A 57,671-nucleotide genomic window follows, 5' to 3' on the forward strand; every position below is an offset into this window, starting at 1 on the left:
CCGGTGTACGCGTGAGCGAGAGCGCGATGACGAACTCGTTCCATGCGGCCAGGAATCCGAAGAGGGCGGCGACGGCGATCGCCGGGCGCGACAACGGTATGACGATCCGGATGAGCGTGCGAAGGGTCCCGAGCCCGTCCATCCGTGCGGCCTCGAGCAGCTCCTCCGGGAACTCGCGGAAGAACCCCTCGAGCATCCAGATGACGAGAGGCAGGACGATGGGGATGTACGCGATCGTGAGGCCCACGGTCGTGTTGATCAGCCCGAGCTCCCTGAACTGCAGGAAGAAGGGGAGCGCGAGCGCGACGGGCGGGAACATCCGTGTCACGAGGGCTGCGGCGAGAAGCGCTCCGCTCAACCGGTAGCGGTACCGCGCGAATCCGAACGCCGCCGGCACGCCGAGAAGGAGGCTCAGGATCGTCGCCCCCGCCCCGACCACCAGGCTGTTGCCGAACATCTGAAGGAGGGCGCCGTCGCTCAGGACCGCGCCGAAATGCTCCAGGGTCGGCGCTTCCGGCAGCAGCCGCGCCGGGATGGCGAAGATCTCGGACGTGGGCTTCAACGACGTGGCGAAGATCCATGCGATGGGCATGAGGAAGAGCGCGACCGCCGCGACCGAGATCGTCGTGAACGCGACGGCGGGGGCAACGCGGCGAGCGCGGACCCGGCGGTGTCGAGGTGGCGCTGCCGTCGGCGCAGTCGACGACTTGGCGATGGTGGAGGTCATCGGCGATCCTCGCGATCTCTCAGAAGGAAGAAGATGCTCCCCGCGCACACGGCGATCACGACCACGAAGAGGATCGTCGCGGCGGCGGCACCGGGGAAGTCCGCCCGGGTGAACATGAGTCGGTACAGGTAGGAGCTCATCACTTCCGTCGAGTTCGCCGGCCCGCCTCCCGTGAGCACGTACACGGCGTCGAAGACGCGGAACGCGTCGGCCAGACGGATGACGAGGATGATGAGGATCGCGGGGCGCAGCAGGGGAAGGATGATGTGGACGAAGGTGCGCCACCTGCTGGCGCCGTCGGTGCGCGCAGCCTCGACGAGCTCGTCGGGGATGTTCGCCAGGCCCGCGAGAAGCACGAGCACGACGAAGGGAAGCGCGAGCCACAGATTGGACACGAGGATGGTCGTTCGGGCGAGCCAGACATCCGCGAACCACGTCGGCTCGGGCAGCCCCAGGATCTCGAGCCCGCGGTTGATCAGGCCGTAGTCACTGGAGAACAGGAACTTGAAGGCGAGCGCGGCGACCACCGGCGCCACCATGAGCGGCAGCGCGACGATCACACGAAGAATGCGGCGACCCGTGGTCGCCCGGTGCAGAGCGAGCGCGATCGGGAGACCGACGATGAGTTCGAGGAGCAACGTCGTCGCGACGTAGCCGAGGGTCTGCATCAGCGCCTGCACGAACTCGGGCGACGTCAGCACCCCCACGTAGTTCTCCGCCCCGACGAACAATGAGTCCCCGCCGGCCCCCACACGGAAGTCCTGCACGCTCAACGAGATCGTCCAGAGAAGGGGGAACAGCGCTGTCACGCCCAGCGCGATGATCGCGGGCGCCGTCAACGCCACTCCGGTCCAGCGGCGCTGCGTTCTGATCGATGAAGCGGCTATCGGCCGTCGTCCCGTGGCTGCCATTGTGTGTCCTCTTCTGATCCGGGGCCCGGAAGGATGAACTCCCGGGCCCCGGAGGTGGAACCGACTATCCGAATGCCGCTTCGGCGGTCGCCTGCGCGTCGCGCAAGGCGGCGGCGGCATCCTGGTTCTGCGACATGACGCTCGAGACCGCCACGGCGATCGCGTCCTGGTACTGCGGATAGAAGGGCGTCATCGGGATCGTGGTGCTCTCGGCGACGGAGTCCGAGAAGGTGGCGATCGCCGCGTGCTGCTCGGCGGTGAGGGCCGGATCCTCGGCGGCGGCCTCGGTGGCCGATTCGCGGGGAACCGGCGTCACCTGCGTGACGCTCAGCTCGGTCAGCACATCCGTGCTCGTGGCCCACAGCACCCACTGGGTCGCCGCGTCGATGTTGGCGCTCGCGGAGTTCACTCCGAAGCCCCACGAGAACGTCGTGGACACCCGGTCGGGGTTGCCGGGGCTGAGCGCGAGCCCGACCTGGTCGACGACCTTGGACTGCGCGGGGTCCGCTGTCATCCCGTACATGTAGGGCCACTGGAAGACCATGGCCACCTTGCCCTCGAGGAACTGGCCCTGGATCTCCGTGATGTCGTGCAGACCCGGGGGGCTCGACTGGTCCTCGAACTGGATCGCCGTCATCATGTCGAAGGCCTCGAGCGCCTCCGGCGTGTCGATCGTGGGAGCACCGTCCTCCGCCGCGATGTCCGACCCCGTCTGCTTGACGAACGTCTGGAACCGCGTCGCGACCTCACCGTCCTGCTTGCCCGGGATGATCGTGCCCCAGATGCCGGCGTCGCGGTCGGTGAGGATGCGGGCGTACTCGCGGTACTCGTCCCACGTCGTGGGCGGCCCGTCCAGGCCGGCGGCCTCGAACAGGTCGGTCCGGTAGTACAACACCGTGTTGTGCACCATGTAGGGCAGTCCGTACAGGCCGCCGTCGTAGCTCACGGTGTCGAGCGTGTGCGGCAGGAAGTCCGCGCGGTCGTCTTCGGCCACGACGTCGTCGAAGGGCACGAGGTATCCCTGGGAGGCGAACTCCGGCAGCCACGGCTGGTCGATGGTGAACACGTCGATGGATCCCGCGCCGGCGATCGCGTCGGTGAGGAACTGCTGACGCATGTTCGCGTGGGGAATCGCCTGGAACTCCACCTCGATGCCGGTCTCGGCGGTGAACTCGACGGCCTTCTCCTTGAAGAACGTCTCCCACGGCGAGCCGGCTTCGACTCCCACCGTGATGGGCCCGTCGCCACCGGACTCACCACCACCACCACCCGGCGCGCACCCGCCGATCACTACGACGGAGGACACGGCGATCATTGCGGTCGCCCACCTGCCGACGGAGCCGCGCGAACGAGCTCTGCGTACCATCATCTGCTCCCTTGCTCGATGCTGACCCGCCGCTCGCATCGGTAGACGGCGACAGGGCAAGAAATGCTTTTCCTGGGTTACCGTATTCTCTAGAATTTTCGCTGTCAAGCTCTTCCTCGAAGCCGCTTGATACGTGAATTGACGGGCATGAGTTCGGTGGATACTCTTCACGAAAACCTTTCCCTAACTTTGCAACAGGAGGCGTCGTGGCCATCCCCACCTCAGGCATTCGCCACTCGGTCGCGCCCGTCATGCCGGCCGCGCCCACGAGGCAGCGGCCGCTGTCGGCGACCGACGTCACGATCACGGGCGGCTTCTGGGCCGCGAGGCAGCGGGCCAACGCCGAGTCGACGATCCCGCTCAGCTTGGACTGGATGGAACGAGTCGGATGGCTGCACAACTTCGACGCAGCCGCCGGCGGGACGCTGCCGCAGGAGAGGCGAGGGCGGGAGTTCTCGGACTCCGAGATCTACAAGCTGCTGGAAGCCATGTCATGGCACCTGGCGGCGACCGTTGATCCGGCTCTCGAGGAGACCGTCCGCGCCGTGAGCGAGCGCGTCTCGGCCGCGCAGGAGGACGACGGCTACCTGAACACGATGTTCGGGCGCCCCGGCCAGCAACCCCGGTACTCCGACCTGGAGTGGGGACACGAGTTGTACAACGTCGGGCACCTTCTGCAAGCGGCGGTCGCTCGCCTCCGCACGGGCGTCGAGGACGAACTCGTCCAGATCGCACGACGCGCGGCGGACCACGTGTGCGACGTCTTCGGCGACGACGGGATGCGAGCCGTCTGCGGGCACCCCGAGATCGAGCTGGGTCTCATCGAGTTCGCACGCGCAACCGGCGACCAGAAGTACCACGATCAGGCGCGCCTCTTCCTCGATCGACGAGGGCAGGGGTCGCTGGGCGAGATCGAATGGGGGCGCTCCTACTTCCAGGACGATGTCCCGATACGCGAAGCCACCGTCCTGCGGGGACATGCCGTGCGGGCCCTGTACCTGACCGCCGCCGCGACGGACGTCGCCGTGGACACCGGCGACGCCGAGCTCCTCGCGACGATCGAGCGCCAGTGGGAGGCCACCGTGGCGCGGCGCACCTACGTGACGGGCGGAATGGGCTCCCACCACCAGGACGAGGCGTTCGGCGAGGACTTCGAACTGCCCTCGGATCGGGCGTACTGCGAGACCTGTGCCGGCGTCGGGTCGATCATGCTCTCGTGGCGTCTGCTGCTCGCCACGGGAAATCCCCGGTACGCGGACCTGATCGAGCGCACGCTGTTCAACGTCGTCGCCGTGTCGCAGGCGCCCGACGGTCGGTCGTTCTTCTACTCCAACACGTTGCACCAGCGCACCCCCACGGTCCCCGCGGCACCCGACGAGGTGAGCCTGCGCGCGAACTCCGGGCTGCGCGCGCCCTGGTTCGAAGTCTCGTGCTGTCCGACCAACCTCGCGCGCACCTTCGCGACGTTGTCCGCCTATCTCGCCTCCACCTCGAGCACCGGGATCGACATCCACCAGTACAGCGAGTCGGTCATCCGCGCGACGCTCCCCGACCTCGGTCAGGTCCGACTCAGCATCCACACGGAGTATCCCACCGACGAGGTCATCGACATCGTCGTCGAGGACTCCCCCGACGTGCCGTGGGAGCTCGCGCTCCGCGTCCCCGCGTGGGCGAAGGACGCGACCCTGGAAGTCGACGGGGTGAGCCGACCCGTCCTGCCCGGCCGCGTGACCGTGACCCGCACCTTCGCCCGGGGCGAACGCGTCCGGCTCATCCTGCCGCTGCGGCCGAGGTGGACCTTCCCCGACCCGCGCATCGACGGGATCCGCGGCACCGCCGCCGTCGAAGTCGGCCCGCTCGTGTACGCGCTCGAGTCCGTCGACCTTCCCGGCCACGCCCACGTCGACCGCTTCGTCGCGGACACGTCCCGAGCTCCCTCCACAAGCGCGGACGGCGTCTTCGTGACCGGGCTGTTGGAGGACTCCGACATCCACTCGTGGCCGTACACGGAGGACGCCCGACCGCGGGAATCGAATGCCGTGCAGACGGTTGCGCTCACTCCGTACCACGCGTGGGCGAACCGCGGACCCAGCACCATGCGCGTCTGGATGCGCACCGCGCCCGGCTCCGCCGAGAACTCGGGCTCCGGATCGGGCGCATGATCGCCGATCTGCGTCACGTCCCGTTCTCGGCTGCCGGTTCCTACATCGCGTTCTCCCGTCTCTCCGGCAGCGGCGAGACGTCGGAGACCGTGAGGATGCGCACGGTTCGAAGCGGCGCATGCACACCCGATCTTCTCGAGGTCCTCCCCCTCACCGACGGGGGTCCTGCCGCCGGGGAGGCGAGCTTCACCCCGGACGAACTCGCGATCGAGGCGGGATCCGGCGCCGTGCGGATAGCGTTCGAGGATCCCTCGCGCGTCCGCGTGCACGGCGACGGCGTCGGCATCCTGCTCCGCGCGGATGCAGCCGGGCCCTACGACACACTCGTCCCCCTCGGGGACGGCGAGTGGCGGTACCTGCGCTACGAGGCGCGCACGACGCTGCGCATCCGCGTCCGCGCCGGCTCGGCCCGGTCCCTGTCGACGTGGGACGGCGTCCGGAGCGGCCTGGTGCTACTGGCGGGGGACCCGGGAACGGTGTTCGACATCGAGGAGGAGGCCGAGTCGTCCGGCCCGCTCCAGGCCGTGCCTGCGGACGGCGTCGTGCCCGACTTCGCCGAGTTCCTCGATCTGATGCCCGACTGCGGCCCGGAGTTCCAAGACGCACGGGAGCTCGCCGCCTACGTCCTCTGGTCCACGCTCGTCGAGCCGTCCGGGTTCCTCAACCGACCTTCGATCCTGATGTCGAAGAACTGGATGACGAACCTCTGGAGCTGGGACAACTGCTTCAACGCGATGTCGCTCGAGCGGATGCCGTGGCTCGCTGCGCACCAGTACTTCAGCGTGTTCGACCACCAGACTGCCGATGGACGCCTGCCCGACTACATCAACGACGCGTTCCGGAGCTATTCGTTCGTCAAGCCACCCATCCACGGATGGGCGCTGCAGCGGATGCGTGAGCGTGGCCTGGTCGATGAGTCGTGGCTCGCGGCGTCCTACGAGCCGCTGAGCCGGTGGACGCGTTGGTGGCTCACCGAGCGCACCGCGACGGAGGCGGCCCTGCCGCACTACTACCACGGCAACGACTCCGGGTGGGACAACAGCACGGTCTTCGAAAACGGAGTGCCGGTCGAATCCCCCGACCTGGCGGCGTTGCTCGTGGTGCAGATGGACGCACTCGCCGATGCCGCGGCGACTCTCGGTCGCCCGCAAGCGGCCGACGAGTGGCGCGAGCGCGCTGAAAGCATGCTGGAGATGCTGCTGGAGCGGCTCTGGAGGGGCGACCGGTTCGTCGTGCGTCGAGCCGGCAGCGCACGGGAGGTCGCGTCATCCAGCCTGCTCACGAGAGTGCCAGTCATTCTGGGGAACAGACTGCCCGGCGATGTCTTCCGCGCCCTCGCGGAGGACATCGGCAGCCACGACTTCCTCACCGCAAGCGGCCTCGCCACCGAATCGGTGCGCAGCAGCGCGTACGACAGCGACGGCTACTGGCGCGGCCCCGTCTGGGCGCCGTCGACCATGCTCATCGTAGATGGGCTCACCGCGGGGGGCGACTCCGCGCTCGCAGGGCGCATCGCCGACGCCTTCTGCCGCAATGTCGCCCGATCGGGGATGGCGGAGAATTTCGACGCCCTCTCCGGCCACGGCCTTCGCGACCGTGCCTACTCGTGGACGGCGAGCGTCTTCCTCACGCTCGCGTCCCGCTACCGCGGCGGGCGCGCTTAGCGGCCGGTCGGGCACGCCTGCTCGACCGGCCGGGCCGTCAACGGTCGCGTACCGCGAGGAATCGGATCGGCAGTTCGCGCAATTCCACGGGGCCGTGCGGGCCCTCACCGTCGAGCAGAAGGGAGTCGCCGGGCTCCATTTCGTACTCGTAGCCACCATGCCCGTAGACCATGCGCCCCTCGAGCATGTAGAGAAACTCGGTCCCCGGGTGCTGGAAGAGCGGAAAGACGTTCGAAGCGTCGGTGAGGGTCACGAGCGTGGGCTCGATCGCGTCCGGCAGGTCCTTCAAGACGCCGAGCATTCGATATTGATGGCCGTACTGCGTGCCGCTGCGCACGCTGACGCTGCCGGCACCGGCCTTCGTGAAGGATGCCTCCCGATCGCTGTCGGTGCCGCGGAAGAGGGCTGTCACCGGCACCGACAGCCCTTCTGCGAGGCGCTGGAGCGTCGTCAGAGAACACGAGGTCGTCGCCGACTCGATGCGAGAGATCATGCCCTTCGACAGCCCCGTGCGGGCCGCGAGGTCGGCCGCGGAGATGCCCAGTTCCGCGCGATAGTGGCGCACCTGTTGGGCGATGATCGGCTCGAGGATGCCGCCCTGCACGCTCGCGGGATCCGTCATCCGTCCATCATACGGAGGGGCCCGCCCGGCATGATCACCTTGCCCGTCAACCGTCATTCGCCAGCGCGAGCACAGGCGACCCGCCCCGCTCGCCGGCTCTAGATGTCGGCCAAGCCCGACCGACAAGGCCCGCCCCGCTGCAGCCATACGAACCCTGCCCCGCAGTCATGCACAGCGGTTCTGACTGTTCAGAATGGATCATGGCACCTCCCTGTGCTGACGAGTCCCCCGGGAGCGCTTCATTGCTGAACCGCGGGTTGGGCGGATCAATGCGGCAACGACGAATCAACAATTTCCATATCATCCAGCTTCTCGCCCGGCTTGTATGTTCCGCCGAAAAGCTCTGAGCCGTCATCCGTCAACCGGAGATTGATGACGCGCCATGAATCGGACGGTTCATTGATCGGTGGCGCCTCGCCGCGTGCGATCTCGACACGAGGCATGGCACTGGGAGCGAGCCACGGATACTCGATCGTCACCGCCAGTACGGTGCCGACGAACTCGATGGCCGGGTGCCTTATCGACACCAACAGCATGCCGTGATGCCCACCGAATCGCACCTCCCCCATGAACTTCCGCTGGGGTCGGTCGGCGCCTGTGGCCGGTACGGGAACCGTCTCGGGAGTGAACCGAAATATCTCGCCGCAGTCGACCGCGCCGTAGGCTGCCGCCGCCGCGCCATCGGGAAGACGCTCCACATACGCGCGGAAGCTCTTCTTCACGCTCCAGTACAGCCCGGGTTCGCGTTCCATGTCCTCTTTCGCGCCCTTATAGATCCAGGACGAGACGTCGTGAGCAGCTTCGGGATACGCAGATCATCATGAAGGCGTTCTCCGCCTTCTCCGCGTCGGAGAGCACGGAATCCCGGTGGTCTGGAACGCCCTCGATCACCTCGGCCTCGCAGGTCCCGCAGGTCCCCTCCTCACAGGACGCGAGAACCTGCACACCCGCTTCACGCACGACGTCCAGGATGGAGCGCCCGACGGGAACCGTGACGCTCACCCCGCTCGACGTCAGCTCCACTTCGAACTCCGTATCCACTGTGGCTCCTTCCAGCTGCTTCGGTGAGAAGTACTCCACTCGCGGCGGCATGCGCCCCGCGGCTTTGCATGCATCGTCGATCGACTCCAGCAGCCGGGCGGGGCCACAGCAGTACAGGGCGGTCTCCGAACCAAGTCCGTTCGCGAGCTCGACCGCGTCGATCCGTTCCCCCTCGCTGCCCGCGAAGAGGCGGACACGGTCCGCCCAGGGGCTCAGATGTTCCAGAAACGCCATGGCGGAGCGTTGGCGGCCGCAATAGTCCAGGCTCCACGAGACACCCGAGCGTGCGACCGCATAGATCATCGGGAGGAGCGGGGTTATGCCGATTCCCCCCGCGACGAAGCGGTACTCGGAGGCCTCGACCAGGGGGAAGTGGTTCCGCGGTCCTCGCACCGAGAGTCTGTCGCCGGCCGACACGTTGTCGTGAATGTAGCGCGAGCCACCCCGACCATTCTCCTCTCGCAGAACGGCGACCGTCCATGTCCCGGCGCGAGTCGGGTCACCGGTTAACGAGTACTGGCGAAGCATCCCGTCGGGCAAGGTCACTTCTATGTGTGCGCCCGGAGCCCACTCGGGCAGCGCCGCGTCATCGATCCCACGCAACGTCAACTGGGCAATGCCCTCCGCGACGGTCGATCTGTCGACCACGACCACATCGCCGACCCACTCCGCCGGTTCCACCCCGTCGCTGCGCACGGGTTGTCCCTCCCCGGCGGGCAGGTCGCCGAGAACTGTTCCGGCAAAGGATGTAGACGTTGTGACCATGGCTGCTCCATCGCAATAGGCGTCCCCCTCAGTCTTTTCGGCGATGGATGATTCGGCACGCGTGTTTCTACGTGATTGGCGCGCCGACGGTGGGACGGGTGCGTTCACGGGTCACCCACGCAACGACCTGCGAACGCGATTCGAGTGCGAGCTTCGAAAGCACACTGGCGACGTACCCCTCGACCGTGCGGGGCGAGAGGACGAGACGCTCTGCGATCCGGCGGTTGCTGAGACCATCCGCAAGCAGGTCCGCCACCTGGCGCTCACGAGCGGTGAGGATATCGCCGTTGGAACGCGTCACAGCTGCGGAGTTCTTCGTGTCGACCGCATATGCGAGGAGCGACTCGTAGTCCAGCCGTGCCCCCTCAGCAAGGAGTGAATCGAGCTGCGCAGGGCTGATGGCGGCTTGCAGCTCGGCGTAGCACTCGTCGGACCGCTCCGCGAACTTCGTCCCGAAAGCCGCTATCGACGTGCCGAGGTCGGACCAGATGGCTCGCGCGGCTCCGAGCAGCCGGGCCGCGCGCGGAAGCTGACGACGCGACGCCGACATCCAGGCCAGCGAGTCGATCTTCAGTGCCGTGCCGACCCGGTCGAACGCCAGATTCATCCGCAACGCATGCTGGAGGTGCGTGCTCGCCGTCTCGTAATCGCCCGCCATCCATATGCCGTAGGCGTAAGCCCAGAGAAGCTGGGACGTGCCCCAGCGCTCCGTCTCGTGCTCGGGCCGGCTCGGGGTTTCGTCGTCGAGCTCGCGGATCTTGTCGTAGTGGCCCGTCTCCGCGAGCGCGAGCGCGTAGAGCATCGATACGAAGTGCGGGCCCGGACACTCATCCCGCGTAGCCGCCGCGAAATAGGCGTAAGCCGCTCCGAGCCGTTCGAGAGCGATGTCGAGATCGCCTCGCCACAGATCCGCCGTACCGCGAAAGAGGTGGACATACGCGCGCAGGCGGTCGTCTGCGAGACTCTCTGCGATCTCCCACGCTTCCGCGAGGTGAGCCTCGGCTGCCGTCGCGTCGCCCTGGAGGATCGATATCCACGCGCTGACCCAGAGGGCATCGCCACGGACCTCCGAAGCTTCGTCGCTCCCGGCGAGAGCGCGACTCATCCACCTCCTGCCGTCCCGCAGGAACCCGTCAACCGCCCAGTGGATGCGCAGGCTCGCCGCGAGGCGCATTCCGCGCGGCTGAGCTCCGGCGACGGTGAAACTCCACTCCAGCGCCCTCGCGAAGTTCGACCTCTCCGTCCGCATCGCCGCCACGACATCCGCTTGTGACGAAGATCCCCAATCGTCGCACGCGGTCTGCGCCACAGAAGCGAAGTAGTCGAAATGACGCTCCGAAATCGTATCGAGCTCCCCCGCGGCGCCCAGTTGCTCCCGCCCATACTCGGCGATGGTCTCGAGGAGCCGAAAGCGGATGGAAGAGCCGGTGGATGTGGCGACGATCAGCGACTTCGCAACGAGGTGGTCGATCACGGCCCAAACCGCGTCTTCGGCGAACCCCACGCTGCCGCAGACACGCTCCGCGGCTGCGAGGTCGAACCCTCCGGCGAAGATGGAGCATCGCCGCCACAGCACGCGCTCCGACTCCGTGCAGAGGTCCCAACTCCAGTCGATCATGGACCGGAGAGACTTGTGCCGGACGGGCACGGAGAGGTCATTGGTCGCGATCGAGAGCCGGTCGGCAAGGCTGGTCGCGACCTCTCCGATCGTGAGCGAACGAAGCCGCGACGCGACGAGCTCGATGGCGAGCGGATTGCCCTCCAGCCGAGTGCATACGGAAGCCACCATGCGCCAGTTGTCCTCGTCCACGCGAAAGCCGGGACGAACCGCCCCAGCACGATCCAGCAGCAGCTTCACAGAGTCGAACTGCGCCACCTGATGCGGGTCGACCATCGCGTCGGCGTCCGGTACCCCGAGCGGCTGGACGGGGATGACCCGTTCGCGAACGCTGTCGAACGCCTCCCTGCTGGTGGCGAGAACGTGAATGTCGCGCCCGCTGGAGAGAATCCGTGTGATCAGCTTGATCGCGGGCCCGAGTTGGGACTCGCAGTTGTCGAAGATCAGGAGCGCCCGCATCGATCGGAGGTAGCTGACCAGCCGGCCGTCCGCTCTGCGCTGGGAATGATCCGGTCCTGCGATCGCGTCGAGCACATAATCCTCGATCTTCACGTCTACGGGAAGCTCCGAGAGATCGATAAACCACACGCCGTCGGGATACTTCGGCAGGACGTCCTCCGCGACCGCGATGGCCAGCCGCGACTTGCCGATGCCCCCCGGCCCGGTGAGCGTGACGAACGATGTCTGATCGAGCGCGCGGCGAACAGCCGTTCTGGCTGCTCGCCGCCCAACGAGCGATGTCGCGGGGACAGGCGCATTTCCCCCGTCAGCACGCGTCATGGTGCTTGTACCCTACCGGTGGGTGCACGCGTGCTAGCGGATGCGGATGGGCATGCTGGCGTAACCACGGGTGGAGTTGTTGAGTTCGCGCGTCGGCTCGCCGACGAGCTCGATCGTCTCCACGCGCTCTGCCAGCGCGGTGAAAAGGGCCTGGGCCTCCATGGTGGCCAGGGTGCGCCCAGGGCACGAGTGCGTACCGTGATCGAATGCGAGGTGATCGGTCGGATTGCGGCGTACGTCGAAGCGGTCGGGGTCTGCGTAGTGACGTTCGTCTCGGTTCGCTGCCCCATAGGAATGCACGACCCGGGAATCCGCAGGGATCACCACTCCTTCGCCGAGGTCGACGTCGCGCGTCGTCGCGCGCGAGAAGAACTGAATAGGCGACTCCAGACGCAGTCCCTCGAGGAACGCGCTGGGGACGAGCGACGTGTCCTGCCTGACGATGTCCCACTGGTCCGCGTTCTGAGCGAACAGCATGAGCAGGCTGCTCATCGCGTTGATGGTGGTGTCCAGCGACGCATGCAGAATTCCCGTCAGCGCGATCGGAACCACTTCGCGTGGGATGTCGCCGCGGGCCGCTGCGGCGTGCATGACCCCGCCGAAGCTCTGGGCAGGCATCTTGTCCTCGGTCGCGTGTGTCCTGACGTACTCGATGCCCGCCTGCAGCTTGGGGAAGGAGTCCATCATTCTCTGGTTGCCTTCGGGACCGAGCGCGTTGAAGGCGCCCTCCGCCCATTCGAGCATCTGCTCCCGTCCGTTGGCGGGCCATCCCACGAGGTCCATGATGATGTTCAGCGGGAGATCCTTGGCGAAGTCCTGCACCCCGTCGAAGGTCCCGCGTGCAAGCAAAGCGTCGACCACGTCCTCGGAGCGCTGCTTCAGATCGCCGAGGGCATGGCGCACGAAACGCGGGCGGAGCGTGTCATCGAAGATTTTTCGTCGGCTGGTGTGCTCGGGCGGGTCGGATTCGAGGACGGAACCGCTCCAGGCGGCGCGTCCGTCCTCGCTCAGCGCCACTCCCCCCATGTGGGCGGAGCTGAAGGTCGCCCAGTCCGCGAGAGCGGATTTCACCACGTCGAACCGGGTGATGATCCACATGTCGTACTTCGTCATGTAGGCGGCTGGACCGAGATCGCGCAGCACCCTGTAGTGCGGGTATGGGTTCGCGAGCACCTCATCACTCCAGATGTCCAGATCCGTGTGAACGTGCTCCTGATTCGCGAGTGTGACCGCCACGTGTCTACCTTCCTGAGAATGAGGGCCCGTGGTCCACGTACGCTGCCGACATTGGCAGCGCGTGATGCGCCGGAAGCATCGGCCCGGCCTGTCACGCGGGGCTTCTTCGACCGTGGGTCCTCGATGACCTGTACTCATCGTCCCCGGCTGGGGCGGGTCTCCCCATCCGTGGAACTACGTGATTGTCACCCTGCTGACAAACGTGCGAGAGCCGAATCAGGGGCGCCGAGGAAGACGATCGGTCCACGGAGAGTATGCCGACGGCGGTCACATCCCGCGATTCGCGGCCGACCTCTTCGCAGCCCACAGCGCCAACTGGGTCCGGGAGCGGAAACCGAGTTTGGCGAGCGCGTGAGTCAGATGGCCTTCGACCGTACGGACCGACAGAGTGAGCCGCTCCGCGATCTCTACGGTACTGAACCCTTCGCCCACGAGCCGGGAGACTTCGTTCTCCCGCGGCGTGAGGTTTCTTTCATCCGGGGCGCCGTTCGCGAGCGCCTTGCCCAACGCATAGTCGATCAGTTCTTCGACATGCAACGCCCGGCCCGCGGCAACGCGCGAGTCGAACTTCGCCGCCGACATCGTCAGCCGCAGTGCCTCTTCGCATTCGTGCGCGTGTCGCGCGAAGTGTATGCCGAACGCGGAGATGGATGTGCCTAACCGCTTCCACAGCTGTTGAACGCCCCCCAACAGTGTCGCCGCACGCTCGTACTCGCGGCGGGACGCCGCGACCCACACCAGCGTCTCGAGCTTCAACGCCGTTCCCGTCTGATCGAAGTCGAGCCGCAGGTTCAAGGAACTCTCGACCAGCGTATGTGCGGCGTCGAGATCCCCAGCGAGCCAACGGCAGTACCCCAGCGCCCACAGCGATTGGGCCCGCCCCCACAACTCGCCGCTGCGGCCGCTCACGCTGAGGGCCTCCGTCGCCACGGAGTCGGCCTCTTCGGCCGATCCCGCTTCCGCGAGGGCGAGAATGAGCATCATCGATGTGAACAGGAGCGCGCCCGCGTCCCCCGCGCCACGGAAGAATTCGAGGGCGCTCCTGAGGCTGGTCACAGCATCCTGGGCATCACCCACCCATAGTGATGCGGTGGCTCTAAGCACCTGCGCTCGGGTGGATGCGATCCGGTCGTCTCTTGCGAGCGCGAGCTCCCGGGCCTCGTCGAGTGCAGCCGAGCAGGCCCCGGCATCGCCCTGCAGGATCGTGACCCAGGCCAGTACCCACAGGGCGGTGGGCCTCATCCCAGCGTCGCTCGTCGTGGCGTCGAGAGCCCGTTCGAGCCACCTCCTTCCGTCCCGGATCGACCCGTCGATCGCCCAGTGATACCGCAGATGTGCGGCGATCTCGAGCCCTGCCTCCTCTTCTCCCGGGGTCGCAAGGCTCCAACCGAGAGCTCGTGTGATGTTGGCCTTCTCCGCTCGGATCTTGCGTATCGATGCGGTTTGTTCAGCGGTGTCCCACGCTCGCGCAGCGTCAGCCGTCATCGAACGGAAGTAGTCACGGTGCCGGCGGTCGTAGTGCAGACGCTCCGCAGACAGATCGAGTTGTTCACGCCCGAACTGCCGAACGGTCTCCAAGAAGCGGAAGCGCAGCGAGGAGGGTCCACGCGTTGCAACGAGGATCGAGTTGGACACGAGCGAGTCCAGTACCCGCCATATCTCCTCGCTCGGCAGCCGTTCATCAGAACACACGTGCCGTGCCGCATCGAGGTCGAAGCCATCTGCAAAGGGGGAGGCGCGCTGCCAGAGCGTGCGTGCCGCGGGCTCGCAGAGCTCCCACGACCACCCGATCACGGCCCGCAGAGATGTATGACGGGCGATCGTCGCCGGGTCCTTGGAACGAAGCGCCAGACGATCGTCCAACGTCTCGAGAAGCTGCGCCGGCGTTAGCGAGCGCAACTGGGATGCGGCCAGCTCGATGGCGAGGGGCCATCCTTCGAGCCGGGAGCAGACAGCGGCCACCTCTCGGAAATTGGACTGGTCCAGGTCGAAGGACGGCGAGGCGGCCATAGCGCGGGCCACGAGGAGCCGGACCCCGTCGAAGGCCCGCACCTCGGCCGCATCCGCCACCAGATCAGGATCGGGGACGGCGAGGGGCGGCACCTGGACCACCCGCTCGCCGACGCTGTCGAGCGCGATACGGCTCGTCGCCAGGACGCTGAGTCCACGCGCGGTGGCCAGCATGTCCGAGGTGACGACGGATGCTTGACGGCTCACATGCTCGCAGTTGTCCAGTATCAGGAGCATCCTCTTGCCGGCCACGACGTCGTTCAGCCGTCGGCCGGACGGCGTCATCGAGTGGTCCCCACGGGTGAGGGATTCCAAGATCGCCTCATCGATAGGACCGCCGGCAGGCACGTTCGACAAGTCCACGTGCCACACACCGTCGCCGTATTGAGCACGCTCGCTTTCCGCGACGGCGATCGCGAGACGGGACTTGCCGATGCCGCCGGGACCGGTCAAGGTGACGAGCGGCGCCTTGCGTAGAGCTCTGACGACCTCCCTGAGGGAGTCGGCCCGTCCGACCATGGACGTGGCGGGCACGGGGAGGGAACCGAGTGGAAGCCGCATCTGGGACGCCCGCCCGACCATGTCGGTTCAGTCGAAAGTCAGAACCGGCTTGACGACCGCGCCAGACTCACTGTCGGCGAAGGCCTGCGCGATGTCGGCGAACGCATACCTCCGGATGAGTCTGTCGAACGGGAACTCCCCTGCCAGGTACAGTTCGATGAGTCCCGGGATGAAGAGCTGCGGGATCGCCCCGCCTTCCACGACGGACGTCACCCGGATGGCCTGCGCCACGGCAAGCGCGAGGTTCACACGTGTCTCGGCTTCGGGGTTCGCGGCGGCGAGAAGGATGGCGTGGCCCCTGTGCCCGAGCGACTGGATCATGCCATCCACTACTGCGGCGTTCCCGGTCGTGTCGATGGCGTAGTCCACGCCGGACCCGGTGATCGTGGTGAGCGCTTCGGCGACGTCCCCCTGATGGGGATTCACGGTGTGGGTGGCGCCCAGCTCGCGTGCGAGGTCGAGGCGGGCGTCGACCATATCCACCGCGACGATCGTCTGCACCCGCGCTACCCGCGCCGCCAGGATCGCCGACATGCCCACCGCGCCGGCGCCGAACACCACCAGCGAACCGTCCATTCTCGGCTTCAAGACGTTCAGGACCGCACCCGCACCCGTCTGGACGCCGCAGCCCAGCGGAGCGAGCGTCTCGAGCGGGACGTCCTTGCGGACCTTCACCACGCTGCGCACCGGCACGTTCGCGAACGACGCGAAGGCAGACTGGCCGAAGAAGTGCGAGTTGACCTGTCGGCCTGCCTCATCGGTGAGCGACGTCGTTCCGTCGCCCCTGCCCCCCGCGAAGTTCTGAACATAGGAGTTCGCGCAGAAGGAGGGGTCGCCGGTGAGGCAGTCCACGCACACTCCACAGCTCGCGACGGTCAGCACCACGTGATCGCCCGGTTCCAGGTGAGTCACTCCCTCGCCGACACGCTCGATCACGCCGGCACCCTCGTGCCCGAGGACGATGGGGAACGTCGTCGGGATCCAGCCATCCCGGACCGCCATATCGGTATGGCACACCCCGGTTGCCACCATCCGCACCTGTACCTCGCCAGCGCGGGGTTCATCGAGCGTCAGCTGCTCGATGTCGAAGTCGCTGTGAAGGTCGCGGGTGACCGCAGCGGTGATGGTGGAGGTCATGGGGAGGCTGCCTTTCGTCGTTTGGCCGTTCGACAGTCGCCAAGCGACGGTCTTCGGTGACAGTCCTGCCGCGCATCCGACGCAGAGAGCGGATCCTCGGGTCCGATCTCGACGCTGCTTCTGCGCTGAGGAAGCGTCGCCAACAGTCTCGTCGGCGACGGCCCCTTCCGGCCGCGTAGAACTACGCGTTTCGCCGCATGTGGACTTGCCAGGCGAACCGCGACCGGCTCTTGTGCGCCATCGCGTAGTTCTACGGGGTCGTGATCGAGGTGTGCCGTCGACCATCGACTCAACGGCACGAAGCGACGGGCCGTTGCAGACAAAAAGGAGCGCATCATGTCAACGCTGACAACTGCACAGTCCGCATTCGAGACAGATGTCGATCTGTGGTCCGACGAGGTTCTCGGCGACCCCTACCCCATCTTCCAGCGCCTGCGGAACATCGGCCCAGCCGCGTATCTGACGAAGTACGACATGTGGCTGACCACCCGCTACGACATCGTGAAAGGCGCACTGACCGACTGGGAGTCCTTCAGCTCGGCGCATCTCGGAGGCATCGCACTCAACCCGGGGACGAACATCGCCTGGCACGGCTCCGCACTGAACACTGATCCCCCGGAGCACTCCGTTCCCCGAACCGTGTTCGACAACGCACTGCGCCCTCGTCACCTTCGTAGCGCGTTGCCCGACATCGATGCACGGGCTCACCGACTCGTGGACATCCTCTTGGAGAAGGGCGAGTTCGATGGGGTTCAGGACTTCGCCCGCGACCTGCCCCTCCACATCGTGATGGATCTGGTGGGGTGGCCCCAGGAAGGCCGGCGGGAGATGCTCGAATGGGCGGAAGGCGCCTTCAACGCGGCGGGTCCCGAAGGCAATCTCCGGACGGTCGAGGGCGTGGACCGCGTCGTCGCCGCGATGAAGTTCCTGTCGGAAACGGTGAACGCGGACAACATCGCCCCTGGCAGCTTCGGAAGCATCATCTTCCAAGCAGCCGAATCCGGCGCACTTCCCCGCGAGTTCGTCCCCATCACCCTCGCCGGCTACCTCAACGCCTCGCTGGACACCACCATCAACGCGGTGGCGAGCACCCTGTGGCTTCTCGCGACCCACCCCGAACAGTGGCAACTGGTGCACTCCGACCCGACCCTGGTGCCTTCCGCCTTTTCTGAGGGTGTACGGATGGAATCGCCGATTCAGTTCTTCTCACGGGCCACGACGCGCGCCGTCGATCTCGGCGACGGTTGCGTGATCCCCGCCGATTCCCGCGTCGTCCACTCGTACGGAGCCGCGAACCGGGACGAACGTCACTACGCCGATCCCGACGTCTTCGATGTACGACGCAACCCGACGGATCATCTCGCATTCGACTTCGGCGTGCATGCCTGTCCGGGCCGAACCCTCACGACGATGGAGGGACACGCACTCTTCACCGCACTCGCACAAAAAGTGTCCACGATCGAACTTACGGGGGAGCCGACCTGGACCCCCAACAACATGACGCGCGGTCCTTCATCTGTGCCGGTGCGGATTCGCGCCGCCTAGTCTCCTGCGGAGCGTCATTGACCGTGTCACCGGCACCGGCAGCCCTTCTGCGAGGCGCTGGAGCGTCGTCAGGGAACACGAGGTCGTCGCCGACTCGATGCGAGAGATCATGCCCTTCGACAGCCCCGTGCGGGCCGCGAGGTCGGCCGCGGAGATGCCCAGTTCCGCCCGATAGGCGCACCTGTTGGGCGATGATCGGCTCGAGGATGCCGCCCTGCACGCTCGCGGGATCCGTCATCCGTCCATCACGCGGAGGGGCCCGCGCCGGTGAGCGACGCGAGCACGTCCGCGAGTGCGCCGGCGCCGAGCTCGGCGTCGGCGTCCTCGACGCGCTCCTCGGGCGCGTGGGAGACGCCCGTCGGATTGCGGACGAAGAGCATGCCCGTGGGGATCGCACCGGCCATGACGCCGGCGTCGTGGCCGGCCCCGCTGCCGAGCTCCGGTGCGCCCGGCAGGGCGGCACGCAACTCCGCGCGCAGGCTGCGGTCGAAGTCGACGGTGGGGCTCAGCGACTCCTCACGTACGTCGGCCCGGCATCCCTCCTCCGCCGCGATCAGTTCGACCGAGTCGCGGATGCGGGTGACGAGTGCCGCCGTCACGGCATCGTCGGGATGACGTGCGTCCAGCCAGAAGGACACCCTCGAGGCGATCACGTTCGTCCCCCCCGGCACCGGCTCGATCCGTCCGACGGTCGCGCGCGCGTCGGGCACGTCGCGCCCGGCCTCGCGGATCGCCACGACCATGCGCGCTGCCGCGACCATCGGGTCACGGCGGTCGGCCATGAGGGTCGTGCCGGCGTGGTTGCCCTGCCCGTCGACCGTGATGCGCCAGCGCCCGTGCCCGAGTATCGAGGACCCGATCGCGATCGGGTGGCCCAGGTCGATGAGTCCGCGCCCCTGCTCGACGTGCAGCTCGACGAAGCACCCGATGCCGTCGAGCGACTCGCGATCCATGCCGACATGACGGGGATCGAGACCGTCACGGATCAGCGCCTCCGCGAGCGTGGTGCCGTCCCGGTCTTTCAGCGCGAGCGCGCGTTCGGGTGCGACGGCTCCCGCCATCAGGCGCGAGCCGAGGCACGCGAGACCGAACCGGGACCCCTCCTCCTCGGGGAACACCGCCAGCGCCACCGGACGCGACGGCGTCACGCCGCGCTCCCGCAGCAGGTCGACCGCGGCGAGCGCGGATGCGACGCCCAGCGGTCCGTCGTAGCCGCCGCCACCGGGCACCGAGTCGAGGTGGCTGCCGGTGACGACAGCCGGACCAGCGCTGCCCCGGGGGCGCCACCACGCCCAGACGATGCCGTTGACGTCTCGATGCACCTCCAGCCCGCGGGCCTCGGCGTGGACGCCGAACCACTCGCGCAGCTCCCTGTCCTCATGACCGTAACCGGGCCGCGAGTAGCCGCCGCGCGGATCCGCGCCGATGTGTGCGATCTCGGCGAGCATGCCCGCGACGCTCACGCGCGCACTCCCGCGGTCAGTGGGCGGAAGCGGTCCGGGACGTCGCCGTCACCTTCGACCAGGCGTGCGACGTACTCGCCCAGCAGGGGTGCGAACTTCGCGCCGTGGCCCGAACAGGGCGAGAGGATCGTGATCCCGTCGATGCGATCGATCACGAAGTCCTCGCCCGCGGTGTTCGTGAACAGGCACGTGGTCTCGGCGTACGGTTCGGGGACGAGGCCCGGCAGGTTCTCGCGCACGTACGCGACGACCCGCTCCCTTCGGACGGGATCTATCGCACGGTCGTGCCACGCTGCTGAGCGGATCGCGTGCCCGCCGTTGTACTCCGCCACCTTCTGTCCTCGAAACTCCGCATCGCGGCCGCCCGGCAGTGCATACACCTGTATGGGCGCGGACTTGTGGATGATGGTCGGCCAGACATCTGCGGAGTCGCGGTACGGGAAGTGGAAGGCCTGCTCCTGCCGAACCTCGAGGGAGGGGAACGCGGCGAGGCGTTCCGCACCGATGCCCAGACCCCCCAGCAGGTCGGGCAGCCACCCGCCCGCCGCCACGACGACCTGCTCGGCCTCCACGACATCGCCCGTGCTCGAAACGGCCATGTACCCGGCTCCACGGGGGGAGACCGCCGCGACCGGCCACCCGGTGCGCACGGTCGCGCCTGCCGCCACCGCCAGGCGCAGCATCGTGTTCACCGCCCCCTCCGCGTCGATGACGCCGGCCTCGTCGTGCCACAGCACGGCCCCGTCGAACGCGATACCGCCCCAGCGGTCGGTCGCCTCGGCCGCACTGAGCAACTCGTGCGCGACTCCCTGGTCGGCGAGAACGCGCGCGAGCCGCACCGGATCGCGCCTGTCGCCGTGATCCACCGCGCCGACGGCCGATATCAGTGGCATCGCGCCCTCCCGCTCCAGCTCGTCCCATCCGCGCCTCGCCTCGACGACGAGGCGGGTGTACAGCGCGTCGGGGTACGCGTATCGGAAGATCCGCGCGGAGCCGTGGGAGCTGCCCCAATGGTTCGCGGGTTCGGTGCGCTCGAGCACGACGACGTCGTGCCCGCGTCGCGCCAACTGCCAGGCGGCGGCGGCGCCGGCGAGTCCGGCTCCGATCACGATGACGGACGATGCGGACATGATCTCTCCGGGGCTCAGATGGTCGTCGAGTGGGTGAGGGGATGAATGCTGAGGCGCGCGATGACAGCGTCGCCTTCGAGATCGCGATCGGTGACGGAGGGCAGCAGCGCGGCTCCGACGGGCAGGCGAGCACCCGCCAGAGCCGGGTACCCCGAGAGAACGACCACCGGGCGCGGGTCGTCGGCGGCGACGCGAAAGGATCCAGAGAAGCGGACGGTCTCAGCGTCGCCGCGGGAGAACGCGCGCGGCGTCATGAGGTTCACGACGAGCGCCCCGGCGCTCATGGGGGCGGGTATGACCCGCGCCTCTCCCGGGAATCGAACGACATCGCCCGGCACCAGGCGGTGCCGGACGCTGTCGATCATCAGTGTCAGTGGCTGATCGCCGGCGAGCACGAGCAACCGATCCACCCCCGGAAAGTTCGAGAACACGCTGCGCCCACGAATCTCCGCGAGGCTCAAGCGCCACGCGAGTCGTCGCGCGAGGACGCGGGTGACGCCCATCCCGTTCGCCCACGGCTCGGCGACGACGGAGGCGGGCGTGACGACATCCCATGACGGCGGTATCTTCGGCCGCGCCGCCGCGCTCACGCTCTTCCCGGGATCCAGGACGTGCCGGCCAATGGCACCCCGGCCATCGCGGCGGCCTCGACCGTGAGCGCGACGAGATCCTCGGGCTCGAGGTTCCGCAGATGCGACTTCCCGCACGCCCGCGCGATCGTCTGCGCCTCCAGCGTCAGGACACGCAAATAGTTCGCGAGGCGGCGACCCGCGAGAACCGGGTCGAGCCGGGACGACAGCTCGGGGTCCTGGGTGGAGATGCCAGCAGGGTCGCGGCCATCTTGGAAGTCGTCGTAGAAGCCGGCCGCCGACCCGAGCGCGGCGTACTCCTCCCCGTAGCGCGGATCATTATCGCCCAGGGCGATCAGTGCCGCGGTGCCGATCGCGACGGCGTCGGCGCCGAGCGCCATGGCCTTCGCGACGTCGGCGCCGGTGCGGATGCCGCCCGACACGATCAGCTGCACCCCGCTTCGGTGCACGCCGAGCTCCTGCAGCGCCGCGACCGCGGGCCCGATCGCGGCGAGGGTCGGGATTCCGACATGCTCGATGAAGACCTGCTGCGTCGCCGCGGTGCCGCCCTGCATGCCGTCGACGACCACGACATCCGCCCCGGCCTTCACAGCGAGGGCGGTGTCGTAGAACGGGCGCGAGGCGCCGATCTTGACGTAGATCGGCACGCGCCAGTCGGTGATCTCACGCAACTCGGCGATCTTCACCGTCAGGTCGTCCGGGCCCGTCCAGTCGGGGTGCCGGCTCGCGGAGCGCTGGTCGATACCCACCGGCAGCGTGCGCATGCCGGCAACGCGGGCGGTGATCTTCTGGCCCAGGAGCATTCCGCCCCCGCCGGGCTTCGCACCCTGGCCGAGCACGACCTCGATGGCGTCCGCCTTGCGCAGGTCGTCGGGGTTCATCCCGTAGCGAGAGGGCAGGTATTGGTAGACGAGGCTCCTCGACTGGTCGCGCTCCTCGGGCGTCATGCCGCCGTCGCCGGTCGTGGTCGATGTGCCGACCGCGCTGGCGCCACGGCCGAGCGCCTCCTTCGCGTTGGCCGACAGGGCACCGAAGCTCATTCCGGCGATGGTCACGGGGATGTCGAGGTGAAGCGGATTCTTCGCGTGGCGCGTGCCGAGCGTGACGTCCGTGCCGCACTTCTCGCGGTATCCCTCGAGCGGATAGCGGGACATGCTCGCACCGAGGAAGAGCAGGTCGTCGAAGTGCGGGAGTGGGCGCTTGGCCCCCCATCCGCGGATGTCGTAGACGCCGGTGGCAGCGGCGCGCTGGATGTCGTGGATCGTGGCGCGATCGAACGTGGCCGATTCGCGCAAACCCAGAGCGGCAAGGTCGATAGTCATGGTGTTCCCTTCCGGCTCAGTACGCGCCGGCGTTGTCGACGGTGAAGTGATAGAGCTTGCGCGCCGACCCGTACCGTCGGAATTCCGCGGCGGACTCGGCGCGGCCGGCGCGGCGCAGCAACTCGGCGAGCTCGGCGAGGTGCTCGGGGCGCATCTCCTTCTCGACGCAGTCCGCACCCAGGGAGGCGACCTCGCCACGCACATAGATGCGCGCCTCGTAGATCGAATCGCCCAGCGCGTCGCCTGCGTCGCCGCAGACCACCAGGCGTCCTGCCTGCGCCATGAATGCGGAGGCATGACCGATGCTGCCGCCCACGACGATGTCGACGCCCTTCATCGAGATGCCGCAGCGGGCACCCGTATTGCCGTCGACGACGATGAGCCCTCCGTGCCCCGTGGCACCGGTCGCCTGCGACGCATCGCCCGTCACCCGGACGACGCCCGACATGATGTTCTCGGCGAGGCCGACGCCTGCGCTCCCCTGCACGGTGACGGCGCCCCGCTGATGCATGCCCGCGAAGTAGTATCCGACGTTGCCCTCGACGGTGATCTCGATCTCGCGGTCCACTCCTGCAGCGATGTTGTGCTGGCCGGCCGGGTGCTCCACGAGCCAGGACGTGCCGCGCTCCGCATCGTGCAGTCGCTGGTTCAGGTCACGGACTGAGGTGGTTCGGAGATCGACGACGGTCGTCTCGACGTGGGTCCCGGCGGTGGGGGTCACAGCGGTCATCGGGTCGCTCCTTCCGCGACGGAACCGTCGACGTGCCAGGTGTAGACGACGCCGGGGGTGGGCTCGAAGATGCGCGCGTCCTCGATGCCGGGCAGCTCGGCGAGCGCCCGGTATTCGGATGCCATCGCGACCCAATCGTCGGTGACGGCGATGATGGCCGGCTTGCACGCGATGGGGTCGCGCACGACGGCCATTCCGTCTGCCGTGGTCACCACGAGCGTGTAGAAGCCATCGAACACCTCGCCGAGGTTCTCGAGGGCGCTCTTCAGATCGTCGCCCTGCGACATCCGCCACGCGATGTACCGGGCAGCGACCTCGGAGTCGTTCTCGCTGTCGAACTCGACGCCCTCGCGCCGCAGCATGCGGCGGATCGTGGCGTGGTTGCTGAAGGACCCGTTGTGCACGAGACAGAGGTCCTCCGAGACGGTGAACGGGTGGGCCCCGCTCGCGGTGACGGCAGACTCCGTGGCCATCCGCGTGTGCGAGAGGCCCTGCACTCCGCCGGCGGAGGTCAGCCGGTATGCCTCAGCCAGTTCGACGGGGTGGCCCACGCCCTTCAGGACGGCGACGTGCTCCCCGCGCCCGATGACGTGCCCCTCGGGCAGCACCCGCGCGACCGCGGCCTCGAGGACGGCAGGCTCGACCTTCGCATTCACGAGAGACGACTCGGCGTAGTCGGTCACCACGACGTCGCTCCCCTCGGGCAGCTCCCGCGCAAGGCGCTCCGCGAACGCGTCGGCCTCGAGTCCCGTGTCGAGCACTGTCACGGTCGCGGTCCCGGACGGCGTCAACCGTTCCGAGCCGTACAACGCCAGTCCCGCGGAGTCCGGCCCCCGGTCGACGATCTCGCACAGCATGCCGTACATCAGCCGCCCCAGGCTGTCTCGCAGCTCCGGGTTGCGGATCTGCAACGCAGCGATACCGCACATGGTGGTCCTCCTGTCGTCTTCTCCGCGTCTCAGTACGCGGTGAGGTAGTGGTCGATCTCCCAGTCGCTGACGGTGTTGTGCCACCGCAGAAACTCGTCTTCCTTCGCGTCGGCGAAGTAGGTGCCGACGCCGCGGCCTCCGTGGATCGCATCGCGCAGGACATCGTCGCCGCGGAACGCCTCCACGGCGTGCAGCAGCGTGCGCGGAAGCTCCGCCGAGTCCTCCCGGAATTCGCCGGGAGCGCACGGGTCACCCGGGTCTGCCCCGCGATCGAGACCGTCGATGCCGGCGAAGAGCGTCGTCGCGACGGCGAGGTATGGATTCGCCGCTCCGTCGCCCGCTCGCAGCTCCACACGGTTGCCGTCGGGGACGCGGATGAGGTGGGTACGATCGTTGCCGCCGTAGGAGGCGCGCCGAGGCGACCAGGTGGCGCCCGAGGCGCTGGTGGTCGCTCCACGCCGCTTGTAGGAGTTGACGCTCGGGGCGAGGAAGAGCTGCAGGCCGGCGGCGTGGTCGAGCACTCCGGCGACGAACGAGTAGGCGGTATCCGACAGACCGAGGCCGCGCGCGTCCCCCTCATCCGGGAACACGGGACGCTCGTCCTGCCACAGCGACAGATGAAGGTGCAGCCCGCTGCCGGTGCGGTCTGTGAACGGCTTCGGCATGAACGTGGCGGTCATCCCCCGCTGCTCGGCGAGGACGTTGATGAAGTAGCGCAGCATGATCACGCGATCAGCCGTGACGAGCGCATCGGCGTAGGCGAAGTTCTGCTCGAACTGGCCCGAGGCATCCTCGTGATCGTTGGCGTAGTTGGACCAGCCGAGCGCATTCATGGCGTCGCTGATCGCGGTGAGATGCTCGTACATACGGGTGAGGCCCCGAGCGTCGTAGCACGCCCGCTCGCCGTCGCGGCGATCGGCCGTGACGAGCCGCCCGTCCTCATCCTTGTCGAGCAGGAAGTACTCGACCTCCGCGCCGACCTTGCTCGTGAGTCCGCGCTCGGCGAGCGCCGCAAGTGCCGTCTTGAGGATGACGCGTGGCGCGAAGGGCCAGGGCTCGCCGTTCACGTGCGGATCGCAGTGGACGATCGCGAGCCCCTCGCGAATGAACGGGACCGGGGTGTACGAGCTGAGATCCGGGATCGCGATCAGGTCGGGATCCTGCGGGTGCTGGCCGACGAGGCCTGCGGCGAACCCGGCGAAGCCGAGCTCGCCCGCCTCGAGCTCGTCGGCCGCCGAGACCGGCACGAGTTTGGCGCAGGGCTTTCCGTTCATGTCCACGAACAGGGCCAGGATGAACCGCACTCCGTCTGCCAGGGCGCGCTCCTTCAAACTGACTGCCGAGGCCGTTCTGTCCGCCACCGGCTGGCTGAGCAGTGTCATCGGTTTCTCCTCCAAGAGTTTACCCGTAGTGAATGCCGTTCCCTAACGGTATCCGCAGTTCTCCGCGGAGCGTCAATTCCTGGCGTTACGTTTGTGTAAAACCCTCGCAAAATGACGAAACGCGTATGTCACGCCGTTGAAATCCGGTCCCGATTTTCTACTGGTAAACCTTGTTGCACTGGACGTCTGTTCCGCCGCCCGCGCCACCTCGTCGGTGTGGCGGCTCCGCTCGATCGCGTCGGGCCCACCCCTTGCATCTCGTCAGTTCGAGCAAGTGATGCGCGCGTAAGGACTCGGGTACGACGCAGAGGCGGAAAGGGATTGACGCCGAGAGCAAGTCGGCCCTACTGTGACGTCCAGTGAAATCCGCACTAAATATTTACTGAATCTTTGAGGAGTTGTGAACGCATGAGCCATGTCGAGATCGCTGGCGCAGGTCTATCAGGACTGACCGCCGCTGCCGCTTTCGCGAAGGCCGGATGGTCCGTGCGAGTGCACGAGAAGTCTTCCGAACTCCGGGAGATCGGTGCGGGAATCTACCTGTGGGAGAACGGGCTTCGCGCGCTCGAGGAGATCGGAGCCTACGACGTCGTCGTCGAGCAGGGCGAGTGGGTCGAGGAACCCCTTCTCCGCGACCATCGGGGACAGACTCTGCAGGAAGAGTGGCTGCAGAACCACCGCCTCGTGACCGTCGGGCGACGACACCTTCACCGGTCGCTCGTCGAGAACGCGCGGCGACTCGGCGTGGAGATCAAGACCGAGTCCCCGATCACCGGGGCGCTGCCCAACGGCACGCTCATCGGCGCGGACGGCACCGAGCACCGGGGGGATCTCGCGATCGGCGCAGACGGCGTCTACTCGAAGGTCCGGGATGCCCTCGGCCTGCGCAACTCTCTCGTGGACCTCCGCGACGGCGGCGGGCGACACATCGTCCCGCGCACGGCGGACGACCCGGTCGGGCGCACGATCGAGCAGTGGAACGGTGGTCGGCGCATCGGTATCGTCCCGTGCTCACCCGACGAGACGTACATCTTCCTCTGTTGCCCCGCAGACGACCACAGCGGGCGAAACCAGCGCCCGTTCGCTCCTGACGTATGGATCGAGTCCTTCCCCGAATTCCGCTCACAACTCGAGCGGATCCCCGCCGACACGGAGGGTCGCTGGGCGCCCTTCCACGATGTGACCGTCAGTTCGTGGCGCGCCGGCCGAACCGTGCTGGTCGGCGACGCTGCTCACGCGATGTCTCCCAACCTCGGACAGGCGGCCTGCGTCGCGATGACGAACGCGGTATCGCTCGCGGTGCACGCTTCGAATTCACGGCACCTCGACATGGCCCTGCGCTCGTGGGAGCAGCAGATGCGCCCCATCGCCGACGGCGTGCAGAAGTATTCGCGCATCTACGGCAAGGTCGGCACGCACTGGCCGCGCCCGCTGCTCGACATCCGCTCCGCACTCGTCAAGCGCCTCACGTCGTCGCGGCGTGTGCAAGGCGCGATCAATTTCGCAGCCGAGCACTATCCCGCCGGCCACGTGCGCACCCCATGACCTCTGTTCCTCTCTTCTTCGCGCGCAATCCACTGATCCGTCCGATGCACCACGACTGAAGGAGTTCCACAATGAACCGCATCCCCCCCGCCCTCCTGCTGGCGGCTGTCGCCACGGTGTCCCTCACCGCATGCTCACAGAGCGGCACAGCGAGCGAGGAGCCCGTCGACGGCGACTCCTGGACCGTTCCCGCCCTGATGACGGACTGCTCGTCCGACGGGGTGGACCCCGCCGGCTGCGTCGGCGGGAGCGAGACGACCGAGTACACCTCGCTCGGCCGAGACGAGGTCTCCGAGCCCTGGCGGCTGTGCGCCGTCATCCCGCACCTCAAGGACTCCACGTGGGTCGGTGTCAACTACGGATTCGCGCTTCAGGCCGAGCGACTCGACGTGAACCTCTCGGTGGTCGACGCGGGGGGCTACGAGAACCTGGCCACGCAGGTTTCGCAGATCGAGGACTGCGCGAGCTCCGGCGCCGACGCCATCCTGGTGAGCGCGGTCAGCTACGACTCCGTCAACCAGGCCGTGCAGCGGGCGCTCGACGCAGGGATCACCGTCATCGACGTCGGCAACGGCCTGTCGCTGCCGGATGTACCGGGTCGCGTCCTGCAGGACTATATCGACATGGGAGGCGTCGTCGGCGAGCATCTCGCCGACAGTGGAGAGCCGCTCAAGGTCGCCCTGCTGCCGGGACCCGCCGGCGCCGGCTGGGCGGAGCGCTCTCGGCTCGGATTCGAGCAGGCAGTCGAAGGCACAGGGGTCGAGGTCGTCGACGTCAAGTACGGCGACACGGGCAAGGAGGTGCAGCTCAGTCTCATCGAGGACGTCCTCTCCGCCAATCCCGACATCGATGCCCTCGTCGGCAACGCCGTCATGGTGGAATCCGCGGTGTCGGTGCTCGCCGAGCAGGGGCTCACCGACCAGGTCGGCCTGTACGGCACCTACGTGACCCCCGAGAGCGTGAACCTGATGTCCGCAGGGCGCGCCAACTGCGGTCCGTCCGAGCAGTCGAGCCTCATCGGCCAGATGTCGGTCGACCTCGCCGTACGACTGCTCGAGCAGGATCTGCTCGCTGACGCGACCACGCGCTTCTCCCCGGAACCCCTGCTGATCTGTGGTCCCGCCGAAGACGGCTTCGACAACGTGGAATCGTTCGACGCGACAGGCAGCTTCGCCCCCAGCGGCTGGCAGCCCGTCTCGGTCGTCGAGTCCACGCGCTGATCAGAGTGGACCTCATGCAACAGCCCGAATACGTCCTGCGGGGCACGATTCGCACCATGGGCACCCACGGCGTCGCCGAGGCGCTCCACATACGCGGCTCCCAGATCGCGGCCGTCGGCGGCGTCGGTCTCGCCGACGACCTCGCCTCTCGTGGAGTGACGGTCATCGATGCGCCTCACGACGGCGCCGTATTGCCGGCGTTCGTGGATCCGCACGTGCACCTGACCCAGTACGCGGTCGCGACGGCTCGCGGGGTCGACTGCCGGGTACCGCACTGCACGGGCATCGCGGATGTCATAGATGCGCTGCGCGACAGGGCGCGAGAGACGCCCGCCGGGGAGTGGGTGATCGGCTACGGCAACCTGTTCTTCGATCAGAAGCTCGCCGAGCGCCGCTTCCCGACACGCGCTGAACTGGACGCAGTCTCGACGCGGCATCCCATCGTCATCCACTGCGGCGGCCACGTCTCGATCCTCAACAGCGCGGCCCTCGAGGCCGCGCGGGTGGAGCGCTTCCTTCACGCCGGCATGGGGCTCTGGGGAAGTCCCGTCGTCGGGCTGGGAGACGACGGGAATCCGAACGGGTACGTCGCGGAGGTCGACGGGCACCTTCCGATTCCCGCTCCCTCCGCTGAGGAGACGACAGCCTGGGTACGGGAACGATTCGCCGCGGATTATCTCGCCAACGGTGTCGTGACCGTGGGCGAGATGCTCGAGTCGGAAGCCCAGCTCAGTGCGCTGGAAACGCTCGCGGCGGACGAAGCGGTAGCGTGTCGCATCGCTCTCTACGCGATCGCGCCGGGCTTCCGACCGGTCGACGAGGTCTTCGACTGGGTGGACGGCTTCGGCGGCACCCCCGGTCGCCTGTGGGCCCAGGGCGTGAAGATGTTCGTCGACGGCGGGTACTCGGCGCGAAACGCCGCCAGCATGAGGCCCTACAGCCCGGATCACGCGCCCCGTCCTGGGTACCGGGGCCGCCTGAACAAGAGCCGGGCGGAGCTGCTTCACGCCTTCGGCCTGGCCGCGCAGCATGGTGTCCAGCTCGCCCTGCATACCAACGGCACCCGCGCGCAGGCTGAGGTGCTTGAGGCGTTGACCGGGTTCGGGCGGCGAATCGACGTGCGCGTCGAACACCTGGGCAACGTGTTGGAGGATGTCGCAGACATCGATGCGTGGAAAGCGGCGGGCGTCATCCCCGTACTTCAGCCCGGTTTCCTGTCGAATTTCATCGGAGACTACCTTCCTATGCTCTTCCCCGGTCACGGGGTCAGCGGCCGCGTGCCCCTGCGCACCATCCTCGATGCCGCGGTGTCGCCGGCGTTCAGCTCTGATGTGGCGGTCGGCGGCGATATCGGTGCGACGAATCCGTGGCACACGATCTGGAGCGCGGTCGCCCGGCGCAGCTTCTGGGGCATCGTGGTCGAGCCGACGGAGTCGATCAGCGTCGAGGAGGCCCTGCGCGCGCACACGATAGACGCAGCCCACGCCCTCGGCGCATCGAGTCGGCTCGGCAGCCTGGAAGCGGGCAAAGAGGCCGATATCGTCATCGTCGATCGCGACCCCGTGCACTCCTCTCTCGACGAACTCGCCGGGACGCAGACGCTGGCCGTCTACCGTGCCGGCGAACAGGTCTTCGCGTCGCCGAGGGTGATGGCATGAGCGCACTGCTCGAGCTGCGGGGCCTGTCGAAGTCGTTCGGCCCGTTCACCGCATTGAGCGGAGTTTCACTCGAGGTGCAGCCGGGGCAGGTGCACGCGATCATGGGCGAGAACGGCGCGGGCAAGTCGACGCTGATCAAGGCCCTGAGCGGACTGCACACTCCGAGTTCGGGCGAGATCCGCTTCGACGGCCGGCCGGTGAGAATCGAGTCGCCCACGCAGGCCACGGCCCTCGGCATTCGGACGGTCTTCCAGGAACTGCACATCGCGCCGAACCTGAGTGTGGCCGAGAACATCATGCTCGGCTCGGCTCCGACCGTGGCCGGGCTCGTCGATCGCCGCCGCATGCGCAGCGATTCACGAGAGGTGCTCGCGCGGCTCGGCGTCGACCTCGATGTCGATGCGCGAGCAGGGAGGCTCTCACGCTCCGAGCAGCAGCTCATCGAGATCGCGCGATCGCTGATGGGGCAGGCACGCTGTCTCATCCTCGACGAGCCGACGGCTTCCCTGGGCGAGGCGGAGAGCCGCCGCCTTCTCGACATCGTGCGTCGGCTGACGAGCGAGGGCGTCGGCGTGATCTACGTGAGCCATCGCATGCACGAGGTGCTGGAGATCGCAGACATCGTGACGGTGCTGCGTGACGGCATCCACGTCGCCACGTATTCGACGCCCATCGCCGCCGACGCCCTCGTGGAGGCGATGATCGGGCGCCCCGCGGGTCAGCTCTACGCGCACACGGCGGGCATCGCGGGTCCTCCGGTACTGGAGGCCGCCGGCCTCAACGGCGACGGCGTCCACGACGTGGATCTCGTCGTGCACGCCGGCGAGGTGGTGGGAATCGCAGGCCTGATCGGATCCGGCAAGTCGGAGCTCGCCCGAACCCTCGCGGGCCTGCTACCGAAGAGATCCGGCACGATCGTCGTGGACGGCAAGCCCTGCGATGCCCGCACTCCCGCCGGCATGCTGAAGGCGGGGTTGATGTATTACCCGTCCGACCGCCGCCGGGAGGGACTCCTGCTTCGTCGCCCGCTCTCGGAGTCGGTCACTCTCGGCGCCCTCGGCGCCGCCGGGCTGACCCGGCTCGGATTGATCGATACCCGGAAGGAGCGGCGTCGCGCGCAAGAGCTCACCGCTCGGCTCGCGCTCCGGCCGGCCACCGTCGCCCGCAACGCGCTGCTCTACTCAGGCGGCAATCAGCAGAAGGCCCTCATCGCCCGGGGCCTCCTCCGCCACGCGCGGGTGCACGTCTTCGACGAACCCACCGTGGGCATCGACGTCGGCGCGAAGGCGGATGTCTACGCGCAGATCGACCGCACGGCCCGTGATGGCGCGGGCGTCGTCGTCGTCTCGTCCGATCTCACCGAGTTGATCGGCGTGAGCGATCGTGTCTACGTCGTCGCCGAAGGACGTGTCCGAGGCGAGCTGCGCGGTGACGAGATCACTGAACAAGCGATCGCCGAACGATTCTTCTGAAACTCCTTCCCGAAGAGGAAATGACATGACTTCTCTCTCCACCGGCCCCGACCGTCAGACGGTCACGCAGCGCATCGCGGTGTCCGCGGCGCGTGCGCGCCTCGCAAACCGGCTCATGCTGCTGATGCTGCCGCTGCTCGTCCTCGCACTCAGCGTCGTCTTCGCCGTCATGGAGCCGCGCTTCCTGGACTCGGGGAACCTCATCAACGTCGCGCGTCAATCGGTCTTCCTGCTGCTCATCGCCCTGGGACAGATGGTCGTGCTCATCAACGCCCAGCTCGACCTCTCGGTGGGAGCCACCGTCGCGTTCACGTCGGTCGTCGTGGCCTCCGTGACCGCCGCGATCGGCGAAGGCCCCCTCGCGCTGCTCGCAGGTGTCGCCGTCTCGATCGTCGTCGGTGTGATCGTGGGCCTCTTCAATGGGCTCATCGTCGCGGTCTGGCGGGTGCCCTCCTTCATGACCACGCTCGGGACGGCATCCATCCTCACCGGCATCGCACTCCTGATAACCAGGGGCGCCCCGATCACGGGCGTCCCCTTCTCGCTCATGGATGTGCTCGGGACGGGTGTCGTTGCGGGGATTCCCGTGCCCGTCGTGCTTGCCGCCCTCCTCCTCCTGCTCGTGACGCTCTTCATGACCCGGGTCCCCGCGGGTCGCAACATGTACGCGGTGGGCGGCAACGCCGAAGCCGCCCGGGTCGCCGGCATCAACGTGAAGGGCACGCTCATCCTCGCGTTCGTCGTGTGCGCCACGCTGTCCGCGATCGCCGGACTGCTGCTCACCTCGCGCCTGGGATCCGGAGAGGCGTCGATCGGCGGCAGCTATGTCATGCTCTCCATCGCGGCGGCTGTCCTCGGAGGCACCTCCCTCTTCGGCGGTGAAGGGATCGTCTGGCGCGTGCTGCTCGGCGTGCTCTTCCTCGGCGTCTTGAGTAACGGCATGAATCTCCTTCACGTGGCGAGCTATATCCAGGAGATCGTGATCGGGGCCGTCCTGATTCTGGCGGTCGGTGTCGAACGCGTGCGCGAGAAGGTATGACGACGAAGGATGCCGCCACGCCCCTTCCCGGCGAGCCGACGGACCGGCCGTATGATCGGGGGACCATGGAGGACGGATCGATGCACGTCGACGGGGGCCGGATCCGCGAGCTCCGCAAGGCGTCGCACCGCACCCTCGCGGCGCTCGCCGCCGACACGAGCCTGTCCGTCAGTTTCCTGTCGCTCGTCGAGCGGAATCTCTCCCAGCCTTCCTTCGACTCGTTGATGCGCATCGCCGGGGCGCTCAATGTGCCGATGAAGGCGATCGTTCGTGACGAGGCGGGGGCGGACTCGGCATCGATCACCCAGTCGGCGCAGGGCTCCGGTGTCTATCGGGATCGTTATGTGACCCCGGAGACTGCCCGCACCGTCCAGGTGCTGGAGGCGGTGCTGGACCCGGGCAGGCACTCTCGCGTGCACTCGTACAGCCACCCAGAGGATGAGGAGTGCATCTTCGTCCTCGAGGGGGAGCTGGAATTCACCCTCGAGGACACGCTGTACCGACTGGGGGCCGGCGAATCGCTCCTGATCGACCCTCGCCTGCCCCACTCATACGCGAACACGGGCACGCGCCCCGCTCGCTGGCTGTGGATATCGGCCAAGTCCGACTGAACGCGAACGCCCCCGGGCGGGAGGGATCCCGCGCGGGGGCGTCACGACGGCCGGGCCACGGCTAGGAGGGCACGACCTCGGTCTCGCCCTCCCAGGCCGGCTCGCGTCCCTCGTCGAGAGCCACGTCGAACGGCTTCTGATCGCTCAGCGTCCACTCCGGCAGGTAGGTCTTCTGGCCACCGTTGACGGCCGACTCGTGCGACAGGATGCCCGCACACGTGATGTTCGCCGCCTGCACCGCGTTGGGGAACGTCTCCCCCTCGCCGGCGACCGCCATGAGCAGCGCGTGGGCGAGATGCGGGTGCGATCCTCCGTGGCCGCCGCCCTGCACGAACGACCGGTGCTCCGACTCGCCCTCATCGGTGTAGACGCCCGCGGTCGTGAACGACTGGATCTCGGCGGGCAGCCGGCTCGCGAAGTCGGGCACCTCGATCCGCTCGGCACGCTCGCCGAGGTAGACGACGTGCGAACCGTCCTCCGTCTGCGACCACTCGAAGGAACGGATCGCACCGTACGCGTCGAAGCTCTCCCGGTACTCCCGGGCGACGGCCCAGAGATGCCGGGTGACCTCCGCGCCCAGATCGGCGTCGAGGAACTTGATGTGGGTCGACTCGATCGCGAACGGCGAGCCGTAGGCGGACTTCATCCGCTCGAAGACCGAGCCCGATCCGAGCGCCTGGACGTACTCGGCCTGGTGGCGGCCGAGCGCGAGCGTGGGGCTGATCGCGTGCGTCGCGTTGTACATCGGCGGCATGCCGTCCCAGTACGACGGCCACCCGGTCATGTCCTGGTGGTGCGAGGCGCGCAGGAACTGGAGCTTGCCGAGCGCGCCCGAGCGATAGAGGTCCTGGACGAAGAGGAACTCACGGCTGTACACCGTCGTCTCCATCATCATGTACGTCAGGCCCGTGCGACGCTGGGCGTCGACGATGCGCTTGCAGTCCTCGACGGAGATCGCCATGGGGATGGTGCAGCCGACGTGCTTGCCCGCCTCCAGAGCGGCGACGACATGGTCGGCGTGGAACTGCAGCGGGGTGTTGATGTGGATGATGTCGATGGATGCGTCGGCCAGCATCCGGTCGTAGTCGGTGTAGCGGACTTCCACGCCGTACCGGTCACCGACCTCGTCGAGCTTCGATTGCGTGCGCTGGCAGATGGCATACATCTCGGCATTCGGGTGCCGCTGGTAGATGGGGATGAACTCCGCACCGAATTCCAGTCCCACGATGCCCACTCGGTACACGTCCTTGATGGCCATGTTCTCGTCCTTTCCTGCTCCGACGGAGCTGCTCACTTCTTCGTTTCTCCCGCGTCGACGGTCATCGCGAGCCCGGTGACGCGGCGCGCCTCGTCCGACAGCAACCAGGTGACCGCTGCCGTGACGTCGTCAATCTCGACGTTCCGCGCGATCAGCTGTCGCTCGCGGAACCCGCTCAGCAGTTCCTCGCGCGGAATCCCGTTCAGCTCGACCATCGCGGTCGTCATGTCCGTGTCGACCCCGGCGGGGTGAACGGAGTTGCACCGGATGCCGTAGGGTCCGAGCTCCGCGGCGAGCGCTTCCGCCAGCCCCACGAGACCGGCTTTGGCCGCCACATAGTGGCTGAGTCCGGGCACTGCTTTGATCGCGACCCCTGAGCCGATGAGGACGACGGATGCGTTCTCCGCCCTCTGCAGCAGATGGGGCACGACCGCACGACAGGTGTAGAAGGCCCCCGACAGCGTGACGTCGATCATCGTGCGCCAGTTCTCGACGGGGAGCTCCCACGTGTTGTGGAAACGGTCCGTGATGCCCGCGTTCACCACGAGGTGGTCGATCCCGCCGAGCCTCTCGGCGGCGGCATCGGCGGCCGCTTGGAGCCCGGCGGGATCGCGCACGTCGACCTCGAAGACCTCGGCGGAGCGACCGATCGCGCGCACCTCCGCGGCCACGGCGGCGAGGTCGGCGCTCGTCGCGGTCGGATAGGGCGGGTGATCGATCGCTCCGGCGCCTCCGAGGTCGACGAGCGCGACATCCGCTCCTTCGCGGGCGAGCCGAAGCGCGTGGCTGCGACCCTGCCCACGACCCGCGCCCGTCACGAACGCGACCCGGCCGCTGAAGCGGTCGCCCACTATGCGACCATCGGCGTCGAGCTGGCGAGCCGGAGGCCGTTCGAGGCGAGCAGACCCTCGGCGCTCAGATACGCGAGTGCCTGCACGGTCTGGTTCGGGTTGTATCCGCCGTAGCTGACGAACTGGCCCCCGCCGACGGCGAACAGGCCGCGGCACTCGTGGACCTCGCCGTACACGTTCGTCACCGATGTCGCCGGGTCGAGGCCCATGCGGTGCACACCCACGTCGTGGGTCGACAGGTGGTACGGCGGCCGCGGCGAGTCCATCCAGTACTCCGTCGCGCCCATCTCCTTCGCGATGCGCTCCTTGTACCGACCCATCAGAGTCACGGAGTTCGCGTCGTGGTCCTCCCAATCGTGCGTGATGCGCAGGGCCGGCTGACCCCAGCGGTCCTTGACCACCGGGTCCAGGTCCGCGTAGTGACGCGCGTAGGGGAAGTTGGTGGTCTGCGAATACATGCGGTGCATGTGACGGTACTTGTCGCGCATCCAGTGCTTGAACTCGAGGCCGAACTTCGCGACGCCCGGGTTCATGTTGTGGTACGCCTCGATCGGCTGAAGGTCACCGGTGACGCTGATGATCGGCGATCCCCACAGCACACCGAGGTCGTTGTCGGGAACGAGCTCGGAGGTGTAGTCGTCGATCGCGCTGGACGCGTTGAACGTCCCCATGAACGGGTTGGTGACCTCCGGCAGCACCGAGGTGAACCAGCCGAAATTGTGCGTCATGAAGTGCTGACCCACCTGACCGTTCGCATTGATGCCGGAGATGAGCATCAGCCGAACGTTCTCGAGCGCGTACGCCGTCAGCACGACGGTGTTCGAGAACACGTCGTGCGTCTCGCCGAGCGCGTCGACGTAGGTCACCCCGCGCACTTCGCGCCCGTCGGGAGAGCGGTTGATGCGCAGCACCCGGCTGCGCGCGCGGAGCTCGAGGTTGCCCGTGGCCTTGGCCGCGGGCACCGACGTCACCTGTGTCGTGGACTTCGCCTTCACATGGCACGGGAAGCCATGGCAGAACCCGCAGTTCACGCAGGCAGGACGACCCCGGTACTCCTCGGAGTTGATGGCGAGGGGCTGACGGAACGGATGCAGGCCGAGGCGCTCCGTCGCCGCCACCCACGGCACGTCTCCCGGCCCCTGTGCGACAGGCGGCATCGGGTAATCGCGCTCACGGGGCGGGTCGAAGGGGTTTCCGCCCTCCTGGAGCACGCCCCCGACGTTCCCTGCCCGCCCGGAGAGGCCCTGCTCCTGCTCGACCCGCTCGTAGTAGGGCTCGAGGTCGGCATAGCTGATCGGCCAGTCCGCGAGCGACGACCCCTCCGGCAGCGCGGCCTCCCCGAACCTCTCCGCGATGGCCGACCGCATCCGGAAATCCGCCTCGCGGAACCGGTACGCGGCGCATCCCCAGTGCAGGGTCCCGCCCCCCGTGCCGATCGAGGGCAGGCCGTAGAGCGGCTCGTCGGTGCCGAGCGCGCCCGCCGACCAGGGCAGCACACGCGCGGTCGACGATTCGTTCGGACGCCACGTGACAGGATCGACGTTCACGCCGGCCACGATCGCCCCGCGCTGGTAGTAGCGCAGTTCGTCCTGCTTGACCATGAAGTCCTCCTGCGTGTAGTCAGGACCCTTCTCGAGTGCCAGCACGTGTGCACCGGCCTTGGTCAGCTGCTCGGCGATGATTCCTCCGGCCGAACCCATTCCGACGATGATCGCGTCGTATTCCGCTCTCATTTCATGCTTCCTATCCGGGAGTACAGATCCTTGACGGTGAGGATGGGGATGCTCGTCGAGTCCACCCCGGGGTGCATCTGCTCCGGCGTATACCCCCATTGCGCTCCCGGGAATCCGACCAGCTTCCAACCGACGACGTCACGATTGCCGCCGTAGGCCGGATCGCCGAAGAACCCCTGCACGGTGTGTTCGCGGACGATGCGGTAGAACTGTCCCAGGAAGGCGTCCGGTCGAGCGCCGCTGAGCTCGTCGAGCTCTGCGATGACCGCGAGCTGCTGCTCGCCGTCGAGGTCGAGATACGCGGCTCCCGCGGTCTCCACGGCGAAGGTCTCGAACTCCGCGAGCCCCTCCCGGTAGATCGGCTGAAGGTCGCGCATGAACCCCGACAACGCACGGTCGATGTACTCCGTGACGCCGGCTTCCCTCGCCCCCGGCGACCCCTCCTCGGAGGGGATGATGTGGCCGACGATCGCGTCGATGGTCGCGGCTTCCCGCGGGTTCAGGAAGAGAAGGGCGAAGTCAGGGTGGAACGCCGACCCGGTCATCGTCACTGCCTTTCGTGTGTCGGACTACGCGCTGGGGTTGGCGCGAGCTGCCAGCTTCTGCTCGACGAGGGGACGCAGGTACTCGATCGAGGTGCGGGCGTCCTCGTCGGGCTCGATGCCACGGCGGTGGAAACCGGTCTCCATCGTCAGGAACCCGTCGAACTTCACATCGATCAGCGCGTCGATGAGCGCGGGGAAGTCGCCGACTCCCGACCCCGGCGGAAGCCGGTCGTTGTCGGAGATGTGGATGTGCTTGAGGTTCTCGCCCATCTTGTAGGCGTAGTCGCTCAAGACCTCCTTGTTGTACATGATGTGGAAGGTGTCGAACATGAGCTTCACGTTGGGGCGGTCGACGTCTTCCATCAGCTCGATCGCATCGTCGGCGCTCATGCACAGGTTGGTGTCGTGGGAGGTCGGCTCGATCACGAGCGTCACCCCGGTGTGCGCGATCGCGTCGGCGACCTCGGTGAGAACCTCGCGGCTCCACTTCCAGGCCTGACGACGCGTGGTGCCGAAGATGATCCAGCCGGGCAGGTAGATGAGGGTCTTGCCGCCCCACTGCGCGGTGATCTCGGCGAGCTCCTTGTAGTGCTCCACCGTCGCGCGCCGCTCTTCGATGTACGGCGACGCGGGGTTGTTCCCGGGCCCCCCGGACGGAGCCGGCAGCATGCTGGAGAGCTGGAGGCCATGCTCGTCGAGGAGTTCGCGCACCTGCTTGCGCCGGTCTGCGCCGAGGTGCGGAGGGTAGGCGTGCGGCGCAGCGGCGCCGATCTCGATTCCGTCGTAGCCGAGCCCCGCGATGCGCTTGATCGTCTCATCGAGGGTGTAGGCCGGAACCCAGACGAAGAAGCTGGAGTAGGCCCAGGTGTTGTAGGAGATCTTCATTGCGTGTGTCCTTTCAGGGAGAAGTGTGGGGCCGGACGCTCACAGACGCGTCCGGCCCCGGCGCGATCACTGGGGAGCGCGCCCCGTGTACTCTTCGACGTTGTCGGCGTTGATGAGGGTCGAGTCGAGCACGATGCGCTCGTCGATGGGCTCGCCGGCGCACAGCTTCGCGGCGGCGATGACCGACTCCTTCACGACGAGCGGGTATCCGACTGTCGCCGCGTACTCCCCCGCCTGCACGAGGTCGAGCGCGCCCGACTCTCCGTCGATCCCGTAGACCTTGATCTCGCCCTCGCGACCGGCCTCCTTGATGGCCTGAATGGCGCCGAAGGACATCTGGTCGTTGTGCGTGAAGACGGCGTCGATCTCGCCGGAGCCGAAACGCTGGAGGAAGTCCTCCATCACCTGCAGACCTTCGGCGCGATCGTAGTTCGCCGTCTGGGTGGCGATGATCTCGACGTTCGAGCCCTCGAGGGCCTGGCGGAACCCGTCGCCGCGATCGATCGTCGGCGATGCGCCCAGGCTGCCCGCGAGTTCGACGACGTTCGCGCCGTCGGGGAAGTCAGCGACGACGGCCTCGCCGCTCACGATCCCGGCCTCGACGTTGTCGGACCCGATGTAGGTCGACACCTCGGTGTCGACGGCGCGATCGGCCGCGATCACCTGGATGCCGGCGGCGGTCGCTCGGTCGACGGCCCCGGCCAGCGCCGCGGCGTCCTGCGGGGAGACGATCAGCACGTCGATGCCCTGCGCGATCATGTCGTCGACCTGACCGGACTGGAGCGTGGAATCTGCCTGACCGTCGCTCACGGTGACGTCCATGCCCGGGAAGAACGCTTCGGCGAACTCGGGGATCTGCTGCGTCGACTTCGCGCCGTACGGGAAGGAGGCGCTGCTCCACGAGACTCCTACGGAGCAGTCGATCGACGCGGGGTCCGCCTCGAGCACGAGCTGCTCCTGGCACTCCTCGCCGCAATAGATGCTCGGAGCGAGTTCGTCACCGACCGCCTCGTTCTCCGATGTGGATCCTGCAGACCCGGTCGACGTGCAACCCGCGGTCATCAGGGCGATGGAACCGATGGCCGCCGCCAGGACGAGCCGACTTCCTCTGTTGTTTCTCAGGGCGTGCATCGTTGCACCTTTCTTCTTGGTGGTGGTGGGGGATCTTCTCGTGAGCCTGGGGCTCGGGGAAGTGCTTCGCTACGCGCCTGCCATGGCGCCGCGCGTGTCGTCTGAACCGGACTGGGGCGAGGTCGGCTTCGCTTCCGATTTCGGCGCGGACTGCTTTCTCTCGCTCAGTCGTCGCCTCGTCGCCTGCACCGCGACCAGCACCGCGATGACGATGACGACGCCCTTGACGATCTGCTGGTCGAAGGGCGAGATGCCGATCAGGTTCATGACGTTCGAGAGCACCGCGAGCAGGAGCGCGCCGAACACCGTCCCGACAGCGCCGCCGGTGCCGCCCATCAGGCTCGTCCCGCCGATGACGACCGCGGTGATGGCGTCGAGGTTCGCAAGGCTGCCCGCGGTGGGGTCGCCCACGCCGAGTCGTGACGCCGTCATCACTCCGGCCAGACCCGCGCAGAGGCCGCTGATCGCGTACGCCATGACCAGCGTGCGCTTGGTGCGTACGCCCGAGAGGCGTGCGGCTTCGAGGCTTCCGCCGATCGCGTAGATGTAGCGACCGAAGGAGAGGTAGCGGAGCACCAGGATGCCGACGATCGCGACGATGACGAACACGAGGAAGGGTCCGGGGATGCCGAGCACGTTTCCGCTGCCGATCACCCGGAAGATCTCGGCCGCATTGCTGAACTGCTGGGGTCCGCCGTTGGTCAGCCGCAGTGACAATCCCTGGATGGCGACCATCGTCGCCAACGTCATGATGAAGGGTTGGATGCCCAGAACCGCGACGCCGATCCCGTTCAGGATGCCGACGCCGACGCCGACGAGCAACGCGACGATCATGGCGAGGGGGACGACCATTCCGTTGTTGATCAGCATGGCGGTCGTGACACCCGAGAGCGCCAGGATCGATCCGACGCTCAGGTCGATCCCGCCGGTCAGGATGACGAACGTCATCCCGATCGCGATCACTCCGACGATGGCCGACTGACGGCCGACGTTCAGGAGGTTGCTGGGCTGGAAGAAGGCCGGGACGAAGACCGCGACGAGCACGACGATCCCGATGAAGATCACGATGGGGAGCCAGTTTCCGCGCACCTTCATCGACAAAGAATTCAAGGCGCCGTTGCCTGCGGTAGACGTGCTCATCGGTTTCCTCCCACTGCGTGGAACATGATCTCTTCTTCAGTTGCGCTCGCGCCGTCGAGCTCGGCTGCGATCCCGCCGTGATACATCACGAGGATCCGGTGACTCAGGGCAAGCACCTCGGGCAGCTCCGAGGAGATGACGATCACCGCACGACCCTGCTCGCAGAGCGTCTGGATGAGCTCGTAGATCTCCTGCTTCGCGCCGATGTCGATGCCGCGTGTCGGCTCGTCGAGGATGAGCACGTCGGCCCCCGCCTCCAGCCACTTCGCAAGCACGACCTTCTGCTGGTTGCCCCCGGACAGGGTGCCGACCGGCGCGCCGACGTCGCCGGCCTTGATGCGCAGCTTCGTGACGTACTCGGCCGCAGTGCGGCGATCGGCCGCGGGCTGAGACCGCGCGGCCCCGCGCTTGAGCATCCGCACGATGGGGATGTTCGCCGCTGTGGAGAGCGCGATGAACAGGCCCTGGCTCTTCCGCTCCTCCGGGACGAGCCCGATTCCGGCACGGATGGCCCGGAGCGGACTGTTGATCGTGGTCTTGGTGCCCGCGACGGCGACCGTGCCGCTCGTGATGGCGTCCGCGCCGTAGATGGCGCGCGCGAGCTCGGTGCGTCCCGCGCCGCGCAGGCCCGCGATGCCCAGCACCTCCCCCGACCGGACGGAGAACGAGATGTCATCGAGCACGCCCGCGCGCGAGAGGTTCTTCACCTCCAGCGCCACGTCGCCGAAGGTCTGATTGACCGCACGAGGCGCCCGGGTGAACTCCCGGCCGACCATCTTCGAGACGAGGTCGTCATGGTCGGTCTCGGAGATCTTTCCCGCGCCGGTCAGCGTGCCGTCCTTCAGCACGACGTAGCGGTCGGCGAGGCCGAAGACCTCCTCGAGGCGGTGCGAGACGAAGATCACGCTCACCCCGCGCTCCTTCAGGCCGTGGACCAGCGCGAGAAGATGGTCGACGTCCTCGCCGCCGAGAACCGCCGTGGGCTCGTCGAGGATCACGATCTGCGCCCGCCTGTGCAGCGCCTTCGCGATCTCGAGCATCTGCTTCTCCGCGATGCCGAGCTGACGCACCTTCATGGTGACGTCGACGGCCAGTCCGAGATCGCTCAGGAACGCGGCAGCCTCCTTGTTGGCCGCCCGCCAGTTGATGATCCCCTTTCCGGGGTACGCGCCGAAGAGGAGGTTCTCGGCGACCGAGAGATCGGGGAAGAGACTGAGCTCCTGGTACACGGTCGCGATGCCGAGGTCCTCGGCGGCTGCGGGGCCGTTGATCGTCGCGCGGCGTCCGTTGACGAAGATCTCGCCGGCGTCCGGAGCGTGGGCCCCCGAGAGGATGCGGATCAGCGTCGACTTGCCGGCTCCGTTCTCACCGATCAGAGCGACGACCTGCCCGGGCTCGATCCCGAAGCTCACGTCGTCCAGTGCCTGGACTCCCAGGAAGTGCTTCGAGAGCCCCTTCACCTCGAGTCTGAGCGTCATCGTCGACCTCTTTCGTTCGGCAGTCGTCTGTGGCTGTCTTGCTGACTTTGATCTAGCGTAGATAAGGTCACAAACAGAAAAAAGACGCCCGAATTATTTCGTTTTCTGCATAAATCGGGACCAGTGAAGGGTCGATTCCACGCCAATGGGAACACTGTGGACAGAAGTTCAGCTTCTGAAGCCGGACCGCAACCTCGCACCCGATGCCCATGCCGCCCGCAGCGTCATCGCGCGGATGATCGCCGACGGCGGACTTGTGAGCCGGCGGGAGATCGTGAAGGTGACGGGACTTGCGCGGTCGACGATCGACGGCCACCTGGGCGTTCTTCTCGAGAACGGCCTCATCGAGGACGGCGGTCTCGGCGGGAGCAATCTCCGGGGCCGTCCCGCGCAGGTCTTCAAGGTCAGTGCGGCCAGGGGCGTCGTACTGGTGGCCGACGTCTCGATCGAGGTGACCCGCCTGGCGCTGACCACCCTCGACAAGGTGGTGGTCGAGCGGCGCGACATCGACATGCACGTCGAGGTGGGGCCCACGGTGCTGCTCGGCGCCATCTGCGACGCCTTCGCCGAGATGCTCCATGCGAACTCGCTCGCCGCGGACGATGCCCTGGCGATATCCGTCGGACTCCCCGGGCCGGTGGACTCGCATCTCGGCTTCGCCGTCCGCCCGCCGCTCATGCCGGGGTGGGACGGCTTCAGCGTCTGCAAGTTCATGGCGGAACGCTTCGTCTGCGACGTCATCGTCGACAACGACGTCAACCTCATGGCGCTGGGCGAGGCACGCGCCTACGGCGGCGCCCACCTCCCCCTGTTGATGATCAACATCAGCACGGGAGTCGGCGCCGGTTTCGTCAGCGAGAGCGGCCTGCTGCTGCACGGGGCGGATGGTGCGGCCGCTGACATCGGGCACATCCAGATGCGCGACATGAGCGACGTGCTCTGCAGCTGCGGGAACCGCGGGTGCCTCGAGGCGATCGCGTCAGTGGGCGCCATGGCAGGTCGCGTGTCGAAGGCGCTCGGCACTCCCGTCACGTCGAAGGACCTCATCAGCCGACTCGTGCTCGGAGACGCCACGACCGTCAGCGTCGTGCGGGAGACCGCCGCGACGCTCGGGCGCGCGATCGCCGACCTCGTGAACTTCTGCAATCCGGCCCGGATCGTGATCGGCGGAGATGTCACCGAGTGCACGGAAGACGTGCTCTCGCAGATCCGGAGCGTGGTCTACCAGCAGGCGCAACCGCTGGCGACCCGCAACCTCTCCGTCACGCACAGCTCGCTGGGAAACGAGGCCGGCCTGATCGGCGGGATGGTCTCGGGCATCGAACAGGTGCTCTCGCCCCGCGGCATCCAGTACCTCACCCGTCCGGCCGACTCCACGATGCTTCCCCTCGGGCTGCAGATCGGAGCGTAGGGCGCACACGCGGCCGGTTCCCACGCCGGGTCAGCCGCGCACCACGAGGCCGGGAGTCGCGGCCCACACGACGACGCGATCGCCCACGCCCAGGTCGTGCAGACCCGTCCGGCGGACCGTCACCCGGCTGCCGTCACGGTCCAGGCGCACCGCGATCATGGCGTGCGAGCCGAACCTGCTGATCCGTTCGATCGTGCCGACCGGGGTTCGGCCGGGAACCGCCGGCATGCGATCCGTCGACTTGAGGGCGAGCTGCTCCGGGCGGTACAGCCCGAGCGAGCCCGACCCGGGCGCGGCACCCTGCGAACCCACGAGCGGACCCAGCACGGTCGCCAGCCCGCCGCTGCCGTCCCGGGTGGCCGGCAGCAGTACCGCGTCGCCGACGAAACCCGCCACCCACGCGTTCTCGGGCCTGGCGTAAAGCCGGTCGGGGCTGTCGAGCTGCTCCATCCTGCCGTCGCGCAGAACCCCGACCCGATCGCTCACGGACAGCGCCTCCTCCTGATCGTGGGTGATGAGCAGAGTGCTCACTCCCTGGGCGCGCAGCAGATCCACGACCTCGATCCGAAGACGCGCGCGCAGGCTCGCGTCGAGAGCGCTGAACGGCTCGTCGAGCAGCATGAGACGCGGCGCGGGTGCCAGCGCCCTCGCGAGCGCCACCCGCTGCTGCTGGCCACCGGAGAGCTCATGGGGGAACCTTCCCGCGAGCGGGGTCAGATCGGTCAGCTCCAGGAGCTGCCGTACGCGAGGGTGCCCGGCGGCACGATGGGCGGGCACGCCCCGCAGCCCGTAAGCGATGTTGCCCGCGACCGACATCCGGGGGAACAGCGCCCCATCCTGCGGGACCAGGCCGACCCGCCGGCGTTCGGGCCTGACCGTCGTCACGTCGCGGCCGCCGAGGTGCACGGTTCCGCTACGGGCCGGATGCAGCCCGGCGATGGTCCGCAGCAGCGTGGATTTCCCGCTTCCCGAGGGACCGAGCACGGTCACGAGCTCGCCGTCCTCGATGCCCAGATCGATGTCTCGCAAGACCTCGACCCCGCCACCGTAGTCCGCCGAGAGGGCAGCCACGCCGTGCGGCTGTGCGATCGGCCGACTCTTCATCGACGTGCTCCTTCGTACAGGGTCGCGGCCAGCATCATCGCCGGCACCAGGCCTACGAGCACCAGCAGCACCCCGATCGGGGCGGCCGCCCCGTAGGCGCCGATGCTGGTCTTGCTCCACAGCTCCGTCGCGAGCGTGTCGACTCCGATCGGTCGCAACATGAGCGTTGCCGGCAGCTCCTTCATGACCGCCGTCGCGACGAGCACCCATCCGGCGACGATGCCGGGCAGCGCGGTGCGCGCCGTGACCCGCCACCAGGTGAAGAACGGGCCGTGACCGAGAGTGCGGGATACCTCCTCCAGCCGAGGCGGCACCCTCGCGATCGCCGAGCGCAGTGCTCCGATCGCGAGCGAGAAGCACAGCACCACGTAGGCGGCGATCAGGGCCGCAGCGCTCTGATATGCCGCCGGGACGAGCGCCAACGACAGCGCCACGAGGGCCAGAGCCACCACGACACCGGGGATCGCGTGCGTCAGGTAGGACACCGACTCGGCGAGCGCGATGAGCCGCGACCGGTAGCGTGCCGCGAGCACACCGATCGGCAGCGCGAGCACGACCGTGACGGTGCCGGCTACGGCACCGAGGAGCAGCGTCGTCACGGTCGCCGCGGCGAGATCCTCCATCGTGCTCCCGAACCGCTCGCTGCTGAGCCAGCGCACCGTCATGGCGATGAGCGGCGCGAGCACGCCGAGTGCAGCGACGAGACCGAGCCCCGCGCCGCACGCGAGCGCGCTCAGTGTCCCCAGGGGACGCGCCGTCTGCCCTCGCTGCACCGAACCGGGGTCCGCCCCTGCGCGATCGCCCCGCAGTCGCCGCTCGCCGAGCACCAGAACGAGCGCGAACGCGACCAGCGCAAGCGACGTGACGGCCGACGCCGATCTGTCGATGCCGCCGCTGAACAGCGCGTACACGCCCGTCGTCAGCGTCTCGTACCGCAGGATGGCGGGCGAGCCGAAGTCCGAGATGGTGTACAGCGCGACGAGGAGCGTGCCGGTGACCGCCGCGGGAAGGATCTGCGGCAGCGTCACGCTGAAGAACGCGGACGATCGGCTGCGGCCGAGGGTGCGCGCGACGTCGGCCAGACCGTGATCGGCGAGGGCGAGCGCGCCGATGGTGGGCACGGTGACGAGCGGTACCGTGGTCAGCACGGTGACGATCACGAGCGGCCCGAGGCCGTGCAGCTGCGGGAGGGCCGAGGACCAGGCGAACGCGCCGACGAAGCTCGGCACCGCGAGCGGCAGGCAGGCCAGAACAGGCCAGAGCGGGCGGAACGGGAGCCTGACCCGGACAGTCGCCACGGCGATCGCGACGCCGAGGACGAGGCACGCGGCACTGACCAGCACCGCGAGTAGGAGCGTGTTGCCGAACAGCTCGAGAGTGCGCTGACGGAACAGGATCGCGGCGGCGTGCCGACCACCCGATCCGAGGGCCCTGACGATCAGCTGCGCGACGGGCGCGAGCATGATCACCGCGATCACGACCGCGAGCACGACCAAGAGGGCGGGGGGCCGCCGCGCGGCGCCCCCACCCTCGGTCATGCCCCGCGAGCGCGTCCCGTTCGCGGAGCCTGCGGGCGGTAGAAGCTCGGTCAGAGCAGGCCGACCTCGGTGATCATCGCCACGGTGTTCTGCAGCGAGGAGAGCTGCGACAGGTCGACGTCCGGGGCACCCAGCTCGGCGAGCGGCGGGACGCCCGCCGGACCCTCGAGGTCGCCGATCAGCGGGTACTCGTACGTCTCCTCGAGGAAGTAGGTCTGCCCCTCGTTCGAGACGAGGTACTCGACGAATTCGAGCGCCTCGGACGATCCCTCAGCCGGGGCGAGGATGCCCGCGCCGGTGACGTTCACGAGCGCGCCGATCGAGCCGGGGTCGCCGAACTTCAGCTGCGCACGCAGGGTGGTCGGGTCCTGCTCGGAGCGGGCCCAGTAGTAGTGGTTGATCAGGCCCACGTCGACGGCGCCGGCGTTGACGGCCTCGAGCAGCTCGCCGTTGCGGCCGAAGACCTGCGCCCCGTTGGCCTTTACCCCCTCGAGCCATTCCCGCGCGCGGTCTTCGCCCTCCTGCACGCGCATCGCGGTGATGAAGGATTGGAAGGACGCGTTCGCGGGTACGATGCCGACCTTGCCCTGCCAGGCCGGGTCGAGCAGCTGCCATACGTCGCCCGGGATCTGGTCGGCCGTGTACTTCTCGCTGTCGTAGGCGATGACACGGGCACGACCGGTCAGACCGACCCAGGAGTCGTCGCGAGACGTGTACTCGGACGGCACCAGCGAGGTGATCTCGCTGGGCAGAGTGGTGAGCAGCCCCTCCGCGGCGACGGCGCCGAGTGCGCCCGAATCCTGCGACAGGAACACCTGGGCCGGCGTGGCCGAGCCCTCCTCGAGCAACTGGGCGGCGAGTTCGGTCGATCCGGCGTACCGGACCTCCACGTCGATCCCGCTCGCGTCCTCGAACTGCTCTATCAGCGGAGCGACGAGCTCTTCATCACGGCCCGAGTAGACCACCAGCGTGCGGTCCCCGTCGGCGGCAACGGTCTCGGTCGCGGCGGGTTCGCTGCTCGCGGTGGAGCAGGCGGTCAGCAGCATGGCGGCGGCCACGGCCGACGCGAAGAATGCGGCCGTGCGTCCTGGAGCGGTCATATGAAGTGATCCTTCGGTGCGTAGGGAGTGAACTGTGGGATCCCATGACTGAGGGTAGCCTTACCTCAAGGGAGCGCTCCCCCCAAGATTGGGGGTGGGCCCCGTCGAGCCCCCATCCAGCCCCGAATGGAGCGTCCGTGATCAAGGTCCTGGTCGTCGATGATCATCGGGTGTTCACGGAATTGCTCTCGCTCGCGCTCGATGCGACCGCGGACATCGCGTGCGTCGCGACCGCGACGACGGCCGCCGAGGGCCTGGCGAAGCTCGCGGCGTACGAGATAGACGTCGTCGTGCTCGATGTGCGACTGCCGGACGGTGATGGACTCCAGCTGGTGCACCCGGTACTGGCGCTGCGGCCGAGCTGCCGAGTCGTGCTGCTGACCGCGCACCCTCGCGCCGATCACGCGGCGACCGCGCTCGCAGCGGGAGCGGTCGCGTTCCTGGCGAAGGACGAACGACTCGACGACCTGCTCGCCGCGGTCCGCTCGGCATCCACGACCCGCCCCGTGCTCTCGCGGACCCTGCCGGCATCGCCGCACGAGGTCGTCGATCTGACTCCGAGGGAGTGGGATGTGCTGGGCGCACTCGCGCGCGGCCGCGCGGCGGCCGAGATCGCCGACGAGCTGGACCTGTCGCAGCACACCGTGAGGGACCACATCAAGGGGCTGCTGCGCAAACTCGGCGCGCGCTCGCAGCTGGAGGCGGTCGCGCGGGCGCGGGAGCTGGGCGCACTCGACTCGAGCCTCGGGTGAGCACGCACCGCGCGAAGGCGGACTCGAGGCACACGGCTGGATTCGACTCGCCTCGGCTCCTCCGCCGCGCCCTCCGCGTGCACCTCATCGCCACGTCTTCCGTCTTGCTCGCGGTGCTCGGTGCGATGCTCCTGACCGAGTGGCTGCTCACGACTCGCCAGGCCGACCGGATCGCCGCCGTCGTCACGACGAGGCTCGCCGAGTCCGTACTGCAGCCGCTCAGCGCGATGGACTTCGCCGACGAGGGTCTCCACACCGAGGCTCTCGACGCCGAGCTGCGCGGATTCTTCGCCAGCGGCACGATCGAGCGGATCAAGGTCTGGCGGGTCGAAGGGGACGAGGTCAGAGTGGTCTACTCGGACCTCGACGAGGTCGTCGGCGAGGTGCGCCCGTTCTCGGCTGAGCTGGCGACCAGGCTGGACGCGGGCGAAACCGTTGTGCTCTCGGTGCCGGACGATGTCGAGCATCGTTTCGAGGCGGGACTGCCGGTCGAGCTGCGGGAGGCATTCATCGGCTTCACCGACGCCGCCGGGCGTGACATGCGGCTCGAGGTGTACGTCCCGGTCTATACCCGGCAGATGATCGCCGGAGCGCTCTCGCTGCAGGCGCCCGTCATCGCAGGCGGCCTGGTCGCCCTGCTCGTCGTCCTGCTGCCGCTGTCGATCCGGCTGGTGAGGCGGCTCGAACGGCTGGATGCCGAACACGAGCGGGTGCTCGCCTTCGGGCAGCGCGCGCGCGAGCAGGAGCGCGCCGAACTGGCCCGGCGGTTGCACGACGACGTCATCCAGTCGCTGTCAGGTGCACGACTCGCCGTCGGCTCGCTCGAGCGCACCGCAGGCACGCGCGAATCGGATGTGCTCGACCGGGTCGGCGATGTCCTCGCCGAGAGCATGGCGACCCTGCGCGGCATGCTCACCGAGTTCGTTCCCGGCGCTGTGACCGCGGCCTCACTCGACCACGACGTCGCCGAGCTCGCCGCTCGGGTAAGAGCGGGGAGGGATGGAGCGCCGCCGACGCTGCTCTACACGGGCCCCAGCGAGGAGGACCGAGCGGTGCTCGCCCGCCTCGACGACGATGCGGCAGCGGTGTTGTTCCACGCAGCGCAGGAGGGTCTGCGCAACGCGGTTGAGCACGCGGACGCCCTCGTGATCGCGCTGAGATTGACCGTCGGCCGGGAGGCGGATGGTGCGCGGACGGTGCGCATCACGGTCGAGGACGACGGCGCAGGCATCGACGAGGGCGCCGCGCGGCAGGCGCGGGTCCAGGGACACGTCGGGCTCGAGCTCGTCCGCCGCGCGGTCGAGGCGATCGACGGCGGCATGACGGTGCGCGCGCGCCATCCCGAGCACACCGGCGGCCCCGGCACGGTGCTGACGTGCTTCGTCCGAGCTCGTCGTTGATCGCTTCAACGATGTCGCCGCCGCATGACTTACCGCCACACAGCGCATGGTTCGGCAGCTTGCGGCTCCCTCGGCCTTTACGCCGTCGCGGTGACGTGTTCCGCGATGATCGCCTGCGCCCAGGCGATTCCGACCTCACTGGGGTCCTCGAACCCCGACGCGTCGTGGCGGCCGTACTCGCCGATGCGAATGGCACCGAGCCTGGCGAACAGTCGGTCGAGGTGCTCGCTGCCCTGGCTGTACGTGTCGACATACGCCCGGTCGCCGAGGCCGAACATCGCATAGCGGAATCCGGTCAGATCCCGTTGCGACTGCTCGAGCGAATCGAAGAACGGGCGAGCGCCTGCCGGAAGGTCGCCCTCGCCATGGCTGGAGCACACCACGAGATAGAGATCGCGAGGATCGAGATCAGCGGGATCGAAGTCCGACATGTCCTCGACTCGCACCTCGACGTCGCGCAGTGCGCCGGCGATGTCCTCGGCGACCATCTCCGAATTACCCGACTCCGTTCCGTACAAAGCCACGATTCTCATCGGCCATTCCCCTCGTCGTCGTGTGAGCTCGTCAGGACCAGAGCAGGCTCGTCGTGCGTCGGGTGCCCGAGCAGGGCGTCCCACGTGCGGAGCTTGCGCCGAGTCCGCCCCGGTTCGGCGCTGGCGACCTCGACCGCGTCTATTCGATTCCAGTGCTCGATCCCCTTCGCGCGTTGCCGCACCTCGAACGGAAGCCCATCGAACCCGGGCAGCGCCATGCTCCCGCGACCGGCGAGGCTCGAAAGCACCTGGTCGGCGACCTGGCGTGCATCGTTCCGGTTGTCGGGGATGGTGCCGACCGGGCCGCGACGCGCCCACCCGACGGTCCGGACCCGCGGGTCGGATGCCGTGGCGGAATGCCCCGTGAAACCCACCGCGGTGATGATCGTCTGGGCGGGGATGACATGCTCGCCGGTCGCGTCGTGCACTCGCAGTCCCTCGACCCGGGTCGCGCCGACGATCTCGACCGGACTCGTTCGGAATCGCAGGACAAGGCGCACGCGCGCGGGCGACGCACCCGCAGAGGCAAGAGCACGAACCGTCTCGCTCTTGGGATCGCTCGCATCGGGATCGATACCGTGCACCTCGATCCGGATCCCCAGGATCTCGCCGAGTTCGCGAACCGCCGCGCGATCGAACTTCGCGTTCTCCGCACCCGAACGCGCGATGAGCGTGATCGAGCGGAGCTCGGAGGTCAGACGGCGGTGCGCAGAGTCGTCCATGTCGGATCCCTCGTAATGCTCGGGGGCCTTGGCGAGCAGCCGGACCACGTCGACCGCGACGTTGCCTGCCCCGATGACGACGGCATCCTGACCGCAAGGGGGCGGCGCGTCGACGTCCGGATGCCCGTTCAGGAACCGCGTGACCGCGCCCGCGCCGAGAACGCCCTGCAGCCCCGCCCCCTTCAGCTCCAGGGGCATGTCCACGTGCAGTCCCGTCGCCACGACGACCGCGTCGAAACTCTCGAGCAGGTCGTCGACCGAGAGGTCTCGCCCGAGCGTGATGTTGCCGGCGAAGCGCACCCGCGGCGATTCGAAGAGTTTCTCGAACTGACGCACGACGGACTTCGTGCCCTGGTGGTCGGCCGCGACGCCATAGCGCACGAGCCCGAAGGGCACGGGCAGCCGGTCGAACACGGTGACGCGTACGCTCGGATCGGCCTTCGTGAGGAACTGGGCCGTGTAGCACCCGCTCGGCCCGCTCCCGACGACGGCGATCTGCGGGGCGATAGTACGGGCCGTCCCGAATGACTCACGCATCTGACGGCCTCCTCTTCTCGGCCGTCATGGCCAAGTGACGCCTCATGGTACTGAGCGGCGCGACCGGGAGTGGGGATAGAGTTCCACTGAGTGGTACGGGTCGGTTCGTCGGGCCCTGAGTCTCCCAGGGTGGGAACACGCAGACAGGGCCGCAGAGGCCCGGACAGGAGCTCCACGACGATGGCCGAGATTCCGCAGATTCACGACCGCTCGGCCATGAAGCTGACCCCGCGAGGGCGGATTTTTCACAGCGACGTCTCCGCGTTCGTGCCGACCGACGCCCCGGGCGTGATCGACCTGGCGAGAATGGCACCGGTTCAGCCCGACGGCAGGCGCGTCGATCTCGTCGCCATGTGGGAACGTGCAGCACCGCTCCTCGAGACGCGGGACAACGACGCGCACTCGCTCCAGGCTCTCGGCATCGCGACGGCGCTGTGCGCCGAGCTGCCCGACGCCGATCCGGTGGTGACGCTGCCCGCCATCCTGCTCCATGACATCGGGTGGTCGCAGGTGCCGCCTCATGAGGTGCTCGGGGCGATCGCGCCCGGCGGCGGCCGACCCGAGCTGGTGCGCATGCACGAGGTCGAGGGCGCACGATTGGCGCGCGCAATCCTGACGGATGTCGGGCATGACCCGGCCGCGACCGACCGCATCGTCGAGATCATCGATGGACACGACACGCGCACGCACGCCCTCTCGATCGAGGACGCGATCGTCAAGGACGCCGACAAGACCTGGCGCGTGACCGCGCACGGGCTGGATGTCGTCATGGAGTGGTTCGGACTCGACCGCGCGCAGGCACTGCGCCTCTGCGCCTCGCGGGTGCTCGATCACCTGTTCACCGAGCCGGCGCGGGCGCTGGCCCGCGGATTCATCGCCGTGAACTCCGTCGCGATGTGGACGCAGTTCACCTCGCTCGCCGACGAGTGATCGAGGGTGCATGTCCGGCAGGAACAGTGACGGAAGCGGCGTTCTCGAACGGGTGATGCTCATCTTCGAGGCGTTCGAGCGCACCGCCGGCCCCCAGACCCTCACCGAGCTGTGCGCGGCGACGGGCCTGCGCAAGGCGACGATGCACCGCCTGCTGACCGGCCTCGTGGACTCGGGTCTTCTCGCGCGCACGGCCGAGAACCGCTATGCCCTCGGCATCCGGCTGTGGGAGATCGCCCAGAATGCGGGCCGACAGCTGCGCGATGCCGCGCGGCCCTTCCTGCAGGACATGTTCTCCCTCGTGGGTGAGACGACCCACCTCGCCGTGCGGGAGGGCGACGAAGTGCTCTACATCGAGCGCATCTACGGCACCCGTCGCGTGCCGCGCGCCTCGCGCGTGGGTGGTCGCCTCCCCATGCACGCGACGGCCGTCGGCAAGGCGATCCTCGCGTTCGAGGAGGAGTGGGTGCGCGACGCCTACCTTCACCGCGAGCGGATGGAACGGGCCACCGCGCACACGGTCGTGGACCCCGACGCACTCCGCAGTGAGCTCGACGAGGCGCGACGCCGAGGGTACGCGATAACCCGCGAAGAAGCCCGGCTCGGTTCCTGCTCGATCGCGGTTCCCGTGTTCCAGGCATCACAGGTGGTCGCCGCCGTCGGGGTGGTTGTGAACCCTGAGCAGGTCGACACGATGGGACGGTTCGTCCCCGCGTTGCAGGGAACCAGTCGCCGCATCGAGAAAGCGACCGCCCACTTCTCGTGGGAGACCCTCTACCAGACGGGACTCTCGTCACCTCGCGGCGCTCGGGCCCACTCAGTGGAACGAGCGGCCCGTTCGACCGGAGCGGCTCCTAACGTGGGACCACGCTCTTGAGCGCATGTGAGATCCGAGCGAAGGAGCACGATGACCACCGCTGAGACCCGTACCGGTCGCTGCCCCGTCATTCACAACGGCGGCGAGGACTACGGCTACGAACCATTCCAGATGAAGGATCCGTTCCCCTCGTACGAACGGCTTCGCGAGGAGGCTCCGATCGCCTTCGACGAGCGCATCGGATACTACGTCGTCACCCGTTACGACGACATCAAGGCGATCTTCGCCGATCCCCACACGTTCTCGAGTGAGAACACGGCCGCTCCCGTCCGGCCGTACGGTCCGCCGGCGAAGCAGATCATGGCCGACGGCGGCTTCTCGGTGTACTCGGGGCTCAGCTCGAGACAACCGCCGGAACACACCCGTATCCGCTCGGCCGTGGTCAAGGGATTCACCCCCCGACGGCTGCGTCAGCTCGAGCCGGCGATCCGAGAGCGCGTGACCGAGCTGCTCGATGCGATGCTCGGCGCCCCGGACGAGCAGGGCGAGATCGTGCGCGACATCGCCTACGACCTGCCCACCGAGACGATCTTGAAGCTCATCGGCGCAGACCCGCACATGGTGACGACGTTCAAGCGCTGGAGCGACTCGCGCGCCGCGATGACCTGGGCAGACCTGGACGACGAGCAGCAGATCCCGCACGCGCACAACCTCGTCGACTACTGGCAGGAGTGCCAGCGGATCGTTTCTCGCTGGAAGGAGAGCCCCGGCGACAACTTCACGAGCGACCTGCTGCGCGCCCAGGCCGAGGGCGACCCGATCACCGATCATGAGATCGCATCGGTGCTGTACAGCCTGTTGTTCGCCGGTCACGAGACCACGACGACCCTCATCGCCAACACGCTGCGCGTGCTTCTGCCCGCGCGCGAGCAGTGGCAGGCGATCGTCGCCGACCCGACCGCGATTCCCGCCGCGGTCGAAGAGGTGCTGCGCTATTCCGGCTCGATCGTCGCGTGGCGGCGCCGCGCGACGCGGGACGCCGAGATCGCGGGTGTTCCGATTCCGCAGGGCGCCGACATCCTTCTCGTCATCGGGTCGGCCAACCGCGACGCGAGCCGGTTCCCCGATCCCGACGCCTTCGACGTGTCGCGTCCCAATGTGCGCGAGCACCTGTCGTTCGGGTTCGGCATCCACACCTGCATCGGTGCGCCACTCGCGCGCATGCAGGTCAAGGTCGTGCTGGAGGAGCTGACCCGCCGGGTGCCGCAGTTGCGCGCGGTCGACCCCGACGGAATCGAGTTCCGCGAGAACCTGTCCTTCCGAGTGCCGACCGCTGTTCCGGTCGCGTGGGACGAGGTGTGACGCTCGTGATCCCCGTCGTTCATTCCTTCACCGATCTCACCCACGGTGCAGTCGCCATCCACGGCGGAAAGGGAGCGTCCCTCATCACGATGACCGGTGCCGGCATGCCCGTGCCACCGGGGTTCGTGATCACGACAGGTGCGTTCGATGAGTTCCGGGATGCCAGCGGGCTGTCCGAGCTCATCGATTCGGAGCTCGACGAGCTGGACGTCGACGACGTCACGTCTGTGGATGCCGCATCCGCACGCATTCGCGCAGCGCTCCAGGAGGCGCCCATCCCCGACTCCGTGCGCGCGCAAGTGCACGACGCGTACGACGCACTCGTGCGCCGGGCCGGTGGCGAAACCGCCGTCGCCGTGCGCTCCAGTGCGACGGCCGAGGACCTTCCGGATGCATCCTTCGCCGGCCAGCAGGACACCTTCCTGTGGATCCGCGGCGCGGACTCGGTGAAGGAGCACGTCCGACGCTGCTGGGCGTCGCTGTACACGTCGCGGGCGATCACCTACCGGCGCTCGAACCGCATCGACGAGTCCAACCTCTCGATGGCGGTCGTCGTGCAGAAGATGGTCAACGCGCGGGCCGCGGGAGTCGCGATGACACTCGACCCCGCCACGGGCGACCGTTCGAAGGTGGTCATCGACGCCTCCTACGGCCTCGGCGAACTCGTGGTCTCGGGCACCGTGACACCGGATAGCACCATGCTCGACAAGATCACTTTCGCCGTCGTCCGCCAGCACCTCGGCGAGAAGGCCCGAGAGCTCGTCCCCGAAGGCGACCTCCTCGTGGAGCGCGACGTCGATGCCGCGCGACGCGGGGTGCCCTGCCTCGATGCGGCGGAACTGCGCGCCGTTGCCGCTCTCGCCAAGCGCGCGGAGAAGCACTACCGGGTCCCGCAGGACATCGAGTGGGCGATTGATGCCGACCTGCCCGACGGGGAGAACCTGTTGCTGCTGCAGGCGCGACCCGAGACCGTACACCGAGCGAAGCCCCCGACGGCGACCGTGCCCCAGCAGGCTTCGGCGAGTGGATTCTCGCTCGGAAGTATCACCGCGTCCCTGACGCGGGTTTCTGCCTGACCGATTCATCCTCACGAACCCGACGCAATGAAGCGTCGGAGAAAGCACGGTGTCCCATGGCGTTCCGATCTTTCCCGAAGCCGTCCGACCTCACTGTTCCGGAAGGGGCCGAGGGCTGGGAGAAGCTGTACCCCTACTACCTGTCCTTCCAGGACGACCAGCTCTCCGGCGACGACGAAAAGTTCTGGTTCTGCGATAGTCAGCACTGGCCGACGGTGTTCCGCCCGTTCGAGACGATCACGGGGGAGTTCGCCGTCAAGTGCCTCGGGCAGTTCAACGCGCGACATCTCCTCATCCCGAACGCGAACGGGATCGAGTTCCGCGTGCATCTCGGCTACCTCTACATGTCGCCGATCCCGGTACCCGCCGACAAGATCGCCGACCGCGTGCCCCACTTCGAAGAACGCGCCGGCTACTACTTCCAGAACTGGGAGCCGTTGCTGGAGAAGTGGTACGGAAAGGTCAAGCAGACCATCGTCGAGATCGAGGCGCTGAGCTTCGACAAGCTGCCCGAAATGGTGCCGATCGACGACATCCGTTCGGGAAAGTCCAAGGATGGCTCAGAGGTTCTTCTGGAGAACTACGACCGTCTGATCCAGCTCTGCTACCAGGCGTACCAGTACCACTTCGAGTTCCTCAACCTTGGATACATCGCCTACCTCGACTTCTTCATGTTCTGCAAGCAGGTGTTCCCCGACATCCCCGAGCTGAGCATCGCCACGATGGTCCAGGGCGTCGACATGGAACTGTTCCGACCCGACGACGAGCTCAAAAAGCTCGCGGCCCTCGCTCACGAACTCGGGCTGGAGTCGGCGTTCGGCAACACCGGCGACGTCGAGGGGACCCTCGCCATGGTTCGGGCCCTGCCCCGAGGCGACGAATGGATCGCCGCCTACGAGGGCGCCCACCAGCCATGGTTCAACTTCACCGTCGGCAACGGCATGTACGGCCACGACAAGTACTGGATCGAGCACCAGGAGATCCCGCTCGGCTACATCCGCGACTACATCCAGCGCCTGCAGGAAGGCCACCAGATCCAGCGACCGATCGCGGACCTGATCGCCGAGCGAGAGCGCATCAAGGCGGAGTACCGGGAGCTGCTGGAGGGCGAGGCGCTGGAGCAGTTCAACGCCAAGCTGGCCCTCGCGGAAACCGCCTACCCGTACGTCGAAAATCACAACTTCTACATCGAGCACTGGACTATGAGCGTCTTCTGGGCCAAGGTGCGGGAACTTTCGCGGATGCTTCAGGCAGAGGGCTTCTGGCCCGACGAGGACGGCATCTTTTATCTCGGACGCACCGAGGTGCGCGACGCGCTGTTCGACCTGGTCACCGGATGGGGTGTCGGCGCCGATCCCGTCGGCCCGTCCTACTGGCCCGCCGAGATCGAGCGCCGCCGCGCGATCGTCGATGCACTCAAGACGCAGAGGCCGCAGATCGCGCTCAACACTCCGCCCGAGGAGATCACCGAGCCGTTCACCTCGATGCTCTACGGCATCACGACCGAGCAGGTCAACACCTGGCTCTCCGACGACGAGAGCGGCGGCAACGTGTTGCGGGGAATGGCGGCATCGCCTGGCTCGGTCGAAGGGCGCGCGCGCGTCATCGCGAGCCCGGAAGAGCTCGACCAGGTGGAGGAGGGCGAGATCCTCGTGGCCTCCGTGACGGCCCCGTCCTGGGGCCCGATCTTCGGAAGGATCAAGGCCACCGTCACCGACATCGGCGGCATGATGAGCCACGCCGCGATCGTCTGCCGCGAGTACAACCTGCCTGCGGTCACCGGCACGGGCACGGCGACCACGACGATTCGCACGGGACAGTTGCTCCGCGTCGACGGAACGACCGGAATCGTCGAGATCGTCGACGAGGCGGCCGGCGTCGCGGACGCACTCGTCGGCGCGCACGGCCATCGACACTGACGCAGCAAACTGAGAGGAGCGACGACGTGACAGCGAACACGACGGGCACGGCCCTCATCACCGGGGCCGGCGGGGGGCTGGGGCGAGCGATCTCCCAGGCGCTCGCTGCGCGCGGCATCACGGTCGTCGCTGCGGACATCGATCTCGATCAGGCGCAGGAAACGGTGCGCCTGATCGAGACCGAGGGGGGTCGGGCGTACGCCGTGCCCGTCG

General features: G+C 67.8%; 49 protein-coding genes (2 of these 49 only partly in view). 18 read left to right on the top strand and 31 right to left on the bottom strand.

The genetic code is table 11. The annotated features are described in order from the left end of the window. The 3 genes from ACIGCK_RS13000 to ACIGCK_RS13010 all read right to left on the bottom strand — a co-directional run. On the bottom strand, window positions 1-727 hold the 5' portion of the coding sequence (locus ACIGCK_RS13000; RefSeq protein ID WP_396666616.1) for a carbohydrate ABC transporter permease. It extends 170 nt beyond the left edge of the window; 727 of the gene's 897 nt are visible here — the first part of the coding sequence; the start codon lies at window positions 725-727; its stop codon lies beyond the left edge, outside the window. Then, on the bottom strand, window positions 724-1,566 hold the full coding sequence (locus ACIGCK_RS13005; RefSeq protein ID WP_396666618.1) for a carbohydrate ABC transporter permease: 843 nt from the start codon (window positions 1,564-1,566) through the stop codon (window positions 724-726). Before ACIGCK_RS13005 ends, ACIGCK_RS13000 begins: the two co-directional genes overlap by 4 nt. Window positions 1,567-1,702: 136 nt before the next feature. Further along, on the bottom strand, window positions 1,703-2,944 hold the full coding sequence (locus ACIGCK_RS13010; protein WP_396666619.1) for an ABC transporter substrate-binding protein: 1,242 nt from the start codon (window positions 2,942-2,944) through the stop codon (window positions 1,703-1,705). A 266-nt stretch (window positions 2,945-3,210) separates the two neighbouring features. Between ACIGCK_RS13010 and ACIGCK_RS13015 the strand changes: the two genes are divergently transcribed. Together ACIGCK_RS13015 and ACIGCK_RS13020 are read left to right on the top strand one after the other, a co-directional pair. After that, on the top strand, window positions 3,211-5,166 hold the full coding sequence (locus ACIGCK_RS13015; RefSeq protein ID WP_396666621.1) for a glycoside hydrolase family 127 protein: 1,956 nt from the start codon (window positions 3,211-3,213) through the stop codon (window positions 5,164-5,166). Further along, the gene (locus ACIGCK_RS13020) at window positions 5,163-6,830 is read left to right on the top strand and encodes an amylo-alpha-1,6-glucosidase (protein ID WP_396666623.1); all 1,668 of its coding nucleotides are present in this window, start codon (window positions 5,163-5,165) and stop codon (window positions 6,828-6,830) included. The genes ACIGCK_RS13015 and ACIGCK_RS13020 overlap by 4 nt, the downstream gene beginning before the upstream one ends. Window positions 6,831-6,867: 37 nt before the next feature. Here ACIGCK_RS13020 and ACIGCK_RS13025 read toward each other — a convergent pair whose 3' ends face one another. The 7 genes from ACIGCK_RS13025 to ACIGCK_RS13055 form a co-directional block, all read right to left on the bottom strand. Next, entirely contained in the window at window positions 6,868-7,452 is a 585-nt protein-coding gene (locus ACIGCK_RS13025) for a helix-turn-helix domain-containing protein (protein WP_396666625.1), read from the bottom strand. 266 nt (window positions 7,453-7,718) lie between these two features. Continuing rightward, the gene (locus tag ACIGCK_RS13030) at window positions 7,719-8,204 is read right to left on the bottom strand and encodes an HtaA domain-containing protein (protein WP_396666627.1); all 486 of its coding nucleotides are present in this window, start codon (window positions 8,202-8,204) and stop codon (window positions 7,719-7,721) included. A gap of 16 nt (window positions 8,205-8,220) precedes the next feature. Continuing rightward, on the bottom strand, window positions 8,221-9,366 hold the full coding sequence (locus tag ACIGCK_RS13035) for a PDR/VanB family oxidoreductase (protein ID WP_396666628.1): 1,146 nt from the start codon (window positions 9,364-9,366) through the stop codon (window positions 8,221-8,223). Further along, the gene (locus ACIGCK_RS13040) at window positions 9,326-11,656 is read right to left on the bottom strand and encodes an ATP-binding protein (protein WP_396666630.1); all 2,331 of its coding nucleotides are present in this window, start codon (window positions 11,654-11,656) and stop codon (window positions 9,326-9,328) included. Before ACIGCK_RS13040 ends, ACIGCK_RS13035 begins: the two co-directional genes overlap by 41 nt. A gap of 33 nt (window positions 11,657-11,689) precedes the next feature. Then, window positions 11,690-12,799 (bottom strand): cytochrome P450, encoded by a 1,110-nt coding sequence (locus ACIGCK_RS13045; protein WP_396666632.1) that lies wholly within the window; start codon window positions 12,797-12,799, stop codon window positions 11,690-11,692. Between the two features lie 360 nt (window positions 12,800-13,159). Continuing rightward, window positions 13,160-14,962, bottom strand: coding sequence for an ATP-binding protein (locus tag ACIGCK_RS13050; protein WP_396666633.1), 1,803 nt, complete (start codon window positions 14,960-14,962; stop codon window positions 13,160-13,162). Between the two features lie 528 nt (window positions 14,963-15,490). Continuing rightward, entirely contained in the window at window positions 15,491-16,600 is a 1,110-nt protein-coding gene (locus ACIGCK_RS13055) for an NAD(P)-dependent alcohol dehydrogenase (protein ID WP_396666635.1), read from the bottom strand. A 336-nt stretch (window positions 16,601-16,936) separates the two neighbouring features. Between ACIGCK_RS13055 and ACIGCK_RS13060 the strand changes: the two genes are divergently transcribed. Then, window positions 16,937-18,145 (top strand): cytochrome P450, encoded by a 1,209-nt coding sequence (locus tag ACIGCK_RS13060; protein WP_396666637.1) that lies wholly within the window; start codon window positions 16,937-16,939, stop codon window positions 18,143-18,145. Here ACIGCK_RS13060 and ACIGCK_RS13065 read toward each other — a convergent pair. Genes ACIGCK_RS13065 through glnT form a run of 8 tightly spaced genes read right to left on the bottom strand, consistent with a single transcriptional unit; the run spans window position 18,113 to window position 25,691 of the window. Then, window positions 18,113-18,376, bottom strand: coding sequence for a helix-turn-helix domain-containing protein (locus ACIGCK_RS13065; RefSeq protein WP_396666751.1), 264 nt, complete (start codon window positions 18,374-18,376; stop codon window positions 18,113-18,115). The genes ACIGCK_RS13060 and ACIGCK_RS13065 overlap by 33 nt on opposite strands. Before the next feature lie 14 nt (window positions 18,377-18,390). After that, complete coding sequence (locus tag ACIGCK_RS13070; RefSeq protein WP_396666753.1) at window positions 18,391-19,593, bottom strand: allantoate amidohydrolase; 1,203 nt, start codon at window positions 19,591-19,593, stop codon at window positions 18,391-18,393. Window positions 19,594-19,604: 11 nt separating this feature from the next. Beyond that, entirely contained in the window at window positions 19,605-20,738 is a 1,134-nt protein-coding gene (locus ACIGCK_RS13075; protein ID WP_396666639.1) for an FAD-dependent oxidoreductase, read from the bottom strand. Between the two features lie 14 nt (window positions 20,739-20,752). After that, complete coding sequence (locus ACIGCK_RS13080) at window positions 20,753-21,328, bottom strand: HutD family protein (RefSeq protein ID WP_396666641.1); 576 nt, start codon at window positions 21,326-21,328, stop codon at window positions 20,753-20,755. Next, the gene (locus ACIGCK_RS13085) at window positions 21,325-22,650 is read right to left on the bottom strand and encodes an FMN-binding glutamate synthase family protein (RefSeq protein ID WP_396666643.1); all 1,326 of its coding nucleotides are present in this window, start codon (window positions 22,648-22,650) and stop codon (window positions 21,325-21,327) included. The genes ACIGCK_RS13080 and ACIGCK_RS13085 overlap by 4 nt, the downstream gene beginning before the upstream one ends. 16 nt (window positions 22,651-22,666) lie before the next feature. Continuing rightward, window positions 22,667-23,380 carry a protein glxC gene (locus ACIGCK_RS13090; RefSeq protein ID WP_396666645.1) on the bottom strand — a complete coding sequence of 238 codons (714 nt, stop codon included), beginning with the start codon at window positions 23,378-23,380 and terminating at the stop codon, window positions 22,667-22,669. Continuing rightward, complete coding sequence (locus tag ACIGCK_RS13095; protein ID WP_396666647.1) at window positions 23,377-24,309, bottom strand: glutamine amidotransferase; 933 nt, start codon at window positions 24,307-24,309, stop codon at window positions 23,377-23,379. Before ACIGCK_RS13095 ends, ACIGCK_RS13090 begins: the two co-directional genes overlap by 4 nt. Before the next feature lie 29 nt (window positions 24,310-24,338). Continuing rightward, window positions 24,339-25,691 carry a type III glutamate--ammonia ligase gene (gene glnT, locus ACIGCK_RS13100; protein ID WP_396666649.1) on the bottom strand — a complete coding sequence of 451 codons (1,353 nt, stop codon included), beginning with the start codon at window positions 25,689-25,691 and terminating at the stop codon, window positions 24,339-24,341. A 408-nt stretch (window positions 25,692-26,099) separates the two neighbouring features. Here glnT and ACIGCK_RS13105 point away from each other — a divergent pair, with 408 nt between their 5' ends. From ACIGCK_RS13105 to ACIGCK_RS13130, 6 genes are all read left to right on the top strand, one after another. Further along, complete coding sequence (locus ACIGCK_RS13105) at window positions 26,100-27,236, top strand: FAD-dependent monooxygenase (RefSeq protein ID WP_396666651.1); 1,137 nt, start codon at window positions 26,100-26,102, stop codon at window positions 27,234-27,236. A gap of 71 nt (window positions 27,237-27,307) precedes the next feature. Beyond that, complete coding sequence (gene torT, locus ACIGCK_RS13110; protein ID WP_396666653.1) at window positions 27,308-28,456, top strand: TMAO reductase system periplasmic protein TorT; 1,149 nt, start codon at window positions 27,308-27,310, stop codon at window positions 28,454-28,456. Window positions 28,457-28,470: 14 nt separating this feature from the next. Continuing rightward, the gene (locus ACIGCK_RS13115; RefSeq protein ID WP_396666655.1) at window positions 28,471-30,114 is read left to right on the top strand and encodes an amidohydrolase; all 1,644 of its coding nucleotides are present in this window, start codon (window positions 28,471-28,473) and stop codon (window positions 30,112-30,114) included. After that, window positions 30,111-31,586, top strand: a complete 1,476-nt coding sequence (locus ACIGCK_RS13120; RefSeq protein ID WP_396666657.1) for a sugar ABC transporter ATP-binding protein — start codon at window positions 30,111-30,113, stop codon at window positions 31,584-31,586. The genes ACIGCK_RS13115 and ACIGCK_RS13120 overlap by 4 nt, the downstream gene beginning before the upstream one ends. 25 nt (window positions 31,587-31,611) lie before the next feature. After that, entirely contained in the window at window positions 31,612-32,625 is a 1,014-nt protein-coding gene (locus ACIGCK_RS13125) for an ABC transporter permease (RefSeq protein WP_396666658.1), read from the top strand. After that, on the top strand, window positions 32,622-33,236 hold the full coding sequence (locus ACIGCK_RS13130; protein WP_396666660.1) for a helix-turn-helix domain-containing protein: 615 nt from the start codon (window positions 32,622-32,624) through the stop codon (window positions 33,234-33,236). The genes ACIGCK_RS13125 and ACIGCK_RS13130 overlap by 4 nt, the downstream gene beginning before the upstream one ends. Window positions 33,237-33,297: 61 nt before the next feature. Here the strand turns inward: ACIGCK_RS13130 and ACIGCK_RS13135 are convergent, their stop codons facing one another. The 8 genes from ACIGCK_RS13135 to ACIGCK_RS13170 form a co-directional block, all read right to left on the bottom strand. After that, window positions 33,298-34,530: a Gfo/Idh/MocA family protein gene (locus ACIGCK_RS13135; RefSeq protein ID WP_396666662.1), complete on the bottom strand. Its 1,233-nt coding sequence runs from the start codon at window positions 34,528-34,530 to the stop codon at window positions 33,298-33,300. After that, window positions 34,527-35,345: an SDR family oxidoreductase gene (locus ACIGCK_RS13140; protein WP_396666664.1), complete on the bottom strand. Its 819-nt coding sequence runs from the start codon at window positions 35,343-35,345 to the stop codon at window positions 34,527-34,529. The genes ACIGCK_RS13135 and ACIGCK_RS13140 overlap by 4 nt, the downstream gene beginning before the upstream one ends. Then, window positions 35,345-37,078 (bottom strand): GMC family oxidoreductase, encoded by a 1,734-nt coding sequence (locus tag ACIGCK_RS13145; protein ID WP_396666666.1) that lies wholly within the window; start codon window positions 37,076-37,078, stop codon window positions 35,345-35,347. The genes ACIGCK_RS13140 and ACIGCK_RS13145 overlap by 1 nt, the downstream gene beginning before the upstream one ends. Then, the gene (locus ACIGCK_RS13150) at window positions 37,075-37,623 is read right to left on the bottom strand and encodes a gluconate 2-dehydrogenase subunit 3 family protein (protein WP_396666668.1); all 549 of its coding nucleotides are present in this window, start codon (window positions 37,621-37,623) and stop codon (window positions 37,075-37,077) included. The genes ACIGCK_RS13145 and ACIGCK_RS13150 overlap by 4 nt, the downstream gene beginning before the upstream one ends. A gap of 24 nt (window positions 37,624-37,647) precedes the next feature. Further along, on the bottom strand, window positions 37,648-38,508 hold the full coding sequence (locus ACIGCK_RS13155) for a sugar phosphate isomerase/epimerase family protein (RefSeq protein WP_396666669.1): 861 nt from the start codon (window positions 38,506-38,508) through the stop codon (window positions 37,648-37,650). 66 nt (window positions 38,509-38,574) lie between these two features. Then, window positions 38,575-39,570, bottom strand: a complete 996-nt coding sequence (locus ACIGCK_RS13160) for a substrate-binding domain-containing protein (RefSeq protein WP_396666671.1) — start codon at window positions 39,568-39,570, stop codon at window positions 38,575-38,577. Window positions 39,571-39,708: 138 nt separating this feature from the next. Continuing rightward, the gene (locus ACIGCK_RS13165) at window positions 39,709-40,779 is read right to left on the bottom strand and encodes an ABC transporter permease (RefSeq protein WP_396666673.1); all 1,071 of its coding nucleotides are present in this window, start codon (window positions 40,777-40,779) and stop codon (window positions 39,709-39,711) included. Beyond that, window positions 40,776-42,257 carry a sugar ABC transporter ATP-binding protein gene (locus ACIGCK_RS13170; protein WP_396666675.1) on the bottom strand — a complete coding sequence of 494 codons (1,482 nt, stop codon included), beginning with the start codon at window positions 42,255-42,257 and terminating at the stop codon, window positions 40,776-40,778. The genes ACIGCK_RS13165 and ACIGCK_RS13170 overlap by 4 nt, the downstream gene beginning before the upstream one ends. A 145-nt stretch (window positions 42,258-42,402) precedes the next feature. On the opposite strand from ACIGCK_RS13170, the gene ACIGCK_RS13175 reads away from it, so the two are divergent. Next, window positions 42,403-43,668 (top strand): ROK family protein, encoded by a 1,266-nt coding sequence (locus tag ACIGCK_RS13175; protein WP_396666676.1) that lies wholly within the window; start codon window positions 42,403-42,405, stop codon window positions 43,666-43,668. A gap of 30 nt (window positions 43,669-43,698) precedes the next feature. Here ACIGCK_RS13175 and ACIGCK_RS13180 read toward each other — a convergent pair whose 3' ends face one another. From ACIGCK_RS13180 to ACIGCK_RS13190, 3 genes are read right to left on the bottom strand one after another with little or no spacing between them, the layout of a single operon-like run. Then, window positions 43,699-44,772 (bottom strand): ABC transporter ATP-binding protein, encoded by a 1,074-nt coding sequence (locus ACIGCK_RS13180; protein WP_396666678.1) that lies wholly within the window; start codon window positions 44,770-44,772, stop codon window positions 43,699-43,701. Further along, window positions 44,769-46,310 (bottom strand): ABC transporter permease, encoded by a 1,542-nt coding sequence (locus ACIGCK_RS13185; RefSeq protein WP_396666680.1) that lies wholly within the window; start codon window positions 46,308-46,310, stop codon window positions 44,769-44,771. The genes ACIGCK_RS13180 and ACIGCK_RS13185 overlap by 4 nt, the downstream gene beginning before the upstream one ends. Before the next feature lie 50 nt (window positions 46,311-46,360). Next, on the bottom strand, window positions 46,361-47,410 hold the full coding sequence (locus tag ACIGCK_RS13190) for an iron ABC transporter substrate-binding protein (protein ID WP_396666682.1): 1,050 nt from the start codon (window positions 47,408-47,410) through the stop codon (window positions 46,361-46,363). Between the two features lie 137 nt (window positions 47,411-47,547). Here ACIGCK_RS13190 and ACIGCK_RS13195 point away from each other — a divergent pair, with 137 nt between their 5' ends. Together ACIGCK_RS13195 and ACIGCK_RS13200 are read left to right on the top strand one after the other, a co-directional pair. Next, window positions 47,548-48,162, top strand: coding sequence for a response regulator (locus ACIGCK_RS13195; RefSeq protein ID WP_396666683.1), 615 nt, complete (start codon window positions 47,548-47,550; stop codon window positions 48,160-48,162). Further along, window positions 48,159-49,562 (top strand): sensor histidine kinase, encoded by a 1,404-nt coding sequence (locus ACIGCK_RS13200; protein WP_396666685.1) that lies wholly within the window; start codon window positions 48,159-48,161, stop codon window positions 49,560-49,562. The genes ACIGCK_RS13195 and ACIGCK_RS13200 overlap by 4 nt, the downstream gene beginning before the upstream one ends. 77 nt (window positions 49,563-49,639) lie before the next feature. On the opposite strand, the gene ACIGCK_RS13205 is transcribed toward ACIGCK_RS13200, so the two are convergent. Next, window positions 49,640-50,095 carry a flavodoxin domain-containing protein gene (locus ACIGCK_RS13205; RefSeq protein ID WP_396666686.1) on the bottom strand — a complete coding sequence of 152 codons (456 nt, stop codon included), beginning with the start codon at window positions 50,093-50,095 and terminating at the stop codon, window positions 49,640-49,642. Continuing rightward, entirely contained in the window at window positions 50,092-51,354 is a 1,263-nt protein-coding gene (locus ACIGCK_RS13210) for an FAD-dependent oxidoreductase (protein WP_396666688.1), read from the bottom strand. The genes ACIGCK_RS13205 and ACIGCK_RS13210 overlap by 4 nt, the downstream gene beginning before the upstream one ends. A 180-nt stretch (window positions 51,355-51,534) precedes the next feature. On the opposite strand from ACIGCK_RS13210, the gene ACIGCK_RS13215 reads away from it, so the two are divergent. The 6 genes in view from ACIGCK_RS13215 to ACIGCK_RS13240 are tightly spaced (at most 56 nt apart) and all read left to right on the top strand, a layout consistent with a single transcriptional unit that may run on beyond the window. After that, window positions 51,535-52,284 carry an HD domain-containing protein gene (locus ACIGCK_RS13215; protein WP_396666690.1) on the top strand — a complete coding sequence of 250 codons (750 nt, stop codon included), beginning with the start codon at window positions 51,535-51,537 and terminating at the stop codon, window positions 52,282-52,284. A 10-nt stretch (window positions 52,285-52,294) separates the two neighbouring features. Beyond that, window positions 52,295-53,161: an IclR family transcriptional regulator gene (locus ACIGCK_RS13220; protein ID WP_396666692.1), complete on the top strand. Its 867-nt coding sequence runs from the start codon at window positions 52,295-52,297 to the stop codon at window positions 53,159-53,161. 30 nt (window positions 53,162-53,191) lie between these two features. Next, complete coding sequence (locus ACIGCK_RS13225; protein WP_396666694.1) at window positions 53,192-54,463, top strand: cytochrome P450; 1,272 nt, start codon at window positions 53,192-53,194, stop codon at window positions 54,461-54,463. Further along, window positions 54,460-55,539 carry a PEP/pyruvate-binding domain-containing protein gene (locus ACIGCK_RS13230; RefSeq protein WP_396666695.1) on the top strand — a complete coding sequence of 360 codons (1,080 nt, stop codon included), beginning with the start codon at window positions 54,460-54,462 and terminating at the stop codon, window positions 55,537-55,539. The genes ACIGCK_RS13225 and ACIGCK_RS13230 overlap by 4 nt, the downstream gene beginning before the upstream one ends. Before the next feature lie 56 nt (window positions 55,540-55,595). After that, window positions 55,596-57,458 carry a PEP-utilizing enzyme gene (locus ACIGCK_RS13235; RefSeq protein ID WP_396666697.1) on the top strand — a complete coding sequence of 621 codons (1,863 nt, stop codon included), beginning with the start codon at window positions 55,596-55,598 and terminating at the stop codon, window positions 57,456-57,458. Window positions 57,459-57,484: 26 nt separating this feature from the next. Next, window positions 57,485-57,671, top strand: partial view of an SDR family NAD(P)-dependent oxidoreductase gene (locus ACIGCK_RS13240; protein ID WP_396666699.1) — the beginning only. 563 nt of this gene lie beyond the right edge of the window; only the first 187 of its 750 coding nucleotides appear in the window; the start codon lies at window positions 57,485-57,487; its stop codon lies off the right edge, out of view.

Origin of the sequence: Microbacterium sp. NPDC078428, assembly GCF_044542535.1 — a bacterium.
Classification (GTDB): Bacteria; Actinomycetota; Actinomycetes; order Actinomycetales; family Microbacteriaceae; genus Microbacterium; species Microbacterium limosum.

Bases quoted from the DNA above. Each gene is read 5' to 3' on its own strand.
- ACIGCK_RS13020 (WP_396666623.1), top strand. From the start codon at position 5,163: ATGATCGCCGATCTGCGTCACGTCCCGTTCTCGGCTGCCGGTTCCTAC.
- ACIGCK_RS13025 (WP_396666625.1), bottom strand. From the start codon at position 7,452: ATGACGGATCCCGCGAGCGTGCAGGGCGGCATCCTCGAGCCGATCATC.
- ACIGCK_RS13030 (WP_396666627.1), bottom strand. From the start codon at position 8,204: ATGGAACGCGAACCCGGGCTGTACTGGAGCGTGAAGAAGAGCTTCCGC.
- ACIGCK_RS13040 (WP_396666630.1), bottom strand. From the start codon at position 11,656: ATGACGCGTGCTGACGGGGGAAATGCGCCTGTCCCCGCGACATCGCTC.
- ACIGCK_RS13055 (WP_396666635.1), bottom strand. From the start codon at position 16,600: ATGACCTCCACCATCACCGCTGCGGTCACCCGCGACCTTCACAGCGAC.
- ACIGCK_RS13060 (WP_396666637.1), top strand. From the start codon at position 16,937: ATGTCAACGCTGACAACTGCACAGTCCGCATTCGAGACAGATGTCGAT.
- ACIGCK_RS13070 (WP_396666753.1), bottom strand. From the start codon at position 19,593: ATGCTCGCCGAGATCGCACACATCGGCGCGGATCCGCGCGGCGGCTAC.
- ACIGCK_RS13075 (WP_396666639.1), bottom strand. From the start codon at position 20,738: ATGTCCGCATCGTCCGTCATCGTGATCGGAGCCGGACTCGCCGGCGCC.
- ACIGCK_RS13085 (WP_396666643.1), bottom strand. From the start codon at position 22,650: ATGACTATCGACCTTGCCGCTCTGGGTTTGCGCGAATCGGCCACGTTC.
- ACIGCK_RS13090 (WP_396666645.1), bottom strand. From the start codon at position 23,380: ATGACCGCTGTGACCCCCACCGCCGGGACCCACGTCGAGACGACCGTC.
- ACIGCK_RS13095 (WP_396666647.1), bottom strand. From the start codon at position 24,309: ATGTGCGGTATCGCTGCGTTGCAGATCCGCAACCCGGAGCTGCGAGAC.
- glnT (WP_396666649.1), bottom strand. From the start codon at position 25,691: ATGACACTGCTCAGCCAGCCGGTGGCGGACAGAACGGCCTCGGCAGTC.
- ACIGCK_RS13105 (WP_396666651.1), top strand. From the start codon at position 26,100: ATGAGCCATGTCGAGATCGCTGGCGCAGGTCTATCAGGACTGACCGCC.
- torT (WP_396666653.1), top strand. From the start codon at position 27,308: ATGAACCGCATCCCCCCCGCCCTCCTGCTGGCGGCTGTCGCCACGGTG.
- ACIGCK_RS13115 (WP_396666655.1), top strand. From the start codon at position 28,471: ATGCAACAGCCCGAATACGTCCTGCGGGGCACGATTCGCACCATGGGC.
- ACIGCK_RS13120 (WP_396666657.1), top strand. From the start codon at position 30,111: ATGAGCGCACTGCTCGAGCTGCGGGGCCTGTCGAAGTCGTTCGGCCCG.
- ACIGCK_RS13125 (WP_396666658.1), top strand. From the start codon at position 31,612: ATGACTTCTCTCTCCACCGGCCCCGACCGTCAGACGGTCACGCAGCGC.
- ACIGCK_RS13130 (WP_396666660.1), top strand. From the start codon at position 32,622: ATGACGACGAAGGATGCCGCCACGCCCCTTCCCGGCGAGCCGACGGAC.
- ACIGCK_RS13145 (WP_396666666.1), bottom strand. From the start codon at position 37,078: ATGAGAGCGGAATACGACGCGATCATCGTCGGAATGGGTTCGGCCGGA.
- ACIGCK_RS13150 (WP_396666668.1), bottom strand. From the start codon at position 37,623: ATGACCGGGTCGGCGTTCCACCCTGACTTCGCCCTTCTCTTCCTGAAC.
- ACIGCK_RS13155 (WP_396666669.1), bottom strand. From the start codon at position 38,508: ATGAAGATCTCCTACAACACCTGGGCCTACTCCAGCTTCTTCGTCTGG.
- ACIGCK_RS13160 (WP_396666671.1), bottom strand. From the start codon at position 39,570: ATGACCGCGGGTTGCACGTCGACCGGGTCTGCAGGATCCACATCGGAG.
- ACIGCK_RS13165 (WP_396666673.1), bottom strand. From the start codon at position 40,779: ATGAGCACGTCTACCGCAGGCAACGGCGCCTTGAATTCTTTGTCGATG.
- ACIGCK_RS13170 (WP_396666675.1), bottom strand. From the start codon at position 42,257: ATGACGCTCAGACTCGAGGTGAAGGGGCTCTCGAAGCACTTCCTGGGA.
- ACIGCK_RS13175 (WP_396666676.1), top strand. From the start codon at position 42,403: ATGGGAACACTGTGGACAGAAGTTCAGCTTCTGAAGCCGGACCGCAAC.
- ACIGCK_RS13180 (WP_396666678.1), bottom strand. From the start codon at position 44,772: ATGAAGAGTCGGCCGATCGCACAGCCGCACGGCGTGGCTGCCCTCTCG.
- ACIGCK_RS13185 (WP_396666680.1), bottom strand. From the start codon at position 46,310: ATGACCGAGGGTGGGGGCGCCGCGCGGCGGCCCCCCGCCCTCTTGGTC.
- ACIGCK_RS13190 (WP_396666682.1), bottom strand. From the start codon at position 47,410: ATGACCGCTCCAGGACGCACGGCCGCATTCTTCGCGTCGGCCGTGGCC.
- ACIGCK_RS13205 (WP_396666686.1), bottom strand. From the start codon at position 50,095: ATGAGAATCGTGGCTTTGTACGGAACGGAGTCGGGTAATTCGGAGATG.
- ACIGCK_RS13210 (WP_396666688.1), bottom strand. From the start codon at position 51,354: ATGCGTGAGTCATTCGGGACGGCCCGTACTATCGCCCCGCAGATCGCC.
- ACIGCK_RS13215 (WP_396666690.1), top strand. From the start codon at position 51,535: ATGGCCGAGATTCCGCAGATTCACGACCGCTCGGCCATGAAGCTGACC.
- ACIGCK_RS13220 (WP_396666692.1), top strand. From the start codon at position 52,295: ATGTCCGGCAGGAACAGTGACGGAAGCGGCGTTCTCGAACGGGTGATG.
- ACIGCK_RS13225 (WP_396666694.1), top strand. From the start codon at position 53,192: ATGACCACCGCTGAGACCCGTACCGGTCGCTGCCCCGTCATTCACAAC.
- ACIGCK_RS13235 (WP_396666697.1), top strand. From the start codon at position 55,596: ATGGCGTTCCGATCTTTCCCGAAGCCGTCCGACCTCACTGTTCCGGAA.